The sequence below is a fragment of the Desulfovibrio sp. MES5 genome (assembly GCF_002237645.1).
In the GTDB taxonomy this organism is placed as follows: domain Bacteria; phylum Desulfobacterota; class Desulfovibrionia; order Desulfovibrionales; family Desulfovibrionaceae; genus Desulfovibrio.
The window spans coordinates 1-57,671 of sequence record NZ_MJUZ01000007.1 but is presented as its reverse complement, the minus strand read 5'-3'; the positions used below and the strand labels follow the sequence as shown (position 1 = coordinate 57,671).

47 protein-coding genes, 1 tRNA gene and 1 pseudogene (1 of these 49 running past the window's edge) are annotated in these 57,671 nt (G+C 54.9%); 23 read left to right on the top strand and 26 right to left on the bottom strand.

Annotated elements, in window-relative coordinates; genetic code table 11:
• From ybgF to BCS36_RS02410, 4 genes are all read left to right on the top strand, one after another.
• Positions 1-1,194 carry the 3' portion of a tol-pal system protein YbgF gene (gene ybgF, locus BCS36_RS02425; protein ID WP_291301331.1) on the top strand. Its footprint begins 288 nt before the window's first position, so the window shows 1,194 of its 1,482 coding nt (coding positions 289-1,482); its start codon lies off the left edge, out of view; it ends in the stop codon at positions 1,192-1,194.
• Positions 1,195-1,196: 2 nt separating this feature from the next.
• Positions 1,197-2,504, top strand: coding sequence for a DNA-processing protein DprA (gene dprA, locus BCS36_RS02420; RefSeq protein WP_291301330.1), 1,308 nt, complete (start codon positions 1,197-1,199; stop codon positions 2,502-2,504).
• On the top strand, positions 2,501-3,673 hold the full coding sequence (locus tag BCS36_RS02415; protein WP_291301329.1) for a tyrosine recombinase XerC: 1,173 nt from the start codon (positions 2,501-2,503) through the stop codon (positions 3,671-3,673). Before dprA ends, BCS36_RS02415 begins: the two co-directional genes overlap by 4 nt.
• A gap of 186 nt (positions 3,674-3,859) precedes the next feature.
• Positions 3,860-4,777, top strand: a complete 918-nt coding sequence (locus BCS36_RS02410) for a manganese-dependent inorganic pyrophosphatase (protein ID WP_291301328.1) — start codon at positions 3,860-3,862, stop codon at positions 4,775-4,777.
• 402 nt (positions 4,778-5,179) lie between these two features.
• Here BCS36_RS02410 and BCS36_RS02405 read toward each other — a convergent pair whose 3' ends face one another.
• The 7 genes from BCS36_RS02405 to BCS36_RS02375 form a co-directional block, all read right to left on the bottom strand.
• Positions 5,180-5,656, bottom strand: a complete 477-nt coding sequence (locus BCS36_RS02405) for a hypothetical protein (protein ID WP_291301327.1) — start codon at positions 5,654-5,656, stop codon at positions 5,180-5,182.
• Between the two features lie 201 nt (positions 5,657-5,857).
• On the bottom strand, positions 5,858-6,316 hold the full coding sequence (locus BCS36_RS02400) for a PTS sugar transporter subunit IIB (RefSeq protein WP_291301326.1): 459 nt from the start codon (positions 6,314-6,316) through the stop codon (positions 5,858-5,860).
• Positions 6,317-6,319: 3 nt separating this feature from the next.
• Positions 6,320-6,763, bottom strand: coding sequence for a PTS sugar transporter subunit IIA (locus BCS36_RS02395; RefSeq protein ID WP_291301325.1), 444 nt, complete (start codon positions 6,761-6,763; stop codon positions 6,320-6,322).
• Between the two features lie 34 nt (positions 6,764-6,797).
• Positions 6,798-7,727: an RNase adapter RapZ gene (rapZ, locus tag BCS36_RS02390; RefSeq protein WP_291301324.1), complete on the bottom strand. Its 930-nt coding sequence runs from the start codon at positions 7,725-7,727 to the stop codon at positions 6,798-6,800.
• 58 nt (positions 7,728-7,785) lie between these two features.
• Entirely contained in the window at positions 7,786-8,325 is a 540-nt protein-coding gene (raiA, locus tag BCS36_RS02385) for a ribosome-associated translation inhibitor RaiA (protein ID WP_291301323.1), read from the bottom strand.
• 145 nt (positions 8,326-8,470) lie between these two features.
• The gene (gene rpoN, locus BCS36_RS02380; protein WP_291301322.1) at positions 8,471-9,895 is read right to left on the bottom strand and encodes an RNA polymerase factor sigma-54; all 1,425 of its coding nucleotides are present in this window, start codon (positions 9,893-9,895) and stop codon (positions 8,471-8,473) included.
• A gap of 246 nt (positions 9,896-10,141) precedes the next feature.
• Positions 10,142-11,785, bottom strand: coding sequence for a CTP synthase (locus tag BCS36_RS02375; RefSeq protein ID WP_291301321.1), 1,644 nt, complete (start codon positions 11,783-11,785; stop codon positions 10,142-10,144).
• 262 nt (positions 11,786-12,047) lie between these two features.
• Between BCS36_RS02375 and BCS36_RS02370 the strand changes: the two genes are divergently transcribed.
• A complete protein-coding gene (locus BCS36_RS02370; protein ID WP_291301351.1) occupies positions 12,048-12,857 on the top strand; it encodes a phosphoribosylformylglycinamidine synthase subunit PurQ in 810 nt (269 codons plus the stop codon).
• A 104-nt stretch (positions 12,858-12,961) separates the two neighbouring features.
• On the opposite strand, the gene BCS36_RS02365 is transcribed toward BCS36_RS02370, so the two are convergent.
• The 5 genes from BCS36_RS02365 to BCS36_RS02345 all read right to left on the bottom strand — a co-directional run bounded on the left by BCS36_RS02365 (position 12,962) and on the right by BCS36_RS02345 (position 22,457).
• Positions 12,962-14,101, bottom strand: a complete 1,140-nt coding sequence (locus BCS36_RS02365) for a nitronate monooxygenase family protein (RefSeq protein ID WP_291301320.1) — start codon at positions 14,099-14,101, stop codon at positions 12,962-12,964.
• Positions 14,102-14,264: 163 nt separating this feature from the next.
• A complete protein-coding gene (locus tag BCS36_RS02360; protein ID WP_291301319.1) occupies positions 14,265-17,234 on the bottom strand; it encodes a PD-(D/E)XK nuclease family protein in 2,970 nt (989 codons plus the stop codon).
• Complete coding sequence (locus BCS36_RS02355) at positions 17,231-20,569, bottom strand: exodeoxyribonuclease V subunit beta (protein WP_291301318.1); 3,339 nt, start codon at positions 20,567-20,569, stop codon at positions 17,231-17,233. The genes BCS36_RS02360 and BCS36_RS02355 overlap by 4 nt, the downstream gene beginning before the upstream one ends.
• A gap of 5 nt (positions 20,570-20,574) precedes the next feature.
• Positions 20,575-21,882: an ATP-dependent 6-phosphofructokinase gene (locus tag BCS36_RS02350; RefSeq protein WP_291301317.1), complete on the bottom strand. Its 1,308-nt coding sequence runs from the start codon at positions 21,880-21,882 to the stop codon at positions 20,575-20,577.
• Positions 21,883-21,899: 17 nt separating this feature from the next.
• Positions 21,900-22,457, bottom strand: a complete 558-nt coding sequence (locus BCS36_RS02345) for an HD domain-containing protein (RefSeq protein WP_291301350.1) — start codon at positions 22,455-22,457, stop codon at positions 21,900-21,902.
• A gap of 343 nt (positions 22,458-22,800) precedes the next feature.
• Here BCS36_RS02345 and BCS36_RS02340 point away from each other — a divergent pair, with 343 nt between their 5' ends.
• Together BCS36_RS02340 and metG are read left to right on the top strand one after the other, a co-directional pair.
• Positions 22,801-23,892, top strand: a complete 1,092-nt coding sequence (locus tag BCS36_RS02340; RefSeq protein WP_291301316.1) for a regulatory iron-sulfur-containing complex subunit RicT — start codon at positions 22,801-22,803, stop codon at positions 23,890-23,892.
• A 190-nt stretch (positions 23,893-24,082) separates the two neighbouring features.
• Entirely contained in the window at positions 24,083-26,101 is a 2,019-nt protein-coding gene (gene metG, locus BCS36_RS02335) for a methionine--tRNA ligase (protein ID WP_291301315.1), read from the top strand.
• A gap of 193 nt (positions 26,102-26,294) precedes the next feature.
• Here the strand turns inward: metG and BCS36_RS02330 are convergent, their stop codons facing one another.
• A complete protein-coding gene (locus BCS36_RS02330) occupies positions 26,295-26,489 on the bottom strand; it encodes a hypothetical protein (protein WP_291301314.1) in 195 nt (64 codons plus the stop codon).
• Positions 26,490-26,634: 145 nt separating this feature from the next.
• Here BCS36_RS02330 and BCS36_RS02325 point away from each other — a divergent pair, with 145 nt between their 5' ends.
• From BCS36_RS02325 to BCS36_RS02300, 6 genes are all read left to right on the top strand, one after another.
• Positions 26,635-27,432 carry an undecaprenyl-diphosphate phosphatase gene (locus tag BCS36_RS02325; RefSeq protein WP_291301313.1) on the top strand — a complete coding sequence of 266 codons (798 nt, stop codon included), beginning with the start codon at positions 26,635-26,637 and terminating at the stop codon, positions 27,430-27,432.
• Positions 27,433-27,564: 132 nt separating this feature from the next.
• Positions 27,565-27,641: transfer RNA gene (locus BCS36_RS02320), tRNA-Met, on the top strand.
• Between the two features lie 91 nt (positions 27,642-27,732).
• Complete coding sequence (locus BCS36_RS02315) at positions 27,733-29,829, top strand: DUF6538 domain-containing protein (protein WP_367209101.1); 2,097 nt, start codon at positions 27,733-27,735, stop codon at positions 29,827-29,829.
• Positions 29,830-29,831: 2 nt separating this feature from the next.
• Positions 29,832-30,146: a hypothetical protein gene (locus BCS36_RS02310; RefSeq protein WP_291301311.1), complete on the top strand. Its 315-nt coding sequence runs from the start codon at positions 29,832-29,834 to the stop codon at positions 30,144-30,146.
• Positions 30,147-31,531: 1,385 nt separating this feature from the next.
• Positions 31,532-33,715 carry a hypothetical protein gene (locus tag BCS36_RS02305; RefSeq protein WP_291301310.1) on the top strand — a complete coding sequence of 728 codons (2,184 nt, stop codon included), beginning with the start codon at positions 31,532-31,534 and terminating at the stop codon, positions 33,713-33,715.
• 3 nt (positions 33,716-33,718) lie between these two features.
• Entirely contained in the window at positions 33,719-36,631 is a 2,913-nt protein-coding gene (locus tag BCS36_RS02300) for a hypothetical protein (RefSeq protein ID WP_291301309.1), read from the top strand.
• Here the strand turns inward: BCS36_RS02300 and BCS36_RS02295 are convergent.
• A protein-coding gene (locus BCS36_RS02295) for an IS3 family transposase (protein WP_209818423.1) occupies positions 36,628-37,757 on the bottom strand; the annotation gives its coding sequence in 2 pieces (ribosomal slippage) (positions 36,628-37,494 and positions 37,497-37,757; 1,128 coding nt in all). The two genes, BCS36_RS02300 and BCS36_RS02295, sit on opposite strands and share 4 nt — an antisense overlap.
• A 202-nt stretch (positions 37,758-37,959) precedes the next feature.
• On the opposite strand from BCS36_RS02295, the gene BCS36_RS02290 reads away from it, so the two are divergent.
• Both BCS36_RS02290 and BCS36_RS02285 read left to right on the top strand, forming a co-directional pair.
• Positions 37,960-38,250, top strand: a complete 291-nt coding sequence (locus BCS36_RS02290) for a type II toxin-antitoxin system Phd/YefM family antitoxin (RefSeq protein ID WP_291301308.1) — start codon at positions 37,960-37,962, stop codon at positions 38,248-38,250.
• Positions 38,237-38,605 carry a type II toxin-antitoxin system RelE/ParE family toxin gene (locus BCS36_RS02285; RefSeq protein ID WP_291301307.1) on the top strand — a complete coding sequence of 123 codons (369 nt, stop codon included), beginning with the start codon at positions 38,237-38,239 and terminating at the stop codon, positions 38,603-38,605. Before BCS36_RS02290 ends, BCS36_RS02285 begins: the two co-directional genes overlap by 14 nt.
• Before the next feature lie 447 nt (positions 38,606-39,052).
• On the opposite strand, the gene BCS36_RS14140 is transcribed toward BCS36_RS02285, so the two are convergent.
• The 8 genes and pseudogenes from BCS36_RS14140 to BCS36_RS02250 form a co-directional block, all read right to left on the bottom strand.
• The gene (locus BCS36_RS14140; protein WP_367209098.1) at positions 39,053-39,451 is read right to left on the bottom strand and encodes a transposase; all 399 of its coding nucleotides are present in this window, start codon (positions 39,449-39,451) and stop codon (positions 39,053-39,055) included.
• Positions 39,375-40,088, bottom strand: coding sequence for an IS110 family transposase (locus BCS36_RS02280; RefSeq protein ID WP_291301306.1), 714 nt, complete (start codon positions 40,086-40,088; stop codon positions 39,375-39,377). Before BCS36_RS02280 ends, BCS36_RS14140 begins: the two co-directional genes overlap by 77 nt.
• Positions 40,089-40,231: 143 nt before the next feature.
• Positions 40,232-40,393 carry a hypothetical protein gene (locus BCS36_RS02275; protein WP_291301305.1) on the bottom strand — a complete coding sequence of 54 codons (162 nt, stop codon included), beginning with the start codon at positions 40,391-40,393 and terminating at the stop codon, positions 40,232-40,234.
• Between the two features lie 252 nt (positions 40,394-40,645).
• Entirely contained in the window at positions 40,646-42,349 is a 1,704-nt protein-coding gene (locus tag BCS36_RS02270) for a VWA domain-containing protein (RefSeq protein WP_291301304.1), read from the bottom strand.
• A 63-nt stretch (positions 42,350-42,412) separates the two neighbouring features.
• Positions 42,413-42,787, bottom strand: a complete 375-nt coding sequence (locus tag BCS36_RS02265; RefSeq protein ID WP_291301303.1) for a type II toxin-antitoxin system death-on-curing family toxin — start codon at positions 42,785-42,787, stop codon at positions 42,413-42,415.
• Positions 42,784-43,020, bottom strand: coding sequence for a hypothetical protein (locus BCS36_RS02260; RefSeq protein WP_291301302.1), 237 nt, complete (start codon positions 43,018-43,020; stop codon positions 42,784-42,786). The genes BCS36_RS02265 and BCS36_RS02260 overlap by 4 nt, the downstream gene beginning before the upstream one ends.
• Before the next feature lie 62 nt (positions 43,021-43,082).
• Entirely contained in the window at positions 43,083-44,120 is a 1,038-nt protein-coding gene (locus BCS36_RS02255; protein ID WP_291301301.1) for a DUF3150 domain-containing protein, read from the bottom strand.
• A gap of 375 nt (positions 44,121-44,495) precedes the next feature.
• Positions 44,496-45,485, bottom strand: a pseudogene (locus BCS36_RS02250) (AAA family ATPase); the annotation flags it as partial.
• Between the two features lie 85 nt (positions 45,486-45,570).
• Here BCS36_RS02250 and BCS36_RS02245 point away from each other — a divergent pair.
• Both BCS36_RS02245 and BCS36_RS14135 read left to right on the top strand, forming a co-directional pair.
• Positions 45,571-45,858, top strand: coding sequence for a hypothetical protein (locus tag BCS36_RS02245; protein ID WP_291301299.1), 288 nt, complete (start codon positions 45,571-45,573; stop codon positions 45,856-45,858).
• A gap of 3 nt (positions 45,859-45,861) precedes the next feature.
• Complete coding sequence (locus BCS36_RS14135) at positions 45,862-46,131, top strand: type II toxin-antitoxin system RelE/ParE family toxin (RefSeq protein ID WP_367209111.1); 270 nt, start codon at positions 45,862-45,864, stop codon at positions 46,129-46,131.
• Here BCS36_RS14135 and BCS36_RS02240 read toward each other — a convergent pair whose 3' ends face one another.
• From BCS36_RS02240 to BCS36_RS02230, 3 genes are all read right to left on the bottom strand, one after another.
• Positions 46,132-46,500: a hypothetical protein gene (locus BCS36_RS02240; RefSeq protein ID WP_291301298.1), complete on the bottom strand. Its 369-nt coding sequence runs from the start codon at positions 46,498-46,500 to the stop codon at positions 46,132-46,134.
• Between the two features lie 18 nt (positions 46,501-46,518).
• The gene (locus BCS36_RS02235) at positions 46,519-47,682 is read right to left on the bottom strand and encodes a hypothetical protein (RefSeq protein WP_291301297.1); all 1,164 of its coding nucleotides are present in this window, start codon (positions 47,680-47,682) and stop codon (positions 46,519-46,521) included.
• Positions 47,683-47,750: 68 nt separating this feature from the next.
• On the bottom strand, positions 47,751-48,452 hold the full coding sequence (locus tag BCS36_RS02230; RefSeq protein WP_291301296.1) for an ERF family protein: 702 nt from the start codon (positions 48,450-48,452) through the stop codon (positions 47,751-47,753).
• A 273-nt stretch (positions 48,453-48,725) separates the two neighbouring features.
• Here BCS36_RS02230 and BCS36_RS02225 point away from each other — a divergent pair, with 273 nt between their 5' ends.
• From BCS36_RS02225 to BCS36_RS02200, 6 genes are all read left to right on the top strand, one after another.
• Positions 48,726-50,171, top strand: coding sequence for a phosphomannomutase (locus BCS36_RS02225; RefSeq protein WP_291301295.1), 1,446 nt, complete (start codon positions 48,726-48,728; stop codon positions 50,169-50,171).
• Positions 50,172-50,308: 137 nt separating this feature from the next.
• Complete coding sequence (locus tag BCS36_RS02220) at positions 50,309-51,739, top strand: mannose-1-phosphate guanylyltransferase/mannose-6-phosphate isomerase (RefSeq protein ID WP_291301294.1); 1,431 nt, start codon at positions 50,309-50,311, stop codon at positions 51,737-51,739.
• Between the two features lie 188 nt (positions 51,740-51,927).
• Positions 51,928-52,929 carry a hypothetical protein gene (locus BCS36_RS02215; RefSeq protein WP_291301293.1) on the top strand — a complete coding sequence of 334 codons (1,002 nt, stop codon included), beginning with the start codon at positions 51,928-51,930 and terminating at the stop codon, positions 52,927-52,929.
• 205 nt (positions 52,930-53,134) lie between these two features.
• Positions 53,135-54,799, top strand: coding sequence for an ATP-binding cassette domain-containing protein (locus tag BCS36_RS02210; RefSeq protein ID WP_291301292.1), 1,665 nt, complete (start codon positions 53,135-53,137; stop codon positions 54,797-54,799).
• The gene (locus BCS36_RS02205) at positions 54,792-56,402 is read left to right on the top strand and encodes a glycosyltransferase family 9 protein (protein ID WP_291301291.1); all 1,611 of its coding nucleotides are present in this window, start codon (positions 54,792-54,794) and stop codon (positions 56,400-56,402) included. Before BCS36_RS02210 ends, BCS36_RS02205 begins: the two co-directional genes overlap by 8 nt.
• 10 nt (positions 56,403-56,412) lie before the next feature.
• Complete coding sequence (locus BCS36_RS02200) at positions 56,413-57,516, top strand: class I SAM-dependent methyltransferase (RefSeq protein WP_291301290.1); 1,104 nt, start codon at positions 56,413-56,415, stop codon at positions 57,514-57,516.
• Positions 57,517-57,522: 6 nt separating this feature from the next.
• Here BCS36_RS02200 and BCS36_RS02195 read toward each other — a convergent pair.
• The coding region (locus BCS36_RS02195; protein WP_291301349.1) for a transposase at positions 57,523-57,671 on the bottom strand (149 nt) is incomplete at its 5' end.

Below are 57,671 nucleotides of genomic sequence, written 5' to 3'. Positions count from 1 at the left end.
GCAGCAGACGTTTCTTCGGACTCCCAGGGGGGAGCAGGCACGGCCCCGACGCCTGTTCCGGTTGCCCAACGCCCGCCCGATGTGGCGCTGGGGAAAAACGGTCCTGCGTCAGTGGCTGCCCCGCCTGTCCCAGCCGCAGCGGCCTCGCCTGCTGCAGCTCCGATGGCTGCAGAACCTGTGTCTTCTCCAGCCAGGGCAGGCGAAAAAACGCCTGCCTCCAAGGGCAAAGAAACGCAACCCACCGCCGTCGCGCCAGAAACTGCCAGCGCCCCCAAGGGGCGGGTCATTGATCCTGCGGCTCCGCCGCGATCTTTCCCGCAGCCCACATCGCCTGCCCCTGCCGCAACTGAAACCGTCGTCGCAACGCCTGCCGCCAATCCCTCGCAGGTGAAAGCTGCCACGGCTGGACCCCATGGGCAGGTCGGCGCATCAAACAAAACTTCCCAGCCCGCCAATGGGGCGGGAACGGTCAGTATAGGCCTGCCGCCCGTGGCAGCCCCGGAACCTGTGGTGCCGCCTGCCGTCAATCCGACAAATTTTGCAAATCAGAGCGCCAATCAGCCCGCCGTTTCCGCCAATGCCGCCAACCCCGACAGGGGCGACCCGGCAGGCGGCAATGCGGCCGTGCCCGTACCCTCCCTGCCGCCCTCTAACCTGGCGCTGCCGCCGGAACATCCTGGCTTGCCCCCTGTGGACGCGCCAGCTTCTGCCACGCCAACTCCTGCAGCCATGCCCGCTCCCGCAACGCAGACGACTGCCCCGACGGCCCCGGCAAAGCCTTTGCCTTCTGCCGCTGCCGCGCCGCAATCCACCAAGCCTGCGAAGAACGAAAAAGCTGCCTATGACGCGGCCCTTACGCTCATGACGTCAGGGCGCTCGACTGAGGGCATAGCCCGGTTTGAAAGTTTTCTGCAGGAATACCCGCAGGGCGTGTATGCGGCCAATGCCGAGTACTGGATTGGCGAGGGCTTGTATGCGCAGGGCAAATATCAGGAAGCTCTGAACCAGTTTCGTAAGGTTGACGCATCTTATCCGCAGCACCACAAAAATGCCGATGCCCTGCTCAAAACCGGCATGTGCCTGAGCCGTCTTGGCGACAAGGCCGGGGCTGCAGAGACTTACAAACAGCTGCTGGCGCGCTTCCCCAGTTCCGAGGCCGCCCGGATCGCCCGGTCACGTGGACTGGCCCGCTAGCCATGTCTCAAGGGCTGTCCTGGGCCGAGATGGGTGAAGAAGCCCGTACCGAATATTGGGCCAGTCTGGCTCTGCGGCACTGTACCGGGCTTGGGGCCCGCTCATGCGCGCGACTTTTGCGTACGTTCGGCTCAGCCTACGCTGCGGTGCAGTCCCGGCAGCGTTGGCGCGAGGCAGGGCTTAGCCAGAAGCAGGCGGCCGAAATGGCCACCGGCTCATGGCGCGTCACAGCCCGGCAGGAGTGGGACAGCGCGCGCGACATCAACGCCGTTATCCTTTTATGGACAGACCCCCTGTATCCTGCTCCGCTGCGGCAGCTGCCCGATCCTCCCGTATTGCTGTACTGCCGGGGAGACATGACGCTCTTGCAGGCTCCGGCTTTTGCCATTGTGGGATCGCGTCGGTCCACGGAACACGGCAGAACGGTGGCGGCCCATATGGCCCGGTGCCTGTCGTCCTGCGGGGTGACTATTGTCTCGGGCATGGCGCTGGGCATTGACCGGGTGGCCCATGAGGCTGCCCTGGCCCGCATAGGGCGCAGTATTGGCGTACTCGGCACTGGCATTGACGTCATATACCCACGGGGAAACTGTGCTGTTTTTGACGCCATGCGAGAGCATGGCCTGCTGATTTCGGAATTTATGCCAGGGGCGCTGCCACTGCCAGAACATTTTCCTGTGCGCAACCGGATTATCAGCGGTCTTGCCCTTGGCGTCCTGGTGGTGGAGGCCGCCAGTCGTTCCGGCAGCCTCATTACCGCCCGTCTGGCCCTGGAGCAAAACCGTGAGGTTTACGCCGTACCCGGCCCGGCGCTGGATTCACACTGCCTGGGCTGTCAGGATCTGGTGCGGCAGGGAGCGCGCCCAGTGTTCAGCGCTGAGGATGTGTTGCGTGATCTGGCGGACCAACTGCGACCGTACGGCATCAGCCAGACAAGCCTGAGCGAAGAGGAAAAATCCGCGCATGAAGAGGGTGACGGCATTGATCTGGCCGCGATCAAGGCTGAGGCCGCCACTGACAATCGCCGCGTGCGCACAGACGCATGTACACAAGGGGACGAATCCGCCAAGGGTGAAGACCAGCCTTTACAGCAGGATATGCCGCCACTGGACGCCGCTGAGCGGCTTGCTCCCTCAGAACGCAGGGCGCTCCTGCTGGACTGCCTGCGCCAGAAGGGTCCCATGCAGGCTGACGATCTGGCCTGCACCCTTGCCATGCCAGTTTCTGAGATGAATGCCATGCTTGTGGGGCTTGAGATGCTCGGGCAGGTGCGCAGACTGCCGGGAGCCCGATATGAGGCCGGAGTATGACGGGGAAGAACTCGCAAAACGCCAGGGGCGCGCGTCGTTCCAGCGCTGTGACCACTCAGGGTGAAATGGCAATCCCTGCTGATGACGGGGTTGCAGGGCAGTCTGAAGGATATTCGACGGCAGGACAGGGCAGGCCCGCCGGGCGTGCAGCGCGTGATGCGGCAGCCCCACAGAAAAAGACAAAAACGGCAGATGGAGATACAACAGAGGCAGGCGCAGCCGTTGTTGACCGCAGCCCACTCTTTATCGAGGCCTTTCTGACCTGGATGGCTGTACAGAAAGGGGCCTCCGAGGCGACGCAAAAAGCATATGCGGTGGACCTTGGTCAATTGGCGGAGTTTTTGCGCAGCCAGGGGGTGAGCCTCGGGCAACCGCAAACTGTGACGCGCCGCCATATCCAGTCCTTTTTGGCCTGGCTGTTTCGCAAGGGAGACGCCAAAAGCTCCATGTCGCGCAAACTGGCGGCAGCGCGTTCTTTCTTTCGGTTTCAGCAACGCGGCGGCAGAGTCGCGGAAAACGTGGCCGCCCAGGTGCGTAATCCTCGTCAGGAAAAACGCCACCCACGCGCGCTCAACGTGGATGAAACCTTTGCCCTGCTGGATACCACCAAGGGGCCAACTGGCGGTAGCGGGCCTGTTTCCGGCAGTGCGGAAGAAGAGCGGGTTCTTCGTCGCGACCTGGCCCTGGCTGAACTGCTGTACGGCTCTGGGTTGCGCATATCTGAAGCTTTGGGGCTGGATGTGGACGACGTGCAGCTGGCTTCGCGTGTGCTGCGCGTTATGGGCAAGGGCTCAAAGGAACGGCTTTCGCCTCTTTCGGACACGTCCCACGAAAGCCTGAAACGCTGGCTTGAAGAACGCCCGCTGTTGGCGCTGCCTGAAGAACCGGCACTGTTCGTGGGCACGCGGGGGGGCCGTCTTAACAGAAGGGAGGCCGCGCGCATTGTGGAGCGCCTGTGCCAGCGCGCGGGACTGACGTTTACCGTGTCGCCGCACAGCTTGCGTCACTCCTTTGCCACCCATCTGCTGGAGGCTGGGGCAGACATGCGCAGTGTTCAGGAATTGCTTGGACATCAACGCCTGACAACAACGCAGCGTTACACCCAGGTGAGCCTTGAAAGCCTGATGCAGACCTATGATCAGGCACATCCAAGGGCTTTAAAAAAATAAAAAAATCACGAGCTTGTTTTTTAACTGTAAATTTATAGTGTTATAAAAAGTTCTTTGCGTCTCATGGCCTGGCGCAGTCAGGAAAATTTCCATGAGGCGCTTGGCATGGGCGGCACTTTGTGCTAAAGAGTACAAATCGGTCAAATTGAACCGCATACCTGAACCATACCGGAAGGAGAGACAGTCATGTCCGCATTAGTTCTTGGTCACATGAATCCTGATACCGATAGCATTGTTTCCGCCATTGTCGCCGCTGACCTGTACAGCAAGCGCGGTATGGACGTCACCCCGGTTGCCCAGGGCGCGCCCACTCCCGAAACCGAATTCGTTCTGAACAAGTTCGGTCTTGCTGCTCCTCAGGTTGTCGCCGACGTGGCTGGCAAGGATGTTTATCTGGTTGACTACTCCGACCTGGCCCAGGCCCCCAAGGGCATGGATTCCGCCACTGTGCTCGGCATTGTCGACCACCACAAGCTTGGTGACGTGACCACTTCTTCGCCGCTGGAAGCCTGGATCTGGCCCGTGGGCTGCACCAACACCATTCTCAAGAACATGTATGACTTCTACGGCGTCGCGATTCCCAAGAACCTTGCTGGCGCGATGCTGTGCGCTATCCTGTCCGACACGGTTATCTTCAAGTCGCCCACCTGTACTCCTGCTGATAAAAAGGCCGTTGAAGAACTGGCCAAGATCGCGGGCGTGAGCGATGTGGTGGCTCTGGGCATGGAAATGTTCAAGGTCAAGAGCGCCGTTGACGGCACCCCCATGAAAGACCTTGTCTTCCGTGACTACAAAGATTTCGACATGAATGGCAACAAGGTTGGCATTGGCCAGCTTGAAGTGGTTGACCTCTCCATCCTTGAGCCCGTGAAGGCCGGCCTGCAGGCCGAAATTGAAAAGGTCAAGGCTGAAGGCCGCCACAGCGTGTTCCTGCTGCTGACCGACATCATGAAAGAAGGCTCGGAAATGCTCATCGTTTCCGATGATCCCTCAGTGGTGGAAAAAGCTTTTGGCGTCAAGGCCGAAGGCTCCACCGTGTGGCTGCCCGGCGTCATGAGCCGTAAAAAGCAGGTTGTGCCCAACTTTGAAAAGGCTTTCAAGTAAGCGCTGACTGTCTGTAGCAAATAAAAACCCCGGCGCCCGCGCGCCGGGGTTTTTGCATTATGGACGCAGATGGGCGCTTGTGGATAAACCTCCGGCGTGTCACAACAGACTGTAATGGTTAAAATTTTTTCTTGAGAAGGCATGCTTCAATGCAATTGGTTATTTGATTTTGTGGATGTTTTGGTTGTGCCAGGTGAGCGTGCGTGTGCCTTAAAAGGAGTAGCATGGCACATTTGTTCGAGCAGAGAGACTTTGCGATGGTGCAAGTTTTGAAAAGGCTGTCTTCAAAGGCCCTTCTTTAGATCAGGAAGTTCGTAAGAGTTTTAGTTGGTTGGGGCGTGGGGGAGGCGACTTTTTTGCAAAAGGGTCCTTACCCACAAGGCATTTCAAACATGCCCTGCTTTAGCCGTCAATCCAGATAAGCATGGCCAACACTCCCAGGCTGCCCGTGAGAACCGCATATGCCTGGCGTGTGCGCAACGAAAGCACCGCTCCCATCAGGGCGGCCACATAAAGGGCAGACCACGTGACCGCTCGCAGGGCGGGCAGAGCTTGTCTGTTGTGCAGCGTGTCCACGAGACTGAAGATCAGGATGAAGCAAAGGCAGTATAGGGTTATCTGCCACAGGCTCCTGTAGAGAGAGGACAGCAGTAGTGCCGTGCCGGGCGCGAGCCCTTTGGGGTTGCCCGCACACCAGGCTTCCACCTTGTCAACCATAGGATTTTGGCTGATGCGCTGCCGGTGTTCGCCATAGGCCGCTGCGTAAGCCGCAAGCATGCAAAGAGTGAGGGGGATGAGCAGGCGACCCGGTTCCACAAGGTCAAAGTGCCTGCATATGGGAAAAAGTAGTAAAAAGCTCAGGCTGCCGTAGGGTGGCACGACGCTGCCAAGTTCAAGGGCGTCCAGCCATAGAAGCTCAAAAATAATGCCCAGCGGCAGGGCCAGGCTCCAGTCAGAAGTGGCGGCTCCGGCTATGAGCGCAAGGCAGATGGGCCGGTCGACAATGCCAATAATGCAGGATGAGCGGGCCGCGCCAGCCAGGGCAAAAAAAAAGCGTAAGGCGCCCCGGTTGCCATCATTTCATATAAGTTGCTCATGGGGACCCCTTACGGTTTCTGTGGGGACACTGCGAAAATCAAGGAGCACTAGGTGCTGCTGGATAGAGCGCAGGTCTTCCCTGTCTTCGGCGGATAGCGCCACATGAGGAAGGATTTGCATTTTTTCAGGGCCGTAATGCAGGTTGCCGATATTGAGAGTTTCCATAATGATGCCCGCATTGCTCGCACGGCGTGCGTCCTGGCAATTCCCAAAAAGTACAAAACAATCTTCGCCGCAGGCGTCCAGCGTTATGGCCAGATCGTGTACAGGGATAAAGTGCGTGAGGATGCGCTGCGGCACGGCCAGTTCGATTATCTGCTGCCGCAAGGCGTCAGCCGCCAGTTCGTCATTGGCGACAATCAGATGCCTGGCGCCCGTGTAGGGCAACCACGCTTCAATGACCTGCCCATGCACCAGGCGATTGTCCACACGAAACCACATACATTAGCCGTCGTTTTTGGCCCGTGTTTTGTTGCGCAGCATATTTCCTGCGACAACAATGCCTTTGGAGCCTGCCTCGCCAGCAAGCTGCGCCAGCTCTTCCAGGCTTTTTTCACGGGAGGAAAAGACCTTGAGCAGCATGGGCAGATTCGCGCCCGTCACCACTTCCACCTTGTGGGTGGCGAGCAGGGCGAGGGCGAGGTTTGTTGGCGTGCCGCCAAACATGTCGGTGAGGATAATGACCCCCGCGCCCTTGTCCAGCCGCTGCGCGGCATCGGTAAGGCGGCGTACCGTTTCAGAAACTTCGTGGGCAACGTCCACACTGATGGAGCTACAGTCGCTTTGCGGGCCGAGGATGAATTCGGCTGTGCGCAGCATGGCCGAGCCATAGTCGGCATGCGAGACAACAATAATCCCTACCTGTGTCTTCTTGCTTTCTTCCGTCATGGCATTCCTCTCGGCTCAGAGCCTGCCAGCTTTTCTAGCCAAGTTCAAGATGTCGGTGTTCCAGAGTCGTGGGGTAGTCTGCCTGCTTCAGGGCCTGCGTGATTTCTTCGGCCATGGCCACAGAGCGGTGGCGGCCGCCAGTGCAGCCAACGGCAATGGTTACGCGGTAGCGGCCTTCAGTTTCCATAAGCGGCAGCATGAACAGCAACAGGTCCATAAGTTTTGTGCGAAATTCGCGCGCAGTGGGCTGCTCAAAAACATATTGCGCAACGGCCTTGTCCTTGCCGCTCAGGGGGCGCAGTTCTTCAACAAAGTATGGATTGGTAAGAAAGCGCAAGTCAAACACAAAATCGGCCTCACGCGGGACGCCATACTTGAAGCCAAAGGAAATAACATTGACCTTGATGGCCCGAAGCTTGCTTTTGCTGTCGCTCCAGCGCTTTTGAATGGCCCGGCGCAGATCATGAATGGAGAAGCGGGAGGTATCGACAACAAGGTCGGCCATTTCCCGCAAAGGGCGCAGGCTGTTGCGCTCGGAAAGCAGCGCTGTTTCAAGCCCCATGCCCTCGCGTTCAAGGGGGTGCGGGCGGCGCGTGGTGGCGTAACGGCGCAGCAGCTCCTGTACGTTGCATTCCAGAAACAAGAGCATGGGGCGGATGTTCTGGGCGGTGAGATCAGACAGCGCTTCATTGATCTCATCCAGAAAGTTGCTCTGGCGCAGGTCCATGCCAAGGGCGATTCCCTTGAAATGGCTCATGGAAGGGCGAGACATCATGCTTACCATTTCGGGGGCCAGGCTTGCCGGCAACCCGTCCACCACAAAGTGGCCCATATCTTCAAATACTTTCAGGGCCGTACTTTTGCCCGCGCCGGAAAGGCCGGTGACAATACACACGGCTACCGGCAGTTCGGCTGCAGTGTTCGCAGCCTGTGTTTTTTGTGGCTGCTTGGTGGTGGCAGTCATGATTCCCCCTGCTGTGCTTCCCGGCCGCCTGACATCAGACGGCCGGGAACAGGCGTAATTATAAGACGGGGTCAATCAGCGCGTAGCTGCTCGTGCGTGTGCGGTACACCACGTTGATGCGGCCATTTTCGGCGTTGAAAAACACTAAGAACTCACTGCCAATGGAATCAAGCTGCATAAGCGCTTCGTCAAGGTGCAGCGGTTTGGTTGCGAGGCGGTCAGTGCCTTCAACCGGTTGCGCCACTTCAGCGTCTGCATCAAGGTTATAGGTAAAGACGTCGACATCGGCGGAACGTGCCTTACGGCGTTGCGTCTTGACCCGCGAAACCTGGCGCTTGATCTGCGCCTCAACCTTGTCTGTCACAAGGTCAATGGCGGCGTACATATCTGAAGTCTGTTCCGTTGCGTTAATATGCAAACCTTCGCCAACAACCGTCACTTCGCAGCGATGGCGAAATTTGTCTACGGTAAGCACGACGCTTACCTCAAGACCGGCAGACTTGCCGAAGAAACGCCCCAGCTTTTCCATGCGGCGTCGGGCATACTTTTTAAGATGGTCGGAGGCTTCAAAGTTTTTGAAGGCAAAAGAGATGTTCATGTAATCCTCCTTATGATGTCAGTTCCCAGCATGGAGAACTGTGGAACCCGTCTATTAAGCGACGGTGGAAATTTGATGAACCATCTTTTTTTATAATTATTCGCCTCACGCGAGCTGCGGCGTCTGGGCCGAGCCGGGGGCAGGATCAGAAATGTTCCTTGCGTCTTGACGATGACGGAATATCAAGGGCGGTGCGGTACTTGGCCACTGTGCGCCGTGCAATGTTGACCTTGAGGTGCTCTTTAAGCATTTCGCCGATGCGCTCATCACTCAGGGGCGACCTGCTGTCTTCGTCAGCAATGAATTTCTTTATGAGGGCCTTAACGCTCTCAGAGCCTACCTGGCTGCCGTCATCGAGTTCCAGCCCGCTATTGAAGAAAAATTTAAGCTCAAAAATGCCGTGCGGCGTTGCCACATACTTGTTTGTGGTAATGCGGCTTACCGTGGATTCATGCATATTGATGTCATCAGCAATGTCCTTGAGAATAAGGGGAGCCAGACGGGTCACGCCATCCTCAAAAAAGGGCTGCTGGTGCCGTACGATGCTTTCCATCACCTTGTACAGGGTGCGCTGGCGCTGATAGAGGCTCTTGATGAGCCAGCTGGCCGAGCGCATTTTCTCTGTACAGTATTCTTTTTCTTTATCAGAGGACCCTTTCATGTCCATCTGGCTCAGGTTGGAAAGCTGCAACTGCGGCAAGCCGTCTTCGTTGAGCAGAATGATGAACTCATCACCCATTTTGTACACAAAAACATCAGGGCTCACATAGGTCGGTTCGCCACCGCCAAAGCTGGCTCCGGGCAGGGGGTCAAGACTCTGGATGATGTCCAGGTATTCTTTCAGTTCCTCCATATCCAGCTTGAATTTGCGCAGCAGGGGCTTGTAGCGCTTGGCTTCAAGGTCTTCCAGATGCGAGCGCACCAGCTCAAGCAATATGGGGTCGCGGTCATACTTCAGGTTTTTTATCTGTACAAGCAGGCATTCGCGGGCATCGCGGGCGGCTACGCCCACGGGGTCGAACATCTGTACCTTTTCAAGCACAACCTGAACTTCTGCCGGATCAGATTCCGTCATCTGCGCGATTTCTTCCAGGCTGGCATGCAGATACCCAGCTGAAGAAAGGTTGCCGATGATAACTTCGCCTATGTCTTTTTGCGGTTCGGTGAGGGAGGAAAGGCGCAACTGCCACAGCAGGTGCCCTTCAAGGGTGGGCTTGGCCGAGTAGCGCGCTTCGAGGGGCGAAATATCTTCGGCAACCTCAAACTCGCGCGGCTGCACAAGACGGGGAGTGCTGGCGAACTCTCCCAGGTAATCCTCCCAGTCGGCATCCTTGGCCAGGTCTTGATCGTACACCTCTTCGGCGGCTTTTTCCCGCCTGTCTTCCCCTTGATCCGGCGAAATGTCATCGCCCTGGGATTCTTCAAGAAAAGGATTGTCCAGCATTTCCTGCTGCACAGTCTCGAGAAGCTCCATGCGTGAGAGCTGGAGCAGCTTGATGGCCTGCTGCAATTGCGGGGTCATCACGAGCTGCTGAGTCAGTTTTAGTTGCTGTCGAAGTTCCAGTGCCATGAGCCTGTTCCGTCTTGAAAGGTCAGCAGAAAAAATCTTATTTACAAGTAATGTGCCATAGTGGCAAAAATTATGCAATAGCCAGAGGTTGCGCAACCAAAAACAAAGCAGCCCGTGAGATGGCGCGAGCTTTGCATCATTGTTTTCAAGGTGTTGGCATCAAGAGCAGCCTGAGGCCTGAAACGAAAGAAGGGAGGTCGCCCTCCCTTCTTTCTGTCATCAAAATATGATGCGATCGTGCAAGCCCTAAACCTTGGCGTGCTTTTTGGCTGCCGCAATAAATTCACGGAACAGCGGGTGCGCGTCCATGGGCCGGGATTTGAATTCGGGGTGGAACTGGCAGCCCAAAAACCAGGGGTGGTCGGGCAGTTCCACAATCTCCACAAGGTTTCCATCAGGCGAGGTGCCGCTGAAAATCATGCCTTTTTCCGCCAGGGCTTCCTTGAATTCATTATTGAATTCATAGCGGTGGCGGTGGCGCTCTTCAACCAGTTCTTTCTTATACGCTTCAAGCGCGCGCGAATTGGGCAGAACCTTGCACGGGTATGATCCAAGGCGCATGGTGCCGCCCTTGTCGCTGCCCGCGTCGCGTTTTTCAACGTTCTTGGTGCGGAAGTCGTACCATTCGGTCATGAGATAAATGACCTTGTGCTTGGAGCGGTGGTCGAACTCTTCGGAGTTCGCGTCGGTCATTTCCGCCACATGGCGGGCAAATTCGATGACAGCGCACTGCATGCCAAGACAGATGCCAAAGAAGGGCACCTTTTTTTCACGCGCATACCGGATGGCCACAATCTTGCCTTCAACGCCACGGTAGCCAAAGCCGCCGGGAACCAGAATGCCGTCGCAGCCTTTAAGATTTTCCGCCACATTGCTGGCGTCTATGTTTTCGGAATTCACGTAGCGCAGGTTCACCTGAACACGGTTAGCCACACCGCCGTGGATCAGGGCTTCATGCAGGCTCTTGTACGCCTCTTTGAGGTCCACGTACTTGCCCACAATGGCGATGGTAACCTTGCCCTTGGGATCGGCGCAGTCGCTAACGAGCTTTTTCCAGGCTTCAAGGTGGGCATTGCGCGCAGGCAGGCGCAGCATGATTGCCACTTTCTGGTCAAAGCCTTCCTCATAAAACTTCAGCGGCACTTCGTAAATATTGTTCACATCCACCGAGGAGAACACGGCGTCCTGATCGACATTACAGAAGAGGGCGATCTTGCGGCGCAGTTCTTCGGAGATGCTCTGCTCACAGCGGCAAAGGATGATGTCGGGCTGAATGCCGATGGAAAGGAGCTCTTTTACGCTGTGTTGGGTAGGCTTGGTCTTGTGTTCGCCCGCGGAGCGCAGGTAGGGCACAAGGGTAAGATGGATGTTGAGGCAGTTGTCACGGCCAAGATCGGAGCGCAGCTGGCGTATGGCTTCAAGAAAGGGCAGACCTTCAATGTCGCCGACGGTGCCGCCGATTTCAATGATGGCCACATCCGGGGCATCATCGCCTTCAGCCAGCGACAGTACCACGCTTTTGATCTCGTCGGTAATATGGGGAATAACCTGCACCGTGGCGCCCAGATAGTCGCCGCGTCGCTCCTTGGCGATGACCTGATTGTAGATGGCCCCTGAGGTGGTATTGTTTTTCCGCGACATGGGCACATTGAGGTAGCGTTCGTAATGCCCCAGGTCCAGGTCGGTTTCAGCGCCGTCGTCAGTGACGAAAACCTCGCCGTGCTGGAAGGGGTTCATGGTGCCAGGGTCAACGTTAATATAGGGATCCAGTTTCTGTATGGTTACCGTAAGGCCGCGGGTTTGCAGCAGCGCGCCCAGTGAGGACGCCGCAAGGCCCTTGCCCAGTGATGACAGAACTCCGCCCGTCACAAAGATAAATTTCGTTTTCATGCCTTCCACCTTGATGTCTTGGTCGCTTTTCCGCACAACCCTGTATCCTTAGCCTAAAATGATTTTTTTGGCTAGCATTGACTATCGAAAACAAGGTACGTAGTGTGTTATTCCCTCTTCAGCACGCATCGGTACAGCCCGGCTCTGCCTGCGGCTCGTGGAGTGCGGGCTGTTTTCGGCCCTCAGGCTGCGCACTGTGCGTCTGGTCAGCACAGGCGCGGCTCGTGAAGATTTGCTAGCAAGCCAAGGAGGCTTTACCCGCATGGGCATGGTCAATACACTGGTCATCACCGGCTACGGAACAAATTCTCATCTTGAAACGGCCCATGCAGCCCGCCTGGCCGGTGCAGACAGAGCCGATGTGGTTCACTTTTCAGACATCGTGGCAGCCAAGGTTCGGCTGTCAGACTACCATTTTCTGGTTTTCCCCGGAGGATTCCTTGATGGCGATGACCTGGGGGCAGCCCAGGCCGCTGTAATGCGCTGGCGTTACCTCAAGGACGCACAAGGCGTTCCCCTGCTGCAAAGTTTGCGCGACTTTCTGGAGCAGGGCAAGCTCATTCTGGGCATTTGCAACGGCTTTCAGTTGCTGGTCAAGCTTGGCGTGCTGCCGGCCCTTGGGGGCATGCGCTTTGAGCGCCAGGTTTCGCTTGGGCACAATGATTCTGCCCGCTACGAAGACCGCTGGGTGCACCTGTTGCCCAATGCGAAAAGTCCCTGTGTTTTCACCAAGGATATGCCCATGCTGTGCATGCCTGTGCGTCACGGAGAAGGCAAGCTTGTGCCGCGTGATGAAGAGTGTCTGCGCCGCCTTGAATCGGAAAATCTTATTGCTCTTCAGTATGCCGATCCCGAAACAAAGCAGCCCACACAGGAATATCCGCTCAATCCTAACGGCGCGGCACTGGCCATCGCCGGGCTTACCGACCCCACAGGCAGGGTGCTTGGGCTTATGCCGCACCCCGAAGCCTTCCATCATGTGACCAATCATCCCGCCTGGACGCGCGGCGAGCTGGACCCCCCGGGAACATTGCTGTTCGTCAATGCCGTGCGCTATCTGCGCGGTCAATAAATTTCGGCAACTGAAAATTTCACCAACTGAAAATTTCGGCGACTGATACTAAAAAAAGCCGGGCATGTGCCCGGCTTTTTTTAGTACTACGCATTCATGGCAATTCAGCTTTTGCCGTTGAACATGCTCTGCACGCTCTTGCTCAATGAGGCCATGGCGTCATCGAATTCGTGCTGCAGGCTGTCCATGAGTTCCCGAACCGAGATAATCTTGTTTACCCGCGACACGTTGGCGCCGCAGAAGGCGAATCCGCGTTCAAGGTTGCCCTTCATGGCGTTGATGAGCGCCTGGGCGATGCAGTACGGCGTCTTTTCCTGTTCGCAGGTGTGCACGCAGTGGAAGACGCATTTGAAAGGCTTTTTGTTGCCTTCGCGCGCGGCCTGGATGAAGTTGTTGATCAGGGCGCGCCCGGGCATGCCCACCGGGCTTTTGATGATGGTGACGTCTTCAGCCGTGGCCGCAAGGTACGACTGTTTGAAGCGCTCATCGGCATCGCACTCGTGAGTGGCGACAAAACGGGTGCCCATCTGCACGCCGGAAGCGCCAAGGTCGAGAAATTTTTTGATGTCTTCGCCGGAGTACACGCCACCGGCGGCAATGATGGGCACAGCCTTGCCGTACTTGTCTTCCAGGGGCTTCACGGTTTCGATAACCTGGGGCACAAGCACTTCCAGCGCGTGCGCGGGGTCTTGCAGTTCTTCAGCCTTGAAGCCGAGGTGCCCGCCAGCCTTGGGGCCTTCAACCACAAAGGCGTCAGGCACGTAGTTGAAGCGCGAAATCCATTTTTTGGCAATGACGGAAGCCGCACGCGCCGAAGAAACTATGGGCACAAGTTTGGTTTTGAACTCTTCTTTTTTCTCTTCGCAAGCCTGGAGGAGATGCTTGGGCATGTCCAGCGGCAGGCCCGCGCCGGAAAAGATGATATCGGCCTTGCTCTCGATGGTGGTACGCACCATCTGGCTGAACGTGGTCAATGCCACCATGAGGTTGACGCCCACAATGCCGTTGGTCATCTGGCGGGCTTTTTCAATCTCGGTGCGCAGGGCGCGCAGGTTGGCGGTAAGCGGATCCTTGGCGACGTCAGGCTCCTTCATGCCGATCATGGCTCCGGCAATAACGCCGATGCCGCCTTGATTGGCCACTGCGGAAGCGAGGCCCGAAAGCGATATGCCAACACCCATGCCACCCTGTACCACAGGAATTTTGGCGGTGAGATGTCCTATTTTCAACGCGGGAAAAGACATTGCAAGACCTCCGTCCTGACTTGTATGGAACATGCCCAACACCCTTCGCCGGCGCTGGTCAGAGTATCCCCCATATATAAATTAGGCGCAACAATAGCTGCAATTTTCACAAGATGCAATAACCCTGCACACACTTTTATTGGTAGCGCCAACATGCTGGTATTTATATGGAACAAAGACCGTAATACGGGCACCACTGACAATGTTTGTCTGGCCGGGCCGAGAAATTGGGGGAGTGTTCCATGTGCATCAGGGTCAGGGTCAGGGCAGAACGGCAGAATCCCAGAGCCGCATTCAGGTCTTCATCCACAAGGCCGCCGAACAGGGGATGCTCCCTTCCCTCGTCACGCAGTTCCACCAGCGCCGCGTCGCCCAGCTGGGCCATGCCGCAGGCTCCCGTCATGGACAGATAGCACGGCAACTGCAGGCTGGGCAGACGGGTGCGCAGTTCTTCAAAAAGGTTTTCAAGCTGTTCCAGTCGGGCGGGGTCACTCGTGGCGTCCGCCATCAGCGAATCACAGAGGCTTTCGGCACGGGCAAAGTAGGGCAGGTCGGTCCACAGGCTGCCGTCATGCTTTTTAATAGCGCCAGTTTTGTAATCAAGGATGTACAGCAGATCGTCACGTCGGTCGACGCGGTCCACAGTGCCGACAAAGTCGTAGTCGCGTCCGGCAAGGCGCAGGGTTGCTTTAAGTTCCTGTTCCAGAGCCATGATAAGCACATTGTCCGGTTGGCTTGCCAGAAAACGCATGAGCCGCATGGGGGCCGCTTCTTCAAGCATCAGGCAACTGTCGGCTGGCAGCAGACGACGTAAGTCCGCTGCTTCCAGCTGCTCAAAAAAACGGGCGCGCACTGTTGCGGGCGAGATGTCGCCAGAGCGAACAACCCTGTGGAGATAGGGTTCATAAAGGGCCTTGAGGGTATTGTGAATGCAGGTGCCCACGGCTGCCGGATCATCACCTTCATTAATTTCCTGCGGCGGGCGCAGGTTGCACAGATACTGCCAGGCAAAACGCAGGGGGCATTGAAGGTAAACGTCCAGCCGGGTGGCGGAGAGCGGCGTGCGAAGCAGACGTGCCAAAGCGGCGTTGATTTCAGCCCCGCGCGTAAGAATTTTTGTTTCTGTGGCTGCGGCCCGTACTGCACAGCTTGCAGTTTCAAGCGGCGCTTCACCGGGAGTGAGCAATGCCCCACGCCTTTGCTCTTCGTGCCAGAGCAGCTGTTCCACAAAACGGCTGCGGCTTTTTTTGCCGTCAAAAAGCGCTGAGCGGCTGATGCCCTCCTGCCAGAAAAAGGCCACCTCGTCCGCTCCGGCGCAAAGCCGGTACAGGGTGTGCGCGGCGGCCCTTTCACGACGGCGCGAGTCCGGCAGCCCAAGGGTTTGCCGTAAAGAGTCCGGCAAGAGCGGATCCTGTGCGGGATTGCCGGGCAGTTTGTCGTCGGTGGCGTCCATGATGAGCACGCGGTCAAAATGCAGCAGGCGTGTTTCAAGCATGCCAAGTACCTGTAAACCCGTGAGGGGTTCAGCCTCAAAAGGAATGCGCTCCTGACCGAGGACTTCCCGAACCATGCCCTGAAGCGTGATCAGCGGAAAGTCTGTTTGCGCCAGAAGGTTTTCACGCAGAACGGGCACAGCCTGCCGCATAAGGCGGTACATGGCTTCCGCGTCCAGGGGAAAATGCTTCCACAGTTCGCCGCCGCGACTGCGCAAAAAAGAACACAGGCTCTGAAGAACGTCGGCCATGTCCTTGGTTGTGCTGGCGGCGGATGGCGCATGCACCAGAACTTCCAGCGTTTCTTCCAGCAGCAGGGCCAAAGCTTCCGGCATCTGGCCCCGGCAGGTGCGTACGGCTTCATCCATGTCCACGAAGCGCGCCCCTTCGCGAATGTGCCTTTCAAGCAAACGCAGCGCGTCGCGCAGGAGCAGAGGATTACCGTCTTCATCCTGTGCGCGCAGCATGTTCACATACGGATGTCGCAGGCATTGCAGCACTTGCCGCCAATAATAGCGACCTTCGTCGCTTCTGGTCGCCTGAAGCCGCAAAATGCCGTCCAGCAGGCGGTTCAGCGGCGAGCGCTCCAGGGGATACCCCATGGAGATGTTGACGTCCTTGTCCGGTAAATGGTGCAGCACCGGCATGAGCAGCGAACTGTCCGTGAGCACCACGGCGGTGGAGGCGGCCTCCGTGGATTCCAGGCCAGTCCGCGAGATGTCGGGCACGGATTCCAGGTCGCGGCGCAAGGCTTCAAGCTGGGAGTGGCAGTCATACCCGGCAAAAAAGCGGTAGCGGGGCTGGTGGGCTTTTTCCTGCTCGGTAAGGGGCATGGCCGCAATTGCCCGCGCATTCCAGCGACGCAGCCACGCCGCCTGTTCTTCGCAGGCCCAATGGACGCTCCCCGTGCTTTCAGCAAGGGCCGGGTCACTGTGCAGGCAGATTTCGGCTCCATCCTGCCAAAGCCGCTTCAAAAGTTGTTCTTCTCCGCCTGTGAGCAGTGAAAAACCCGCTATGACCACAGGACGATCCGGGCGTGGAGCGAACAGGGGCGGAACCGGCGGGTTGCTGCGGGCCAGAGTGAAAATGTCCAGCCCTGGCGTTGTCCAGCTGTTGTTCAGCAGGGCGGCCTCATAGGCCTTGCTGATACGGCCCAGCGCGCCCAGCAGGGCCGCTGCCGGAGCGGCCACTTCATTTTCCAGATGGCTGATATCCGTTATTTCCACCAGTTGGCCGTACATTTCTTCCAGAAGGGCGGCCAGGCGCAGCCCCCAGGGCAGAAAGAGCGCCATGTCCATACGGGCAAAGCGGGCGGCGAGGCTGCTGTCTTCACGGGCAAGGGCATTGATGCATTGGTGCAGCACTGCCACACGGTCCAGCGTATTGGCCGTGTGCAGGGGGGCGGAACTGTCGAAAGCGCGCCATGAAGCCACGGCATCGGACAAGGTCATGACCTTGGGCAAAAGCCCGGTGTACCCGTCAGCCGCATAGAGCTGCACAAGATAGCGCCAGGGCCGGTTGTGCGGAACCAGCGCCAGAGCCGAGCCGGGGCGGCCCTGAGTGCTCTGGTTCAGGTGATCCTTGAGGGCAGGCAAAAAAGGCCGCTGCCAGGGAAAAATCAGAAAGGGAGAGGCGCTCATGACTGACCTTCTTGCGTGGGCAATAATTCATGGCAGTCTGAAACCAGTTCCGAAGCGCCGTCCAGCGTCACAAGGCGAAAAAGCTGCTGGTCAAGGTACACCAGAAGCCCTCTTGCAGAGGTTTCTTCCTTGTCCTCATCCCGGTTCAGGCAGGCGAGATATTTGCGCACCTGCTCCACGTGCTCGGCATCGGGCTGCCCGCTTTTGTAGTCAAGAACGAGTGTTCCCCAGCTTTCACGCACCAGCAGGTCCATGCGTAAAAGGTGGCCGTCGTCGGTCATGATGGAATGCTCCGGCCAACCGTTTGCCAGCCAGCGGGCTGACGGCGGCTGGCTGGCAAACCAGCGCAGGGCTTCGGTCACGCCCTGATGGATGTCCGCCTCATCCGGCACGGGCAGGGGATAGTGACGCAGGCCGAAGTGCAGGGCGGCCTGGGCGTCTTTTAGCGGATTGCCGGTGATACGCAGATGTTCCAGGCAGAAATGCAGCAGGTTGCCCCTGTCTTTGGGCCTGAAGTCAAAAGCCTCCAGCGGATTGCGAAAAATTTTCAGGCGCGGCAGCCACTGCATGGGCCGCCAGTCTCCAGGAGCGGCCGGAACCGGAGCAGGAACCGGAACCGAAGCGGGGACAGGCGCCGCAATGGCTTGCCCGTTCTGCTCTGCCCGCACGGCGCATTCGTCCTTTTGGGATCGCGCACAGATGGCTTTTTCAGGTATGGGCGCAATGGATGGCTGTTCCGCGCTGCTGCCCCCGGCAACTTTTGAGGCAGGGGGCAGGCTGCCCAGCGTATAGGGAGGCTGCCAGCCCGTGCGTTCCCATAGTATGTCCAGTCCCGCCAGAACGGGCGATTGCCGTTTTGCCGTTGTGCGAAAGACGTACAGGGCGTCTCTGGCCCGGGTAAAGGCCACGTAGAGCAGATTGAGGCTTTCCCGCCCCTGGCGGGCCAGCTCTTCGTAATATGGGCGGCCAAGAGCCTTCTGGTTACGCACCATCATGCTCAGGCCCTGGCGCTCTTCACGCATGGGCTTGTCCGAAACCGAGAGGTTCAGGCCGGTAAAGGGAACGAAAACCACCGGAGCTTCCAGCCCTTTGGATTTGTGCACCGTCATAATGCGCACGGCGTCCATATTTTCCGGCATGGGAACTTTTTCTTCGTGATTTTTGGCGTCCCAGTGCTCAAGAAAAGTAGACAGCGTGGCAAGCCCCTTTTCTTCGGCGCTGTGCAACACTTCCATAAAACGTCGCAAAAAGGTTGAAGATTCAGGAAAGCGCTGCTCCACCTGAAGGCGCGCGTACCACTCAAGCACCGTATCATAGGGCGTCATCAGGCCGGACTGGCTGAAGAACGGGGCCAGCAGGGTCTGCCAGATGCGGGGCCAGCGCTGGCGAAAATTCTGATACAGGAGGCCCCTTTTTTGTTGGGCGCACCAGCCGACCAGATCGGTGCGGGCAAGCTCGGCGGCCTCTGCATGGTCGTGAAACATGCTGCCCGTCACAAGCGTCATAAACGCAATATTGTCGTCAGGGCTGTCAAGAAAGGCAAGCAGGGCCACAGTCTGTATGATCAGGGGATGGGCGGCAAGAAGAAGGCTGTTTTCGGTAATGACGGGGATGCCCTGCCGCACCAGATGGTCGGCCAGGCGCGCGGCCCCATCATTGCTGCGCACCAGAACCAGCACATCGGCCCAGGGGCGGTGCGGGGCTATGTCTTCATGCAGGATATTGCTCAGTCGTGTGAAGACTTCGTCGCGCAGAAGTTCGGAGGAGTCGGCCGCCACATCCTCCACCTGCACAAGGCCGCCTTGGGGCGCGTGTTCCGGGCATTGCTGGGTGGTGCCCTCAAAGGCGCTGACCAGCGCCGCCACAGAAGAATTCATGATCTCATCGCGCAGGTCTGGCGGCATATCGCCCGGCAAAAGAGCGTTCATGACCGCCCGTGCCGTCTCCGGCTGTTCCAGCGGGGAGAAGAGGGCGTTGTTGTGTTTCACTACCTGTCGGCTGCTGCGCCAGTTGAAGGGCAGGCTGTCGCGGCTGGATGTCGCGGCAATGGCGGTAAGGCCTTTGTCGTCAAGAATTCCGTCAAAAAGTTCCGGGTCGCCATCACGCCAGCCGTAGATGGACTGCTTCACATCGCCCACCCAGGTCAGTGAACCGCCATGGGCAAGGGCTTCTTCCACCAGGGGGCGAAGAGCGCGCCACTGCTCCTGACTGGTGTCCTGAAATTCATCCAGAAGAAAATGACTGAGGCGGGTGCCCAGACGGCAGAGCGTGTCCGGCACGCCGTAGTCGCTTTCAAGCACCTGCCGCGCCAGATGGGGAATGAGCAGACCAGGAAGCGCGCCTTCCTGTTCCTGATTATGCGCAAAGGCCGAGGTCAGGATGCGGGCCATGCGGATGGAAGGCTCAAGACGCAGGGCCTGGCGCAGGATATGCCCGTCCGCGAGGCACGACTCCGCAGCCCGGGAAAAGACGACATAGGCCCTTTCCACCTCGGCATCAATGCTCGCGCCCTTTTTAAAAACCTGGGCGGCTTCGTCCTTGGTCAGATAGGCAGAAGCTTTATAATCGCCATTGGCCCATGCCTGGATGGCCTTCAGCGCGTTTGCCAGCCAGGGCAGGTTCTGACGTGCGGCCAGTTCCAGCAGACATGCGGCGGCCTGCTTTGCGGTGTCGTTGAGAAAGGCAAGCCGCGCATCAAGCTCGTCATACGAAGAAAGCTCGCCAAAATCGCCCAAAAGGGCGCTGTCCAGCAGGGGGCGCAACTGGTGCAGCAGCTTTTCGCCCGCAAGAAAGCCCTTGCTCTGCCCGTGCCAGACCATGGCCCGGCAGACCTGGCGCAGGAGGTCGCGCATGCCTTCATCACCCTGCCAGGCTTTTTCCAGCAAAAGGTCGAGATAGGGCGTCAGCGCCTCTTCGGTGGCAAAAACCGGCTGAAAGTCCGGATGCAGCTTGAGTTCAAGGGCGGCGGCGCGCACGATGAGGTGCAGCAGGCTGTCAATGGTGCGGATGTTCAGCGCGCTCATGTCGCGCATAATGGCGTCAACCCAACGTCTGGCCGTGGCGGGGTCAAGGTCGAGCCCCTGCATGGGGCTGCCCAGCGCCGCGCTTTTCAGCTGCCGGATAACGCGCTCGCGCATCTCGGTGGCTGCGGCATTGGTAAAGGTGACAGCCAGGATGTCGCCCCAGCCGCAGGGGCCGCCGTAAACAAGGGCGCAAGCGGGAGAAGCCGCTCTGCCCGGTGCGCCACTGCTGATGAGGCGTTGCAGAAAGCAGCGCGTCAGCTCATAGGTTTTTCCCGATCCGGCGGATGCTTTGACTTGTCGTAAATGCTGCATGGAAGCTATATAGGAGGCAGCATACCCTTGAGCATGCCCTGTCCCGTTGACTCAAGCACGGCCCGCCACAGATCCGAGTAGATGTTCAGCTTGCGCCGCTTGCGCGTGACCAGTTCCAGAGGAAGATGCACGTAGCGGTCCTGAATCTTTCCCACCACCATGTCCGTACGGCCAGCCATGGCGGCGTGCACGGCGTATTGGCCCAAAAAGCCGCAATACACCTTGTCATTGGCGTTGGCAGGCACGGAGCGTATGATGTAGCTCGGGTCAATGTATTTTATGGAATGGGCCATGCCGCGTGCATCAAGGTAGGTGTTGATGAACGTGCGCAGCAGCTCGGAAATGTCGCCAAGCACGGGGTTGCCCGAAGCATCCGTGCCGCTCTGTTCTGCCAGCAGGTGCTGGCCCGCGCCCTCTGCCGCGACAATGACGGCATGGCCGCGCGATTTCAGGCGTTCTTCAAGCGCGGGCAGCAGACCGCCCTCACCTTCAAGGGAAAAAGGCGCTTCAGGAATAAGCACAAAGTTCACTTCTTTCAGGGCCAGCGCGGCCCTGGCGGCGATGAACCCCGATTCGCGCCCCATAAGTTTTACAAGGCCAATGCCGTTGGGCACGCCGCAGGCTTCTGTATGGGCGCATTCGATGGCTTCTGTGGCCTTGAAGACAGCGGTTTCAAACCCAAAGGACTGGGGAATGAAATTGATGTCATTATCAATGGTTTTGGGAATGCCAATGACGGAAATCTTCAGACGGCGGGCATGCACCTCATTGCTGATGGCCCGTGCGGCCTTCATTGTGCCGTCGCCGCCAATGACAAAGAGGGCGTTGACGTTACTGCGTTCCAGCGTGTCCACAATTTCCTCGGCGGACTGCGGCCCGCGCGAAGAACCAAGCATGGTGCCGCCAAAGCGGTGAATGTCTGCCACGCCCTTGGGCGTCAGTTCCTGAAGGGCATGCCCGTACTTGGGAATAAAGCCTTCCAAACCGTAGGGAATGCCCAGGATTGACGGCACGTTGTAGGCATGAAAGGCCTCCATAACAATGGCGCGTATGACGTCATTGATGCCGGGGCAGAGCCCGCCGCAGGTGACTATGGCGCACTTGGCCCGCGTGGTGTCAAAATAGAGTTTGCGGCGCGGCCCGGCGGCCTCAAGGCATACGCTGAAAGGCTGGCCCGCATCTTCAGTCAGCTCTTCATCCACGAATATCTGTATGGATTTGTCATCGGCCCAGGTGCGGTAGGGCAGGTGAGAATCCAGCTTGCAGGGGCCGAGGGTGTGGATGCCTGTCTCTAGGGCGCATTCTTTATTCATGTGGGCCTCGCGGTAAGTTATTTGCTCAGTCCAAGCTCGTCGGCATGGGCGCGCATGGCTTCAATGGCCAGAGCCAGAAAGGCGTCCAGTTCAAGCCCGGCTTCGGCGCACTGGCGGATATTCTCGCGGCTGACGCTGGCGGCAAAAGCTTTATCCTTCATCTTTTTCTTGATGCTCTTTACTTCCATGCCTTCAATGCCCGTTGGGCGCATGAGGGCCGCAGCGCTGATAAGGCCGGTGACGCTTTCGCCACAGCGTAGCGCATAATCAAAACGGCTCTCGGCCCGGCCCCCGTTCATCTCGGCGGCATGGGCGCGTATGGCGGCAAGGGCCGGTTCCGGCAGTTTGTCTGCCAGCAGGTCGGCGCTGTCCAGACCGTGACGCTGCGGATTTTCCGCCGTGGTCGGGTAGTCCAGATCGTGCAACAGGCCAGTAATGCCCCACACCTCTTCATCTTCGTTCAAATGGCTCGCCAGCGCCCGCATGATGGCCTCCGTGGCCAGGGCATGCTGCATGAGGGACGGAGGGGTGGCGTGAGCAGCAAGAAGTTGCAGGGCTTCATTTCTTTCTATCATCATAATGGCTCCTGTATCTTCTTAATGTAAAGCAGGGCAGGGGTGAAGGCAAGTCAGGCCGGGGAGTTGCCCCATTTTGCCTTGCAATGGTAACAGCCCCGCGACCATTGCCCGTAAACGCGTCAGCTTTGCCTATGCGCTTGCACAAGTAGGCATTGCAGGGCTAAACTCCGCCAAGCCCTGTTTGGCGACCCGCCGCCCAACTGTCCTCGAAGTGCGGAAGTTTTGCCCGTAATGGCTTGCTGCATGCCCTTGTTCGGGGCGTACGGTTGACAGCGGGCTTTTTATGACCGAAAAGAATTTTTTTGGAAATCGTTTCACAAGGTTTTGCACCGTGACCTCAATGCCCATATATGGCCTGCGTTTTCGCGCGCTTGGCCAGACAAGCTATTACAGCGGTCCTGCCGGTCTCAAGCCGGGGGAGCATGTGCTTATTGAAGCCGAACAGGGGCATGCGCTGGCCGTCATTGTCTCTGGCCCGGCCCATCCGCTGTCTGATCAGGAAGAACCGCTGCCGCAGATTTTACGGCTGGCCAGTCCCGAAGACGTGCGGCGCGGCGAAGCCAACGAGCAGTTGAGCAGGGAGGCGCAGGCCTTTTGCCGTCAGTGCATCCGCCAGCGTGATCTGGATATGAAGCTCGTGGATGTGGAGGTCTTTTTTGACCGCAGCAAACTCATTTTTTACTTCACAGCGCCTTCGCGCATTGATTTTCGCGACCTTGTGAAGGACCTTGTGCGCGAGTACCGCGCGCGCATTGAGCTGCGGCAGATCGGCGTTCGCCACGAAACCCAGATGGTCGGCGCTGTGGGCAACTGTGGAATGGTCTGCTGCTGCCGCCGTTACCTGCGAAAATTTGCGCCTGTGACCATCCGCATGGCCAAGGAGCAAAACCTTTTTCTCAATCCCGCCAAGATATCCGGCATTTGTGGCCGTTTGCTCTGCTGCCTTTCTTATGAGCAGGAAAACTACGATCACTTCCATAAGAACTGCCCCCGGCTCGGCAAGAAATACCAGACAGACAAAGGCGCCATGAAGGTGCTGCGGGCCAATATGTTCCGCAACTCGCTGGCCGTGCTCACCGAGGCCAATGAAGAACTTGAGCTCACGCTTGAGGAGTGGCAGGCTCTTTCGCCGCACAGGCCCGAATCCGTGCAGAATCCGCAAAATCCGCCGCGTCAGGCCCCCAAGCCTCAGATTGGTGACGGCCTGCTGGTAGTTTCCGCCGCGCCGGACAATCTTGAGCAGCTTGATATGATGGATGAGCTTTTTCCGCAGGAAGAACCTGATTCGCAGCGCGGCCAGGAAAATGGCGGCGAAGGCGCGGGATTCGGCCACGGCCATGACGCCGCTAATGGCGATGCTGGCGGCGGGCAGGGCGATCCTGGCAAGCCGCGCCGCAAGAGGCGTCGCAAGCCGCACAGCAGGCCAGAGTAATTTAGGGCAGAGTAATTTTTGAATGCACGTGCGCAACGTCTACGGTCAGGTCCGCTGCGGCCTTGACCACGCCACTGAATTGTGTTCGCGCCTTCTCGCGGGTTTCTGCCCGCGCGTCCGCCCGAACGCTTCAGGCGATACTGCTCTGATATTGAGAACAAAATAGCCAATCAAGCCTACGGAGCCTTGAGTGAACACCTTTTTTATCACGACGCCCATTTACTATGTCAATGCCAAGCCCCATTTGGGGCATGCCTATACCACTGTCGTGGCTGATGCCATGGCCCGGTTTCACAGGCTGATGGGGCAGGACACGCTCTTTCTCACGGGCACGGACGAACACGGCGACAAGATCGTGCAGGCTGCTGAAAAAGAAGGTAAATCGCCCAAGGAATTTGTGGACGGCATCAGCGTCCTTTTTCAGTCTCTCTGGCCCAAGCTGGATGTTGCCAATGACCGCTTCGTGCGCACCACCGATGAAGCGCACAAGGCCTCTGTGCAGGCGTTTTTACAGAAAGTTTACGATGCCGGGGACATTTATTTCGGCGAGTTCGGCGGCCATTACTGCTATGGCTGTGAACGCTTCTACACCGAAAAGGAACTGGAAAACGGCCTTTGCCCGCAGCATCTGGTCAAGCCGGAATTCATCAGTGAAAAGAACTATTTTTTCCGCATGTCCAAGTATCTGCCCTGGCTCAAGGAGCACATTGAGCAGAATCCTTCCTTTATCCGGCCTGAGCGCTACCGCTCGGAAGTTCTGGCCATGCTGGAATCCGGCGCTCTGGAAGACCTGTGTATATCCCGGCCCAAATCGCGGCTGACCTGGGGCATAGAACTGCCCTTTGACAAGGATTATGTGTGCTATGTCTGGTTTGACGCCCTTCTCAACTATATAAGCGCGCTGAACTGGCCTGACGGCAAGGACTTTGAGCATTTCTGGCCGGGCGAGCATCTTGTTGCCAAGGATATTCTCAAGCCCCACGCCGTGTTCTGGCCCACTATGCTCAAGGCGGCTGGTTTGCCCCAGTACAAGCACCTTAACGTGCATGGCTACTGGCTTGTGCGTGATACCAAGATGTCAAAATCACTTGGTAATGTGGTTGAGCCCGAAGCCATGAGCCAGCGCTTTGGCGCGGACGCCTTCCGCTATTTTCTGCTGCGTGAAATGCACTTCGGGTCGGACGCCAGCTTCAGTGATGAAGCCCTGACCGGCCGTATCAACGCTGACCTTGCCAATGACTTGGGCAATCTTTTTAGTCGGGTGCTTTCAATGACCGCCAAATATTTCGGCAGCCGGGTTCCCGCCCCCAAGGCATTTGACGAGTCGGACGAGGCCATCATTGAACTGACCGCCACGGCCATGCGCAATTTCAGCCAGCTTTTCGGCAACGTGCAGTTTTCTCAGGGGCTTGAATCTCTGTGGGAACTGGTGCGCGCCCTGAACAAGTATGTGGACAGTCAGGCGCCCTGGGCCTTGCACAAGCAGGGCAATATGGAGCGCCTTGCCACTGTCATGTATGTGCTTCTGGCGGCCATGCGCAAAACGGCAGTGTGTCTGTGGCCGGTTATGCCGGTAGCCTGCGCAAAAATGCTGGAACAGCTCGGCCAGCCTGTGGAGCCCGGCATGCCTCCCGTGCGTGCCCTTGAAGCCGAGATGGACAATTTTGAAGGGCTTGTGCCGGGCACGGTGGTGGCCGAGGCCTCAAACCTCTTCCCACGCATCGAGGTAAAAAAGGACTCCGGCGAGGCCGAAAAAGCCAAGGCCGCCAAGGCAGAAAAGAAAGCCGCCAAACAGCAGAACGCGGCCAGCAGTCAGCCCCAGGCCGTATCCGCTGGTGCTGGGCAGGCCGGCGCGGATCAGGACGTCGCTGCAGCAGGCAAGCCGAACATAGATTTTGACCATTTCAAGGCTCTGGACATGCGTATAGGAACGGTGCTGGTTGCTGAAAAGCATCCCAATGCCGACCGCATTCTGCGTCTTGAAATTGACTTTGGCGAAGGGCAGCCCCGCCAGATCCTTTCTGGTCTGGCCGAGCACTATACGCCTGAGGCAATGGTGGGAAAACGCGTGTGCGCAGTGCTTAACCTTGAGCCGCGCAAGATTCGCGGTCTCATGTCGCACGGCATGGTGCTTACAGCCGGGAACGATTCGACCCTGACCCTGCTGGGTCTGGACTCCGATGTCCCCAACGGCAGTGAAATAGCATAGGCTTGGTTTGGAGCATGCAGCCTTTGAAAAAAGGCTGCATGCTCCAATGCTGCACGAGAGAACAGCGCGCCATGGCGTGGCGTGGATTCTGCCGAAAAACGTATTTTTCGGCAGAACGCCACATTGAAATGTGAAGCATTACAAAGTTGCTCTGATCTGGTGGCTGACGTAGCTCTCGGTAAAGGCGGGCTGATCAGTCCCCCTTGCTAGAGGGCTTTTGTTGAAACAGACGCTCCAGGGCCATGGCATCCAGCGGGGTGAGGTTGAAGCGCATGCCTGCTTCATCCAGCAGCGTGGCCAGGCTTTTGTCAGGATGGCGCGCACGTTCTTCCGACAGATAGGCAGCGGCTTTACGTACCAGCTCGCCCTGCGGCATAATGGTATTCATGGCATACGTCCTTTTTTTCACCAATAACCGGTTGACCGTTTTTTGGCAATAACGGAACATCAATACGCGAGTATGCGGTGCCCGCCACGCGCCTACACGCCCAAGCCAGCGATTCGCCGCACGGCGCGCATTACAGAGGCCATTTATGGACAACTTGCTCACTGCCTTGATTCTGAGCATTGTTGAAGGGCTGACAGAATTTTTGCCGGTATCTTCCTCCGGCCATCTCATTCTTGTTGGCGATTTGCTCGGTTTTGTCGGTGAAAAAGCGGCCACCTTTGACGTTGTTATTCAACTGGGGGCCATTCTTGCGGTTGTGGTGCTTTACTGGAAGCGGTTTTGGGGCCTGGTTCGCCCGCAGCCCTATGTCCGTTTTGCGGGCATGCGCGGCATCACGCTGCTCATTCTCACATCGCTGCCTGCCTGCGTTCTTGGCCTTTTGCTGCATTCCTACATCAAGGAACACCTGTTCCGCCCGGCCACCGTGCTTATTGCTCTGGTGGTGGGCGCGCTGTGCATGATCTTTGTTGAAAAGCGCAAGTTCAAGACAACCTGCATCAGCCTTGACGATATGACGCCAAAGCTGGCCCTGGGCATCGGCTGTTTTCAGTGCCTTGCCCTCTGGCCCGGATTTTCACGCTCTGCGGCAACCATAATGGGCGGCATGCTTTTAGGGGCCAAAAGGCCTTTGGCGGCGGAGTATTCCTTTATTGCGGCTGTGCCCATTATGGTTGCGGCCACAGGCTACGATCTGCTGAAAAATCTGAGCATGTTCACTTCTGCCGATATTCCTTTCTTTCTGGTGGGCATGATCGGCTCTTTTGTGTCGGCCTTGCTGGCGGTGAAGGTTTTTGTCGCCCTGGTGGGGCGCATGACCCTGGTGCCCTTTGCCGTTTACCGGCTCCTTATCGCGCCTTTTGTGTATTATTTTATGGTGAACTGAGCGGTACGACAGCCCGCCTGCCGGACGCCAGAATACGAAAATTGATAGGGTGCAGGGTGTTGGAAAAATTTTACTTGCCAAGGTTGGGCAAATCTTATATTTAGATCGTCGCGCTGCCTGAGGGCAGTACACGGCAAGGTAGCTCAGTTGGTTAGAGCATGCGGTTCATACCCGCAGTGTCGGGGGTTCAAATCCCTCCCTTGCTACCATTGAAATACAAGCACTTGAAATCATTTAAGTGCTAGAGATATAAGGCCCTTATGCTTGAATGTTGTACACAAAGGTTGTACACACGGAGGCATGAGGGCCTTGTCTTTTACCCCGCCAAAACCCTGCCGGATACCCAAAAGCCGCTCCTTTTACTTCAGGATGCGAGTCCCTACAGACTTGCTAGAAGTCTACGCGCCAAAGACTGAATTGAAGTTCAGCCTTCAGACTGAGAACTATAAAGAAGCTCAGTCAAAAATTCTTCTCAAAGCCCAGCAGCTTGAGCAGGAATTTAGCGAACACAGGCGAAAGCTTAAGGCCAAGCCTCAACCGCTTCAGACCTCCCCAGGCATTCCAGATCTAGCGCAGGTACAAGCCCCAGCCCTGACCCCATTTGAGCAGGTTTCAGCCCTTGAACTTGACCGCCTTGCCCTTTTGTACCCGCATGAAGCTTTACGCAAAGATGAAGCCAAACGAAGGGCACCCTTGCGCAAAGACGTTAAGGAAGCCAAGGCCGCTTGGGACGAGCAACAGGCGCTTTTGGTTGAACTCAACGCAGCCAAGGGGCTTTCGTACACACCCAAGCCCTTTAGACGGCTTTCAGGCATCACTGAGGAAGAAGCGCAACAGCTAGAGCGAAACGCAGAACTTTTTGTAGCCGCTTCAGAATCTCTCATTACTGAGGGCGACACCCACATAATTGAACCAGTGGCAGATAGCTATCTTGCAGAGCATGGCATAGCTGCCCCCAAAACCGAAGAAGACCGGCTGACTTCTGAAGTCTATCGCAAATTCTGCCTTGATATGCTGCTTCAGGAAGCTACGGTTCAGAAAGTTATCTTGCAGCGTTCAAGGGGGGCATGGATTGAGACCCCAGAGAAGCCAAACGCGAGCCAGATGGCTTCTGATATGGCCCGGCCTAAAAAAGCGGCTCATTTACAGCAAAACGCCTCAGGAGCGGGCACAGACCCGAACTTGATTCCTTCCATCGATAACCCGCCATTGTCGGAGGTCTGGAAGCGGTATCTTGAGGAGCGCAAGCCTTCCCCCGGCACCCTTAGAAGTTTTCAGCCCGCCATGCGGCGCTTCATTGAGCTTGTGGGGGATTTGCCCATCAAGTCAATCACGAAGACCCATATTCGGCAATACAAAGATGCCCTTGTTAATCTTCCCACCAACCTGCCGCGCAGCATGGACAAGAAAACCTTTCCAGAAGTGCTTAGATGGGTAGAAGAACAAAGGGCAAAGGGCATAAAGTTTAATGTTCTTGCGCCTAAAACAATTAATGAAGGTCGCCTTGCTGTACTTAGCACTGTGTTTACAACAGCTATCAGAAATGGCTATATAGATTTTAACCCTGCATCTGGGATTACAGTATTTGAGCAGAAAGCAAAGACAAGGGTTCCAGTAAAGAATCCCTATTCCCAGCAGGATATTGAAACCATCTTCAAAAAGTCTAGCTTGTTTAGCCAAGGCTCAACGCTGGGAACTTTGCCAAAGGCACAGCAAGCGACAAACCGCAGGGGCAAGAGATACCCCGCATGGACAGCCGAAGCTGTACGGACTGATTACCGTTGGCTTTTGCTCCTTGGCATGTACACCGGGGCAAGAATTGAAGAGCTTTCCCACCTTCAGGTTGGGGACGTTTTACAACGTCAGGGCATTTCCTGCTTATCTATTTATGCCAATGAGGACGGAACACGGACGATCAAGACGGCTACAGCCCAGAGACTAATCCCCGTTCACCCTCGGCTTCTTGAGCTTGGCTTTTTGTCTCACGTTCAGAAACTCAAAAGCCAACATGGGGAACAAGGGCAGCTATTCCCGACATTCATTCCCAACGCTCAAAACAAAATGAGCGACAAGTTTACAGACTGGTGGAAGAAATATTCGGAAGAAATAGGCATTCGCCAGAGCAGTGGAGAAGAGGGGAGAGCGGGAGCAGCCAAGCCAAAATCCTTCCACAGCTTCAGGCATCTCTTTAAGAACATGGGTATGAACTCTGGTGTAAGCCAAGAACACTTAGACGAAATTCAAGGTCACGCAGACAACAGCGTTTCCAGTGGTTACGCCTTGGATGAAGACGGCATGAGATTTAACCAGAAGGTACTTTTTGAAGCCATAGGCAAAATGCAGTTTTGGAATGTGACTGATGGGATTGAAGCAAGCATGAAGCAGAGGGGGCAGTAACAATGAAAACCCTATGCCTTGTTTTAGCCCTGCTTCTTGTTTATACTTCAGTAGCCTATTGCGTTAGCTGGGATGAAGATAAAAGACCATATATTGAAAGATTCAGGGAAATTGAAGCGGCTTATAAGCAACGATTCTTAGACAGTCAAAAGAAGAAAAAGGAAGCTGAAATGCCCTCCAGCAAGCGGGCTGCCGAAGCAAAGAGGAAACAAGAGGAAGCCCAGCGGATTCAAGATGCTGTTGATGAACAGTTAAACAACAACATGAAAGAACGACTGAGCTACACAGAGCAGATAGTTAATAGCCTCATTTACTAGAGCATGACCATAAGAGGTAGGGAAATGGATGTTTATATTTTAGTGACAGTTTTAATTATTGTTGTGTTCTGTTTTGGTCTATATCACGCTAAAAAAGAACGACAGGATGATGAGCACCACTAAACACGAACTTCACACTCTGAAGGGATACGACACTACCGTACCACTAGCCCCAAACTCTCCAAGGGTCGGCACACTATGCAGACCCTTTCCGCAAGCAACGCCCACGCGCCCTAAGGATTACTTAGGGCAATCCTCCCCAGCTCTCGCCAGTTATCGGGATACACACCAGCCGTGTACCCCTTTCAGTCTTCCCCAGCCCATACCCCGATTTACCCCAAATCCCGCACGAAATCCCCAGCCCCGACCCATTGCCAGCCTTAGTCTATTTTGGCCAGCCAAATTCAGGCCGGGGTGGCAAAGGTCGGGCTACACGACCTTTCAACAATTTCAGCCTCTTAGCAACTACCTGCCATCAATCGGAAGAAGCCGCTCCGAATTACCTTCCACCTATCGGAAGAGCACCCAAAGCCGCCGCAAGTTCTCCAAGCGGTTTTCTCCTGCAAATTCAGTCTATTGGAATTAGGTTCCACCATAGAGAGAGCACCCAAAGCCGCCACTAGCTTTCCAAGCGGTTTTCTTCTGCAAATTAAGTCTATTGGAATTAGGTTGCACCTATCGGAGAAAGAGGTGGTCTTTCCCTGCCCATCCCACAGGCTTACCCATAGCCAACCAATCACCATTCTTTAGACCATCAAGCGCAAACCTTCGGCTTTTCCCCTACGGGGTAAGACCCTCCTATCTGGGTAACTCACAGTAGATTCTTGTCTAATGGAAGATAAATAAATTCAGATAGTTATGAAGATTGAAAAGAAAATTCAAATATCGTGAAAAAATAATCAAATCAATATGTTGGAATTAGGTTGCACCATTGAAGAAAGACATGTTTTGTAAAAGCAAATGCAACCGGGAGGAGGCAAGGGGGCTTTTTAGGGTTTCCCTTGGGGGGTAGGGGGGCATCTTAAGATTACTCTAAAAACTCCCCTAAGATAAAACTTAAAGACTCCCCTAAAGTTTTCTTCCTTAATCTAAACATATAAAGTTTATTCTAAGGTTTTCTTGATTAAACATAATCCTTAGTTTTCTTTCTTTATGTTTTATCATGATGAATTATTAACTTTAGGTTATCTAAAGAAATCATTATCCATAATCCATAATCAATAAAAACTTATAGTTCACCAATCCTATACTTTCCAAACCTCCCTCCCTCATGCTGCCCCGTTTGTGCTGGTTATGAAGACCACACAAGCGGGGCTTTCTTCATCATGGGGCGAGGGCATGCAATATCAACCTTTAACCACCGCATGAGAGAGGCCTTAAACAACATGGACAACAGGAACAAAGAGCCAAGGACAATCAGAGAAAAGCTTGAAGCCATTACCAACTTCCGACCAGCCATGCAGGGTGGCAGCAGCCTAAGTACCTATGTGCCAGCACAACCAAACACCATCGGGAGAGACCCGCTTGTTGGCTCTGACATAGGGCGTCTTGTAGATGCTTTGCGCCCTTGGGACAAAGCTTTAGATAGGGCATATGAGGCCCACATAGACAGGCGTATTCTTGAAGACAAGGCTTCAGCAGAGCTTTTCAAGGCCGAACACCCAGGAATGACAAAGAACATTGAGGCATTCCGGCAGGCCGCGCTTGCTGACCCCAATGTTCTAAACCTTTCGCCTCATGTGAAGAAAGCCATTGAAGGCGAAATTCTTAAGGGAAATGCCATTCAGTTTGCGGCCTCACTTGAGGACGCCTATAGCACAAGTGACATACGAAACGAGCGAGACCCAGCAAAGGTCATGGCTTGGAGCGAGGAACAGAGAAAGCTGTACATGCAGCAGCAGGGGTTAGACAAGTATGATGACAAATTCATGCTTGCTGAACACTTTGCCCACCCTACGGCCCGCATGCTTGATGGCATCCTAGCCCGCCACAGCAAGGACGTGGAAAGCCAGAATGCAAACCTTCTGGAACAACAGAAGGCACAGAATATTCAGAACATCCTAGCCATGAAGCAAGACCTCACTTCACCGCTTGGCGGCAGGGATACCAAGATTCCCTCTGATCGCGTTGCCTACGCTCAGGAAGCGGCAAGCGCCATCATGGGCGAGGTCGAAGAAATGAAGCGCCTGGGCTACTCACAAGACCGCGTTGTTGGCTTCCTTGGTAAAGTGGTGCTTCATGGCAACCACTCATCCAGAACCGCTCGCCAGCTTGCTCAGGCAATCACAGTTGACGTGAACGGCCAGAAGGTCAGCCTCATGTCACAGCCGGGAATTGCCAAAGGCATTGAACAGCTTGAGGAACAGGAAACCGAAAGGGCATGGAAGGCCGAAACCCGCTCCCACACCCGTTTGCAATGGCAACGGGAGGAGTCGGCCCGGTCAGCCATAACCAAGGGCTACGAATACGGGGCCAAAGGCTCGGCTGATTTGTCTAGAGCCGAGGTAGTAGACAGGCTCAAGCTTTGCAGCCCAGAGGATTACCCCCACTTCAAGAAGGCAGCCGAAGACGGGCAGAAAGGGCAATTCAAGTCCATGTATGCCAACCCACAGCTTACTACGGCAGCCCTTACCCTTGAATCTGACCTTAAGCAAGGCAAAGCGGGTAAGGCTCAGGTAATGTACCTTGCACAAGAAGGCTATGACCCTACCCAGGTTCAACGCCTGTTAGCCATAGCCGACAGCAACAGCACCGCCGAAGGCCAAGCGATCTTGACCGCTCAGGCCAACCTCTCAAAGACGTACATTTCAATGGTTGGCGATGTTTCAGCAGAAGAAGCCGCCGACATTTACCACTCATACAACACAGGTAGCAGCAAGAAGCCCACAGCCGGAATACTTGCCCAAGTCATGATGGACTTGCCGGATGTGAACACGGCCTTTGCTGACTTTGTGGCAGAGAAGAAAAAGGAAAGGGCCGCAGCCAAGACAGACCCACGGGAGAAGGACGCCCCTTTGACCGCTCTGGATATGCAGCGGTTTACCCAAGAGTTCCAAGGGCAATTCCTTGATAAACGAATCAAGGCCACTAAGGAACGCTTTGCCACAGAAAAGGCCGAGGCAACAGACAACAAGCAAACACGCAGCTACCTTACCAACCTCAAGAACATGGAAGTAACGGGAGGGTCTGATAATTCTTTCTTTCCCTCACGTTCCAGACCTGCACAGGTTGAAGTGGTCAATGGAACAATCAACCACATCAATACCCTGTTTGGCGACAGCATAGCCAAAGACCCCACAGCAGCCCAACAACTGAACAGCGCGAAGACTTTGCAAGATGTCTTGCGCTTTGCAGACAGCAGGGTTGAAGGCGGGCTTACTTGGCAGGAAATGTACTTCATTGTGCGGGGTGAAAACCCTGAAGCCCGTGGCATCAAAGACGCTAGGGCGGCACAGATGGATATCTACAACTGGTTCAAAGAAAAGGGCATCAAGGCATCACCACCCCCGGCAGCTACAGCAAAGCCGGGAGCAGCCGCCAAGTTTACCCGTCAGATAGAGGTGAGATAAAACATGAGAATCGACAATATACCCCAAAGCATGGATGTGGAAGTTTCAGGGGATAACGGCATGCTTCAAGGCATGGCCGAAGCATTGCCCACTAATATTGATCTTGAAATAAATCATCATAATGAAGAAACCCCAGAGGGTCAGCTTTCAGCCATTGAGCCGCAGCAGACACCGCAGGGGGAACCCTCCCCAGCAGCCGCAGACGCCCCAGAGAACGCCGCCAAGCAGCCAGAGGAGAACAAGGGCTTCCTTGATTACCTTCTGGACGTGGGCAAAGGGATTGCCAACGGCCCGATAAATTCGGTCAACGAGACCATAGACCTTGCCGGAACCCTTGCCCAAGGCGGCGAAGAGTTCAATGTGGTGGAAGCCGCAGCAGAACACGGCATAGATATGGAAAACTTTGGCCCAACAGAGACCGGGGCCGGGAAGGCAGCAGAGCAGCTTTCCACGTTCCTCTCTGGCTTCCTCACAGGTGGCGCATTGCTCAAAGGGGTAAAGCTGCTTCAGGGCAGCACCAAGGCGGCAACGCTGGCCCGTGGGGCGGCAAAGTCTTTCTACAGCACCGTGACCAGCTTTGACGGGCATGAAGAGATGCTTTCCAATGCCATTCAGGAAAGCCCGGCCCTTCAAAACGTCATTACTGAAGCCCTTGCTGTGGATAAGGACGACAACGAACTTGTAGGCCGTCTAAAGCACGGCTTTGAAGACCTTGGCATAGGCATGGCCTTGGAATCAGCCCTTGCCGTTGTGGGCGTCTACCGCGCCAGCAAGGCAACCACCAAAGCCGCCAAAGACCAGATATACAGCAAAACCGTGGAACACATCCGGCAGGTCAGAGAAGAGACCGGGGAGGCCGCCACCGATGCAGCCAGCGGGGTAAAAGGCGTCTCAGAGGACGCTAAATCCCTGCTCCATACTGAAGCCGCTCAGGAGGCCAAAGAGGCCGCAAAGGACAGCTTCAGGCCCGACAGCTTGATAAACCCCGGCACCCTGAAAGACCTCATAGGAGACGGCAAAGCCGCCAACCTTGATGATGCCTTGAATATCCTTGCCCGTGGCAGCACCACAGGCCGGGTGACGGGCCGGGACATCCTGCACAGTGAACACGGCTTCGACTTCCTGAAGCATGTTCAAGAAACAGTTGAATCAGGAACCACCAAGCAAGCCCCTGTTGAAGTTCTGGATTCGCTTTCCTCAACCACTGACGACCTTGTGCAACGCTACGGCATGGACACCAAGACCATACAGAGCTTTGCAGAAAAGGCCATCACCAGCGGAGAAGCTGAAGCCGTTAAAGCTTCGGCCCAAACCCTTGGGGAACTGAAGACAGCTATGGACTTCTTTACAGGGGAGTTCCTGAAGATAGCCCGCAAGCTTCATGTGAACCCTGCTTCCGTTTCCATGCAGGAGAAGCTTGACCTTGCCACGCTGAAAAAGAACATCGACAGCGTTTACAAGGCCAGTGACGAGCTTGCAGCCAACGAAGCCAAGGCCGAAGGGCAGAAGGCTTTTCAATGGCATGCTTCGCCCTCAAACCTCAGTGAAGAACAAATCCGCAGTTTCCTTACCCGTGAAGGCTGGAACCATGACAACATGGCCCGCATAGCAAGGGACGCGGTAATCAATGCTGATAACAAAGGAGCCATTGCCCAGGCAGTAAACACCATGTCCACAGGAACAAAGCTTGGCATCTTCCAAGAGTTCAGAATCAGTAATATGCTTTCCGGACCCATGACAATGGTTGCCAATGCTGGTTCAAACTTTATGAAGGCCCTGCTCATGCCTACAGAGCGTTATCTGTCAGGCGTCATAACCAAGGACAAGGCATTACGGCAAGAGGCAATAGACACCCTGAGCGGCCTCTATACTTACTTCACAGACAGCATGAAACTTGCAAAGAAAGCCTTCAGAACAGAAGATGGCCTTCTTGAAGGTGCTGGCAGTGTTGGCAAGATGGAAAGCAACGGTGCTCAGATCACTTACGACAATATCAGAGCCATGATGCTGGACGGAAAGCCCAGAGGAACCCAGCTTAACACCATGCAAGAGCTTATCGCCTCTTCGGCTGGTGTGCTGGGGCCTTACCTTCGCCTTCCCTCCCGCATTCTGGTGGGCACTGACGAGTTTTTCAAACAGCTCAACTTCCGGGCCTCCTTGGGTGCATCCCTGCGCCGTGAGGCTATGGAGGGCGGTTTGAAAGACGCCCAGGCTATTGAGTCCTACGTTAATGAGCAGATGCGCCTTGCCATCACTGGCAGAGGGGCAGCCCGCAATGACGAAGCCTTGAAGCCCTACCTTGAATACGCAAGGCAAGCCACATGGACGCAGGATTTAGGAGAACAGACCCTTGCCGGGGGCTTCCAGCGCTATGCCAATGACCACCCAATGATTCGGGTTGTGGTTCCGTTCATCAAGACCCCTGCGAACATCCTTCGGGACTTCGTAGCCCACACCCCAGCTATCGGGCAGTTGAGCCGGGATTACCGGGCAGCCATAGCAGCCGGGGGAGAACAAGCTGCTCTGGCCCGCGCAAAGATGGCTACTGGTTCCCTCATATGGGCCGGGGCGGTCGGCTTGGCAATGTCTGGGGCCATCACGGGCAGCCCGCCAAAAGACCCCAAGCAGCGTAAGGCGCTGGAGGCTACCGGCTGGCAGCCCTACAGCATCAAGATTGGTGATGGTTATTACTCATACAAACGGTATGACCCTGCGGGAATGGTTCTTAGCCTTGCCGCAGACCTCACGATAGCGGGCCAGAACATGACCGAAGCAAATTATGAAAACCTTGCTTCATCATTGGTGGTCGCTATTGCCAATGGCGTTACTTCCAAAACCTTCATGAAGGATGTTAGAGGTGGCCCCCTTGTTCGGACAGGAAACAGCGGTTCCTTAGCTTGTCTTTTTCCTCATTAGGCTGCCTTTACTAGTCCCTGATGGTAGCAGCGCTCTGGAGTTGTCCCGTCCAGGCTGCTGTGCGGACGAGTCTGATTGTAAAAGCTGATCCATCTGCCGATACCCTCGCGGGCTTCCGAGCCAGTTTCGTAAGCGTTCAGATACACATTTTCGTATTTGAGCGAGCGCCAGAGACGTTCAATAAACACGTTGTCCAGCCAACGGCCTCGGCCGTCCATGGAGATGCGGATTCCATTGTTCCGCAGGACGTTTGTAAAGGCAACGCTGGTAAACTGACTACCCTGATCCGTGTTGAAGATATCTGGTGTGCCGTATTTTTCCAAGGCTTCTTCCAGGGCCACAATGCAAAAATCCGCTTCCATAGTGTTTGAGAGCCGCCAGGACAATACTTTGCGGCTGTGCCAGTCCATGATGGCGACCAGGTATAGAAACCCCTTACGCATTGGAATGTACGTTATATCCGAGCACCAGACCTGGTTGCTCCGGGCTATGGTCAGGTCGCGCAACAGGTAGGGGTACCGTTTATGCTCCGGGTTCGGCACGCTGGTTTTCGGTTTCTGGTATATTGCCATGAACCCCATCAGCCGCATCAGGCGGCGGACGCGCTTTCTGCCGACGCAGTACCCCAGTGACACAAGATAGCGGCACATTTGCCGCACTCCAAAAAACGGCCATTCGGTGAAAGCCCGGTCGATTTCCTGCATCAATGTGCGGTTTATGGCCGATTCTCCGGCTTTTTCGTAATACAAGCTGGAACGAACGACTTTGAGCAGGCGACACTGCCGGACGACGCTGAGCTGCGCATGGCCCGGATTGACCATGCTTTGCCTGCGGGAGACGCTCACCGCTTCCCCCAGGCCTCGGCTAAAAAATCTCGTTCCACAGTAAGCTGACCGATTTTGGCATGAAGTACCTGGAGTTGTTTTTCCTTTCTGGCCTCTTCGGTCTTGATTTCACCGGCAAAGATGCCCGCGGCCGACTCCTTGAGCTGCTTCACCCATTTGTGGATGAGTGTCTGATGAACGCCGAATTCTGAACTGAGTTCAGCGATGGTCTTATCGCCGGAAAGAGCAGTCAGGGCCACTCGGGCCTTGAAAGCCGGGGCATGATTCTTTCGCTTGGACATGTGTGTTCTCCTCGTCTGGTTGAGTAGCTATCACACCTGTCCGATTTTTGGGGAGCACCTCTGACAGTCTCGTAAAGAGGCCGTCTGGCGACGCGAAATTGGGGAGCGTGTCCCGCAGAAAGAATTTACAAAGAATCCTTGATTTCTTTTCCTACAATGATTAGTCTAAATTCAGACATAATTTTTCCCATATGGAGGGTCTATGCAATTTCATTCCGACATAAAGCCTATTTCATGGCTTAAAAATAACGCCAAGCAACTTATTGAATCCGTTGATGAATCTGGCAATCCTATGATCATTACACAAAATGGTGAAGCCAAGGCGGTAGTAATGAATGTACGAGAATATGACCAAATGCAGGAAAGCCTTGCCCTGTTACGCCTACTGGCAGAAAGCTCCGCTGATGTAGAGGCTGGCAACTTGCATGACTCTGACGAAGTTTTTGCCGACCTACGGAATATGATTGCGGAGAAACGCAATGAGCATAGGTAGGAAAACTTGGATTTCCTCTTTTACGAGCCGTGCTAAAAGAGACATTTCTGATATTGTTTCTTTCATTGCTGACAGAGAAGGCCCGGACATGGCAGATACGATTTTGAACAAATTCCTTCAAGCGCGAGACAGCTTGTCCGAATTGCCCGATAGAGGGCGGATCCCACCCGAATTGAGGCGAGTAAACATATTGTCTTTCAGGGAGATTCAAGTTCCGCCGTATCGAATTTTTTATCAAATTCACAAAGCGAGTCATGAAGTTCATATCCATCTTATCGCTGATGGGCGGCGCAATTTTTCTTCGCTTTTGAAAGAACGCTTGCTTACTTCTTATAGTAGAGACAGAGATAAGTAATAATCGCATTTCCTAGCTCCCTGCTCTATACGGCTGTTCAAACACCATATCTTTAGTGACTATGACATTGAATTGGTAGCCGGGCCTAATTTCTAATGTCGGCTTGATATTCAAGTTCATTACTGTCCGTATATGGCCTCGCCCAGGAGTCAAGGTCTTTCTTCATGAAGTAAAAACAAATCGGATGCACACGTATATTCGGCATCAGGCGATATCGCCGCGCCAGTATGGGTAATCCGCGCTTTCGGTCCTAATCGGCTAATCGGTCTTCATGACCACGGACTGCACCAGGTTTTCCGAAAGCAGGTCCGACCGTTTATTCCATGCGTCTTGACTCTCACATCCTCGGGAGGGAAATAGTTTTCGTCATCAGTGTTTGTTTAGGTTTGGCGAGAGATTTGCATGCGACACCATCAAAATGTCACGCTGTAAGGCTCGTGAAAAATGCTATGCGGCACACGCTGCTTTTTGGAAAGATACGCCTTTCGCCAATATGGCCCACGCCATTCGCGCCAGCTTTCCCGCCAGAGCCACAATGGTTTTGTTTTTACCTCGCCGGTTCAGCAACTCTGTTGCCCACGCCTCAATCGGGCCTCCACCAAATGGGGAGCGGCCAAAGAGAATAGAGCGTAGCGTTGTCCTGGCCCCGTGGACCAGCAAGGTACGCAAATAGCGGTTCCCATGCTTGCTGATGCCCAAAAGTACATTTTTCCCGCCGCTTGAGTGTTGTCTGGGAGTCAATCCCAAGTAAGCAGCAAAAGCGCGACCGTTACGGAAGGCGGAACCGTTGCCCAGTTCCGAGCCGAGTAATGTTGCCGTTATCACGCCAAGACCTGGAAGCTGCATGATACGCTTCTTCTTGGGTTACAAGTGCTTGCAGCATTTTCCCTAACTCGGACAACTGTTCACGCAGAGCAAGCAGAAGGGCATATTGCATCCGCAAAAGCTGTCGCATCATGCCAGACAGATTATTTTCATAATCGTCGATGATGACAGGCAAAGCGGAGAATACATTTGTCGATCCTTGTTTTATGACGATGCCGTTTTCGGCAAGCAGAGCGCGAACCCTGTTTATTGTCGCGGTTCTTTCGGCGACAAGTCCTTCACGGACCCTGTGCAAGCCCTGGATGTCCGACTGGCGTTGCGAGCGCAACCGGACGAAACGCATATCCGGACGTTGCGCGGCTGCACAGATGGCCGCGGCATCCTTGGCATCATTCTTGTCGCCGAGGCGGTATGGCGTAACGTAACGCGGATGAATGAGCTTGACCGTATGCCCGAGAGATTTCATGGTGCGTCCCCAGTAATGGGAACTTGCGCAGGCTTCCATGGCCACTGTACATTCGGATAGCGACGCAAAAAATTGAACAACGCTTTCCCGGTGCAGATTTTTGTTCATGACGCGCTTGCCGTTTTCATCCAAGCAGTTGATGCGAAAAATGTTCTTTGCCAGGTCGATGCCGATCAGAGTAATCTCGCTCATGGGATGGTCTCCTTTGCAGGGTTGTTTGCTTTACCTATGCATGCCTGATTTGTTCGGGCGAGGCCATCCCATCAGCTAATCTCTGTCCATGCAAACAGGGCGGGATATAAAAAACTCCCGCCCTGCAATCAGACTGTAGCCCTCTACATGCCTTCGCTTTCAGGCAAGGCCAGCGTTTCAGGTTCATCCACTGTGTCACGGGTGCCGCTTTGCCGACCCTCCAGTTCCATAGAAATCGCCGCCGCAGTGAATACCCCTGCGACACCAGCGAGTATGCCACCTATAAATACCCATTTATTGCTCATTGTTATTCTCCTTTTCAGTTGCGTAAATGCAGGAGGCGGGAATTATCCCGCCTCCTGCACCAACTATTCTGCCGGTTAATCGTCCCAGTTTTCCTTGATGACCTGCAACACAGCAATAGCAACAGGTATCCATGCCAGTGGATTCATACAGCCTCCTTGAGTGTCAGCAACGCGGGATGCGCCGCCGGTTGTGGGTGAAAAATGTTGGATTGGGCCGTGCCGGACTCCAGCGGCAATAGTCCAAGGGTACCATCATGCCGCACCGCCTTTGAGTAGGGCGGTCTGAAGCATGTCAAACATGACGGGCGCCAGATTGGGAATATCGTTAATAACCCGGCTGGTCTGTGGCAGCAGGTGGGCGATGTGTTCATTGCAGATGCCAAGGCCATACACCTCAAAACCAAGCTTTTGCGCTACGGTTACAGCATGGGTTGCTGCGTGTGTGCTATCGGGTATTCCGTCTGTAATGACGAGGATGATTTTTCTTTGCTCCTTGAGGAACAGCATTGTCTGCATAACCCACCACAAGGCCGCATCAAGTGGCGTACCGCCAGAGGCATTTATGTCGAAGTTATCCGGTATCTTTTGACCATGCCTCATGATGGGGAATACAGAACTTGTGGAAGCCATAGCCGGAAAAGCCGTGACCGCTGGGTTGACGCCCCGGATATTTTCCAGTGCTTTTGCCACAGCAAAGCACGCCTGCTTTGCCAGAACGATGGGAGTGCCGCTCATACTGCCGCTGACGTCCAGCAGGATATGCACAGCAGTGTTGAGGCCACCTTGTTCCGCCTCCCTGCGGAAAATGCGCGGATTGCCTGTTTGCAGCCGATGGAGCGAGCCGGGATGCAATGCCCCGCGCCGCCCGATGCTGCACCGCTTTTGTGTCTGAGCCTGCAAAAGACCCTGAAGGCGTGTGCGCAGGGCAATACTGGCCTTAAGAGCTTGCTGCTTTTGGGCCTCCGGCAAGGCCTCCGATGGACGAAAACCCTCCACGGCAACCGTAACAGTTTCATAGGCTGATTCTGCCTGACAACGTGTAAGGGCCCCTGAAAGAATATCCCCCAGGGCTTGCGGCAGGTCTTGCGCCTCGGCGTGGAACAGGGCTGCGAGTTGATCCTTGGCCCTGCTGTGGGCCGTGGGCTGTTGCGTTTGAGAAGCACAACCGGGCGTGGGATTTTGCTCTGATTGAGGGGCAGAACCGCTGTGGGCGACACCATATCCGTGTCCTTCTTGCGCCCCTGAAGCGTGGCCTTTGCGCCGCCCCTTGTTGGTATTGGGCTTGCTTCCTCCTTTTTGCACGTTGTTTTCGTCGCTTTCTGTCTGCGGTTGCGGTTCCCATTGCCGGATGCTCTGGGCCAATTGACGAGCATAAGCGATGGTGGAAGCAGTGTCAGGACAATGTATGCGGACTTTGACTAAGGTGGCATCCAGCATTTCCTTCAGGCCGGGGAAATACTGGCATAGCGCATCTGCTGCTGCCATGCGTGGCATGTTCACCTCTTCCACGTCCCAGGCCCGAACGGTCAACAGCACATAGTCCAAAACAGCAAGGGCCGGGGAATCACCCCCGGCCCTTGGCTGTGCCTGTTCCACAAAGAATCGTCGGATCAGCCAGTTCAAATTTTGTCGGCATCCAGGAAAGATCGCCGACAACTTCTTTTCTACACGCCAATCTTCCAGGCAATTGAAGAGGTTGAAGGTTACAGGATCAAGCTTGGCAGCTTTGAGTGCAGCAAAGTCCGTGTGCCTTATATGGGCCGCCTCGTGGTCACAAAAACCTTTGGCCCGGGCCAACAATTCCGGTTCACAATCCATAGGCAATGCAGGCAAATAGATGACCTTGCCATTGGTGCAGGCTTCATTGCCACCAATACGTACCTGCACCCCGTACTGGTCGCCCAACACGGACGCCAGCAGGGGCAGGCAGTTGAGGATGTCTTTAGAGCGAATCATGGTACCTCACAATAAGAAAGCCCGACATAGAGCCGGGCCGTTGGTTCATCATTTTTCATGAGTTCATTCTGTAATGGTTCGCAAGTCAGTCAGCATCGTGGAGAAACGCTCCGAAGGGGGCAGTTGCAGCCAGCGAATGATGGCCGCATACAGCCAATCCGAATCCGCCCGCATGCCGTGCCCATTGATCTGTAGAAAAACCGAGCAAGCAGCGAAGGCCGTCCGCTTGTTTCCGTCTATGAAGGGATGGTTGATGAGCAGGCTTTCCAGCAAGGCGCAGGCCTCCTCCACAGCATCCGTATAGTAGCCGCTTTGGGGCCGGTATACAGCCGATTCCAGCCCGCCCATATCCCGAACACCGGGCATGCCGCCATACCTTTCAACAAGAATGACGTGCATACCCAGAATGTCGGCAACCGTCAGGTAATCCCGGCTCACTTTGCAAGCTCTTGATACAGGGCATCGTGCTCAATCATGCTGACTTCAAGGGCGTCAAGCACATGGCGTCGTGCCATGGGACGTTTACGATTTTCAATATAGATGCGCACAGCATCTTCCAACACGGCCTGAATCTGCCGTCCGTCCTCTTGCGCCACAGATTTAAGGTCTTCATAAAGATCTGGCTCCATCTGGCTGGCGAATTTGACCCGTTTTACGGATGCCTGTGTCATGGCTACCCCCTTTTTCTTACGACTACGAAGCCTATAGCTTGACGTCAAGAAATTTCTTGATATCACCACAAGCCCAGGCTGGGAATGGCAGGATGAGGCAGCGTATTGTCTGCCACGGGGATGTCCGGCAGTACTGGCTCGTCGTCCATCTCCCCATCTGCAATGCCTTCAATTTCTCCAGCGGGGTCGTCTGATTCGTGGATACTGCCCGGATCGGCCAGCAAGGCATCCAGCACAAAGGCCGGGCCGTAACCTTCGATAACTTTCTGGGCGTGGGCCACCAGCGCGTCACTGTCCTTGAGCAGGCAGACCAGACCTTGCAGAAGCAGCAGGTCTGTGCCGGTGATATTGCCCTTCTTGGGGATGCGTTGCAGTGCGGCCTGCACGATGTCAGCCACCGGGGCCACATGAGGTTCTACAAAGGACAGGCCTGTGAGCTTGGTATGCAGAGTCCGCAAGGGCGAAAGGGCCTTGTGGGTTACTTCTGTTTTTCCGTGGTACACCCTGCGCCAGATGTCCTCGGCAGACTTAGCAACTTCGCCAAAGAGCGTACCGCCGAGCCCCTGTACCTCTTCAGCCAGACCGGCTTCCAGCACGGCTGTGTTATCCGCATGCTGCGCCAGCGGGGACACCTTGTACAATTGCCAGCGAAAATCCATGCGGGCGCGGACATAATTCGGCCCTACGATGGAATTGCGGATAATTTCGCCCCATTGATGATGTTTTTCTATCCAGCTCTGCACATTCTGATCATAACCAGCCAGAAAGGCTTCTTTTTCTTTCTGGAAGTCGTTGCGGATGCTGCAAAGCTCCTGCACGATTTCCCCGGCCTTTTCTTCAGGAATGGCCCAGCCGGACATGAAACGCACGCCATGCCTGTCCAGATAGTTGAAGGCACGGGCCTTGAGTGTGCCGAACACTTTGAGATTTTCCGGGTCGGCGATGCGCTTGGAGCCAATGGACGCCAGATCTTCAGGGGGAAGTTCCGCTCCGCCCAGGTCTTCCTGGCTCATCTTGCGGCGGGCTGACCACAGGCTGACGTTGAGATTGAGGGCCAGCAAATTGTCGAGAATTCGGATGTCTGAAAGAACGTGTGTCATAACCTTCTCCTATAATGAACTTTTTGTGGTGTTGAGGACGTAGCCGTCCCTGAGTTTTTTGGCTGCACGGGCTTCAAGCTCCAGCACGGCATTATTGCTTTCGCATTTGTCAGCGGGGATGAATCGTTGCTGACCGGAGGTTCCCTGCTTGCCCCAATGGAGCATGAGGCCTTCAGGACGAGCCTCGCCAATCCAGAATTTACCAGACGTGCTCTGGTCTGGCAGGTCATAGGTCACCTGCAGGTGGACGCGGGGTTGCGTTACCGTGGGGGAATGGCACAGACGGTTTTTCATGAAACGAAGGGCGGTATCGCCTTGCAGGGATTCCTCCTCTGAACCGGAATTCATTGCCTTGATGTCCGCTTCCGTATGCTGGGGGAACATGCGCTGGGCCAGTTCGTGCAGCATGGCGCGGGTTTCGCGGCTGGCGCGGTAGGCCAGGGCACGGTCGAGGGCATAGGTCACGGGCTGAATGCCCTGATGGGCCAGGGGTTGAAAGCGCACGGTCAGATCCCCCCAGCGCAGCAGACTGCGCGTGGAGAACGTCACTTCTATGGTGTTGGTGAGGTTGCCGGTGGAAGCCTCGCCCATGAACAGCTTGCGGACTTCATTGGCATAGTCCACCATGGTGGCGCACAACGATTCGGGAAGCGAAGGGAAACGCTGGGACAGCAGTTTTTTCTCCACAGTTGCATCAGGGTAGCCCACTTCGCAGATGGTGAAGCGGTCCAACCATGCGAGGTTCTGGCGTTGCGTGCCCTGGTACAGGCCCGTGTCATCGCCAGCGCCATTGGTATTGGCCGTGGCCACGAAACGGAACATGGGGTGCGGCTGGATGATTTCGCCCCCATTTTCCGCAATGCACAGGGGGGAACCGTCCAGCACACTGTTCAGGCCAGCGGCGATTTCCGGCGAAGTCAGGTCGATCTCATTCAGGAGAAAAATCGCTCCGTGGCGCATGGCAAGGGCAAGCGGGCCGTATTCAAAGGCCATATTGCCGTCCTTGACCGTCAGATGCCCCACCAGATCGGCGAACTCCAGGCGGCCGTGCCCTGTCACCTCAAAGACCGGATAATTGAGCCTGGCCGCCAGTTGTTTGATGCAGCTTGTTTTGCCGCAGCCTGTGGGGCCGAAGACGTACAGCGGTTCATGTGCCCCCTGTGGCCCTTGAAGATTTACGAACCAGACCACCATGTCGCGGCTGGACTCGTGGAAGATGTAGCCTGGGTCAAGGGCCGGAGTGTGCGCTGTGGGCGCGGCATAGCCTCTTACCGTGGTGCCGGAGGGCTTGCCGCTGAAAACCTGCCCGGCGTCGAGATCGGTGGGCTGGAGGTTGGATATTTCAATAATTATAGGATTTTTCATTATTTTCACCTTTTCATGTTGTGTGTGCTATTCGCTTGACCGAAGGCGAACAAGGCCCTATCTTTTTGATAGACAGGGGGTATTTATGTCAGAGCAAACAGTTAGTTTTTCTGTTGACGCCAGTCTGTTGAGTGCCTTTGTGCATGTTGCTGAAAAGAACGCCTGCGACAATACTGAGCTTCTGAGAGCATTTATGGCTGAGTATGTACAGCAGGACGTCCGTAGAAATCAGTACGACATGTGGTTTAAAGGCAAAGTGGAGCGCGGATTGCAAGAATTGCAGGCGGGACGTGGCCTGACACAGGAGCAGGCTCTTGCACAGATGGGAGCCTTTAAATCTTCTCTGGCGGCTAGTCGAGAGGGATCACTATAGAATCTGATCTGGTCTCCTCAATCCTTAGAAGACCGAAAACAGATTTATGCTTTCGTCTTTGAACATGATAATCAGGCTGCGGATGCATTGGATGACTTGTTCGACAATCAGGCCAATCGACTGCTGACGTTTTCTGAAATGGGTAAACCAGGACGTATAAAGGGGACTCGCGAACTTGTTGTCCATAAACACTATTTGCTTGTGTATACATGTTCACCGGATGCGATACGCATTGTAGCTGTCTTGCATACATCGCGGCAGTACCCAGCCTGATCAGCAACACGTAATTTCCCGCATGACCTGTATACCCAGCGGATTGTCCCAAAAGCCGCCGATCACTTCGATGTCATCATAGTCTTCGCCTATGCGGATGAAGTAGTAGTCTTCGTCGTCCAGGTCGGCCATAAAGTTTTCCACAAAGGCCACGCCTTCAAAATCGGAATACCATTTCACCCCGCTCCAGCAAAAAGCCACAGTGCCAGTGTCCTCATCCTTGCGGACAGGCTCGCCGCCGATCAAAGCCTTTATGGCGTTGCTGGCGAAATCATCAGAGGTATTGACGATACGCGCCTCAATGGCCGCTGCCAGTTTTTCCGCCCCGGCCTTGCTCAGACATAAAGCCACGTCAGAATAATATCCCATGGCAATTCTCCTTTATACTCAGTTGATTGTTGAAATGGACAGTCGTTCGAAAGGCGCACCGGTGCGCTCGCAACGGGCCAGCAAGGCATCCACGTCAATGTCACCCAAGCCTTCAAAGCGGAAGATGTCAGTCAGTTCTTCATGCAGGACTTCGCGGTTCAGTGTATTTCGACCAGTCGCGACGGAGGCGCGAAAGCGATACTTCCCCGTATCTACCCAATCCCGTGTGCCAGATTGCCGATGAACCAGCTTGAGCACCGTCTCCATTTCTTTGATTTCGTTATCCAAAGCCGTGCGTTGTTCCTTGAGGACAGTCAGTTTTTCAAGCGCTGGCTCCCATTGCGGCATCTGCACTCCCTGTGGGAATTTGGGGCAGTCGCCGTTGTATTCACAGTACGAACAGATTGGGTAAAAACCTTGGGCGCAGGTTACCTGTGAAAGGGACAAGTTCCCGGCACGGTGGGCCGTGAGGTCGCCCCAGAGTTGGACCGCATGGTCAAGAGCCGTATCCAGCATGGCCTGATTGAAAGTGTAAGGACCAAAGGTAGTCACATCCTGCATGGAAAGGCAGAGCAGCCAAGCCTCCATGCTTGTCTTGTCAGCAGTTGCAGGCAACTGAAGGCCAAGATGGGCAAGGCAAAGTTGTGGAAAGGTCATTTTCTTATGCAGAAGCGTGCCATCCTCAGCGCGTATGTTGAAAACGGGCTTGTCCCAGGCTTGTGTCAGCAGACCAAGCTGACCGTGCAGTTGCAGCAGGTGAGAATCGTGCGGCGAAGCAGGCAGCTTGTCCGTACTTTTCACTTCCAGAATCCGTATGGCGTTGACGGGAGCACCCCAGACCAGCACAAAATCCAAATGAGCCTTGATGGGTACGCCCTGATGCTGCCAGCTTATTTCTAGCTGGGGCAGTACATGCAGGCCCAACGAAGCCAGAGCTTGCCCAACGCCAGATTCAAACCAGTGCCCGCGCTGCAGGGTCAGCAGACGCTCCAGGCTATTCGGCGTGGGCATCACCTTACGGGCGAGAGCGGCACGAGGGCATTCCCAATGCTGGCCGATGTCGCTCATGCCCACATAGGTGGATCTGTCGCCCAGATGAGCGGCGGTACTTTGCTGAGAGACGGCTTGCAACCCCTGACGAATTAGCGAACGCAAGCCTTCCGTGCGGTCCGGCTGTTTCATGATTTCACCCCCACAAAAGTAAGAGGGCCGCCATCAGGCAGCCCTCTTACTCGGTATTTTGATTTTTACTATGCGGCATCAACATACTTCCACCACAATTTTCTCTGCGGGTTCCAGCGGAAGCCCGCGCCTGTGAGCAATTCCTTTTTGGCTTGCGTGTTGCCGCTGGCAATGATGCAGGGCCGCCCGTCCTGGGCCGTGACCTGCTGGTAAGTTATGCCTTCCAGCGGAGGAAGATTTTCAAGTACTGCTGGCGGCCGATTTGAGAGGGTTGGAGAACTATTCGCGACGTTAGTGCCGCCCGAAGCCGCTTTTCGCGCCTCAGGGGCGTTTACGGGCAATTTCGGACGTGAGGGCGTTTTTCGGCCAGTTCTTGCCCCTTCTCCGTCGTCATCTTCCGTGACCATGCCCAACATGGCGGTTAGAGCGTAGCGACGGCAATAGGTCATGGCCGATCCCATGCCCTGCGGATCGGCCTTGGGCAGAGGAACCACAGCAAGAGAGCTTTGCCATTGCCCTGACTCTGCATGCGTCAGCTTGGTGACCAGGCCCAGAGAGTTGGGCTGCTCCACAGGCACAGGGTACTGACACAGCCAGATGCCGTTTTCGATGAGCGCATCACGACAGGCATCCATCACGCTGTTGAGACTGGCGTACCAGCTTTTGGTAAAAGGATTTTCAGCGTCTTTGGTGATAGGCTGTACGGTTCGCTGCACGTTGAGCAAGGCCTTGGCCAGTTCGGTGATATTTTCAGATTGGTATGGGGTCATGATATACCTCCGTGATAGGGGAATGCCCTACCTGTGCCAGACAGAGCATTTACGATACGTTGACACACTGTCCTGCTGTTTCAAATTTGTAATATAGCTTTCAATCGCCTTGATTCACAGCCTGCGCGTGAATAGAATTCCATCGATTTTCCTACTGCTTTACTGTGCTGTGGCAAAAACAGGCTTGGCAAAATCCTCCCAAGCTTGGTACAACGACATCCACGATACTTGTCCTATGATAGTTGCGACAGACGCGCCAAGCCAAGGAACCGCATGAGCTCTCTTCTCTCCTGCTTCAAAGCCTACGATATCCGTGGTCGCGTGCCTGATGTTCTGAACGCCCCTCTGGCGCATGCCCTTGGACGGGCTGTGGTGGACGTGCTGGGCGCAAAACGTGTTGTGCTGGGGCATGATGCCCGCCTTTCCGGACCGCTTTTGCGTGACGCCCTGGCAAACGGCCTACGCGAGGCCGGGGCCAGCGTGACGGACATCGGCCTTTGCGGCACGGAAGAAATTTATTATGCCGCCGCCAACCATGGGCGCAGCCAGGCTAACAATCCGGCTGCTGACGGCCCTTTTGACGCAGGCATCATGATCACCGGCAGCCATAATCCGGCAGATGAAAACGGCTTCAAACTGGTGCGCGGCGGAGCCATTCCCGTAAGCGGGGATTCCGGGCTGTTCGCCCTGCGCGACAGGGTGGCGGAACTGCTGGCGGGCGGCGATCAGCCCCACGCTGCGGATACAGCACCTTCTGCGCTGCGCGAGGCGTCTTTTCGGGCCGACTATGTGCGCTGGCTGCTCGACTACAGCGGCGCGGGGCAACTTGGCGCGGCTCCGGGGCGCAAGCCGCTCAAGCTCGTGGCCGATGCGGGCAACGGTTGCGCGGGCCTTGTGTTGCGCGATTTGGTGACCGCCCTGCCCTTTGACTTCACCTGCCTGCATATGGAACCTGACGGGACGTTTCCCAACGGTGTTCCCAATCCGCTTTTGCCAGAGCGCCGCGAGGCCACTGCCGCTGCCGTGCGCGAGGCCGGAGCAGATATGGGCATTGCCTGGGATGGCGATTTTGACCGCTGCTTTTTTTATGACAGCGACGGCAATTTTATTGAAGGCTATTACTGCATCGGCCTGCTGGCGCAGGAACTGCTGCGCCGCGCTCCCGGCGGCAAGGTGGTGCACGACACGCGAGTTTACTGGAACACCCGCGAAGTGGTGCTGGCCGCAGGCGGCCAGCCTGTCATGGGCAAGACAGGCCATGCTTTCATGAAAGAACGCATGCGGGCCGAAGACGCCGTATACGGCGGCGAAATGAGCGCCCACCACTATTTTCGGGACTTTGCCTACTGTGATTCGGGCATGCTGCCCTGGCTGCTGGTGGCGACACTGCTGCACCGCATGGGCCGCCCCCTGGCCGAACTTGTGGCCGAACGCATGGCCGCCTATCCGTGCAGCGGCGAAATCAACCGCCGCGTGCAGGGCGCGCCCGCCCTTATGCAGCTTGTGCGGGAACAGTACGCCCCCCATGCCCTCCACGAGGACAGCATGGACGGCGTAAATCTGGAATTTGCGGACTGGCGCTTCAACCTGCGCATGTCCAATACCGAGCCGTTGCTGCGCCTCAATGTGGAAAGTCGCGCCAACCGCGCCCTGCTGGAAGACAAGACCGCCCAACTCCTGCACCTGCTGGAATCACGGGGCGGAGCTGTTACGGCGTAAGCTGCGAAGCGGGCCGCACGCCCGCAACGGCCTTGTCCTGCGCCCGCGAATAATGTAATTTTCTGGCCGGGTACCGCAGCGGGCATGCATGCCGCAGGCGGCGTAAGCCACTTATTTGAATATATGTGAGTAAATCCATGCCAAACATTGCTCCCGTGATACTTTGCGGCGGCAGCGGTACACGCCTGTGGCCGCTCTCACGCGAGACCTATCCCAAGCAGTTTGTGGATCTGGGCGAGGGGCGTACCCTGTTTAAAGACACGCTCTTGCGGGCGCAGCGCATTCAAGAATGCCTGGAACCGGTCATTGTCTGCAATGAGGCCCACCGCTTTTATGTAACAGCCGCATTGTACGAATGCCAGGTGCGCGCCACCATTCTGCTGGAACCCGCGCCGCGCAACACAGCACCAGCCATTGCCCTTGCGGCCCTTGTCCTTGCCCGCGACGGGGCGGATCCGCTCATGCTGGTGCTGCCGTCCGACCATGCCATCGGCGACGAGAACGCCTTTTTAAAAGGGGTGAAATCTGCCGCGGCCCTGGCAGAACAAGGGCATATCGTCACCTTCGGCATCACGCCCGCCAGCCCCGAAACGGGCTTTGGCTATATTGAACAGGGCGAAATTTTGGGCGAAGCTCTGGGCCAGGGCGGCTTTCGCGTGGCCCGTTTTGTGGAAAAACCCGATACAGCGGCGGCCCAATCCATGCTGGACCAGGGCGGCTTTTTGTGGAACAGCGGCATGTTTCTGCTGCGTGCCTCCATATACCTGCAAGAGCTTGAGCGCTTTGCCCCCGAAATACACGCCGCCTGCTGCGCCGCCTGGCAAGGACGCGTGGCGGACGGCGCGTTCTGCCGCCCGGACACGCCCGCTTTTCTGGCTTCGCCGTCCGACTCCATCGACTATGCGGTCATGGAACAGACGGACCATGCGGCGGTGGTTCCCCTGTCCACGGGCTGGAGCGACCTCGGCTCGTGGGAGGCATTCTATCAGGCAGAGCCGGGTGACGACGACGGCAACGTCTGCCACGGCGATATCATGACCCAAGACGCGGAAAACTGTTATTTTAACGCCCAGCACCGTCTGGTGACGGCCATTGGCGTACGCGACCTTGTGGTTGTGGAAACGCGCGATGCCGTACTGGTGGCCCCGCGCGAGCGGGTGCAGGAAGTCAAAACCATTGTCGGCCGCTTGCAGTCAGCGCAACGGACCGAATGCAGACAGCATCCGCTGGTGTACCGCCCCTGGGGCAGCTACGAAACGCTCGTTATGGACGGCCGCTTTCAGGTAAAACGCATCACGGTCAACCCCGGCGCGGAGCTTTCCCTCCAGATGCACCATCACCGCGCCGAGCATTGGGTGGTTGTCAGCGGCACGGCAGAAGTGACCAACGGCAATGAAGCCCGCTTGTATACAGAAAACCAGTCCACCTACATTCCCGTGGGGACACGGCACAGGCTGAAAAACCCCGGCGTCATCCCCTTGGTGCTCATTGAAATCCAGTCCGGCGCGTACCTGGGCGAGGACGACATTGTACGCTTTGCCGATGTGTACGGGCGCAAGCAGAGTTGAATTCGCGTAGCAACTTTTTTGAGTAAATACCCAGGGGCTGGTTGATACTGATGTTGCAAAGAACCTCACTTCTTTTTTTCTTAAAAAAAATTTGGAAACGGTTTCCTCCCGGTTTACGCCTCTGGCTATTGAGGGTGCGATCTGCTACATGCTTGGATCCACGTCCAACGCCAACCAGCACAAATTCTATGGCAATACTTGGTGCCTTCAGAAGCAGTAGCGGGTTGGCCCAAGGAGCAAGGCTTTATGCCAACCGTGTTGAACGGGAGGGGCGAGCTGTTATACGGGTGGATATAACCCAAGCTATGGTGCAACAGCCCACCTTTTCTCTGGAAGAAAGCGGCGCTATTTCCCTTAAGGAATTTATGAGCATGAAGCTGCCGTGTATTTTGGTCATTCATGCCAACCCTCCTCAATTTCATTTGATTCTTTTCAGGCTGGGCAAGCGTTTTTTGCACAACAAGAAAATTATAGGCTATTGGGCTTGGGAACTGGCGGTCGTGCCGGGCGTATGGCGCCATGCGCTCCAGTATCTTGACGCAGTTGAAGTTCCAAGCGCCTTTGTACGCGAGGCCTTGTTGCCGTGCACGGACAAGGAAGTTGTCGTTGTGCCGCACGTGCTGGAAGCACCACAGAAACAGAAAACTGCCTTTGCTTGTGACGGTATTGTTCGCTGTCTCTTTATATTTGATATGGGATCTGCCTTCGCCAGAAAAAACCCGATGGCGGCACTTGAAGCTTTTCGCTTGGCGTTCAAGCCAGGTGAAGCAGAAATGACGTTCAAAGTCAGTTCACCTCAAGCCGACTACGAAAACTTTAAAAAATTTGAACAAGCGTGTGCACAGGTACCGGGCGTCAGTATTATGACAAAAATGCTAGATGCCGGTGCGTTGGAAGAGCTTTACCTGAAACAGGACATATATCTTTCCCTACACCGCTCAGAGGGGTACGGATTGACTATCCATGAGGCTTTGCTTTACGGTCTGCACGCTGTGGCCACAGGCTGGTCTGGGAATATGGATTTTATGGATATGCCCAAAGCCCATGCCGTGCCTTATACGCTTGTTGCGATGCAAGCGACAAGCGGCGCGTTCAAAGGATTGAAAGCGAAATGGGCTGAAGCCGACATTGATGCCGCCGGGCAAATTTTACGGCGTTTGCGTCAAGAATTGTTGATCGACCATCGTTAGCGTAATCGCCCTATTCCCTGGGCTTGTACCTTGCCGTGCAAGTGTTGGAGGCCGTTTGAATACTCTTCGGTTGCTTTTTTTTAGTTTTTCAAGAATTTGGCGTGTGCTCCCGCACAGACTGCGCAAATCGGGGACAGGACTCTTTATCAGCATGGTCATTCTTGGCCTGTTGGAATTGGGCGGTATTTTGAGCCTGTCTCTTTTTGTGGGCGTGCTTAATGATCCGGAGAGAGTTCAACAGTCCAAGTATGCCGCTTTGATACTGGAATATGCGCCCTTTCTAGGCCCGGTCTTTGCTGATTCGCGAACACTGATGTTATGCACTGTGCTGGTGCCCATCAGTATGATCGTTACAAAAAATATGGTTTCAGCTTTTGTTACCTGGAAAACCGGATTGCTGGGCGGCGAAGTAGCCGGATTTGTCGGGTGTGAAATCATGCGCCGCTTTGTTTACATGCCTTATGACTGGCATATTTCTTCACTCAGTGCCGAAGCCTTCACCAAGATGTCATGGCGTCACTCTCTCGGGCAATTACTCATACAGAGCATGGTGGCCTACAGCAATTTTATTACAGCAGGCTTACTATTTCTGGGCTTGTTTATCTACGCGCCGGGATTGACCATGCTTGTCCTTGGGGTCATGGCCGTGACTGCCGTTACACTTTACGGCGCCGTCAGAAAAAATATTGACAAATCATCTCATAATAACGCCCAGGCCCAAGCCAGAGAATCTCACGCCACAATGGCAGCGGTGCGTGGCATTCGCGAAATACTCATCTATCAGCAGCAGCCCACCTTTTTACATGCCATTTCTCAAGCCATACGCGACAGCGTGCGTCCTCGTGCTTTTTTGGAAACAGCGCCACCCATTCCCGCTTGGGTTCTGGAAAGTATGGGCTTTGTGCTTATTGGTTGTACGCTCGCTTGGATGACCCTGATACAGGACGCGAGCAGGGCTGCCATAACCGCAAATATTGCCATGCTCACACTTACAGCCTGGCGCGTGTTGCCTTCTTTGAACCGGGCAGTTGGCGCTATTATTAATATTCGGGCTAACCAGCCCACGGGCCTGCCCTGCCTTGAATATATGGAACAGCTCAAAGCCGTGCCGCAACTTGATGTGGAATCCCAAGATTCGGATTTTGCTATCAAGGATGGGATCCGACTTGACAATATTTATTACCGTTATCCCGGCGCTGAGCAAGACTCCCTTAAAGGCGTCACTCTTGATATCCCCAAAGGAGCCAGTGTCGGCATTATCGGCAAATCCGGCGCCGGAAAAAGCACCTTGATCAATGTATTGTCTGGCTTGTTGCAACCCGCTTCAGGCAGAATTCTTGTGGACGGGCGCGAAATGACGCCGGGGCAAATGCTGACCTATCGCCAGAGCATAGGCTATGTGCCGCAAAACCCGTATCTTATGGCAGGTACAGTGGCTGAAAACATTGCATTCAGCCAGTGGGGCAGGCCGCCGGATGCTGAACGGCTGCACGAGGCCTGCCAGCAGGCACAGATTGATTTTTTGGGAGAAAATTTTGAAAATCTTTCGAGGGGCATCGGCGAAAACGGGGCGGGCCTTTCAGGCGGGCAGGCGCAACGGGTGACCATTGCGCGCGCATTGTACGCAAGGCCCGCAGTCCTCATTTTTGATGAAGCCACGAGTTCACTGGACCACCGCACAGAAGAAAGCATTCGGCGAACAATTGCCGAACTGCCACAAGGGATTACACGTATTCTTATCGCTCACAAACTTACAGCGCTGAAAAATTGTGATCTGGTCTACTGGCTTGAGGATGGTCGAATCTACCGCAAAGGCGAGGCAGCCGAACTGTTGGCTGACTATCAGACCTTGGAGGAAAATAATGCCTGACAAGCAGGTATGGGATATTATGGAAGCCTTGGCTCTCGCTGATACATGGCAGAGCAGATTCGGCGGCAAAAATATGCCTGAGGGATTTTTTCCACAGCTTCACGCCCTGGCTGAGTATCTGCATGACAATGGACAGGTGCAGCGTGCGGTAGATTTGCTGCGAAGCGAAAGCACCATGGGAGTATCTCGTTTTTTGGGGCACAGACTGGAACACGCGAGGCTATTGTCCCGTGCGCTTTTTGACGCGGGCGAGCCCGATGAAGCGCTGAAGCTGGTCGAATATTATGGTTCGCGGCCATACCTCTTCGACGATCTGAACAAACTGGGCTATTTCCTCTTTTGCCGTAGTGCACATTGCCTTGCAACACATGACTCACTCAAACTCGCCCATTGCGTTACGCTGCTGGTAGAAACCCAGGCCGGTATGAAGGATGCGAACCTTATTCGTATAATCCAGCAGGCCGGCGGTATCAACGCATTGATCAGAGCGGCCGGCTCTCTTGATTTTTCAACGCGCATGCTCTTAAGAGTTTTTGGCTTGGCTCAGAGATTGGCGGGAAAGGGCGTGGCGGCAGGCGTTATAGGCCGAGGCCTGCACTTTGCTGTGAATATCTTGCGCTCAGTCAGCCGTCTCAAAGGGGGTAATCTTGCTAGATTACTCCCCCGCAAAACATCCGGCGTGGTTAAAGCCAGGGTGATGGCAAAGAGCAGTAGCCCGGTTGTGGTAACCCGTGCCATGGGGGGGGTCGGCGACTTACTGATGATGACGCCGGGTCTTAAGGCATTGGCTCGAAAATATCCTGAGCGAGAGATATGGTTTGCTATCCCCAAAGGATTTCATCAGTTGTTTTATGGCTTCGAAGGCATCAAAACGATAGACATTGATCATCTCGAACTATATCAGGAAGATTGCTTTGCTCTACATAATCTGACTGAGTGTCCTGCTTCAAAAGTTGAATCAGCTGAAATCCCATTTGTTAAACAGAATAGAATTGAAATTTTTTCTAGGGCACTAGGCATTAAATATCTCACGCAGGCTGAAAAAAAACCCGTATACTCTGTCACAGAGCAAGAGCGCCAATGGGCAGAACAGTTTCTATCGAACCTTGGTGTCATGCCTAAAAATTTTCTTGCTGTACAGCCTTATGCGGCAGATAACTACAGAAACTACCCCGCAATAAAGGATGTTATTTATACATTAGCAAAAAGCTATTCGATTCTCATTTTCCATAATTCATCGCTACCAGAGTTTGGCCATCCGAATATACACGCAGTGGACAGCTTAAAATTACGCCAATCCATATCCATATTATCATTATGCAAAATGCTTATAACCGTGGATAGTTCATTCTTGCATTTTGGCGCAGCACTAGACTTGAATACAGTAGCCTTGTTTGGGCCTATTGATGGGTATATTAGGGCAGGGGATTATCCCAAATGTTCTGTCATTGACGCCTGTACAGAAGCCAATTGTAGCCCATGCTGGAGATGTCAAAGTATAATGTGTGCCAAAAAAAATACTACCAATAGCTTGTGTATGGAACTAATATCGCAACAACGAGTCTACGACACCATCAATAACACTGTAACCCATTGCCGATAATGGAGCAAGAATGTTTAGTTACATTAATAAAAAAATAGTACACTACTTTTTAAACCACAATAAAGACATTCTTAAGGAATGGATTTTCGAAAACAGAAGAGGTGATGAGATTCTTAATCACAACAATCAGCCAAACGGCAATACAGCAATAGTCGACAGCTTATATCTGAGTCAAAACATAAAAAATATTATGAATCATGTGGCAGAAAAACGCATGGCCAGCTTAGAAAAGGGAACAGAGTATAGCGAAGAAATTGTAAACTTACAGTCCAAGTTATCAACACAGCAAGACCTTGAATCTTCTTGGGCTCAACATTGGCTCAACGAGCTTAAAGTCCCATTTACTTTTCATCGAAAAAACTGGGAAAACGCCTTCATACTTCAAGTGCTTCATGACCATGATATGTTTGGCAAGCATGGTTTGGGTCTCGCGTGTGGACAAGAAAAAATTCCAAGTTATCTTATCCAAAGAAACTGCACAATTGTTGCCGGTGACCGGCCCTTTTGCAATGACGACGCCATCCAAAATGGATGGGAGTCCACCAATCAGTATACATTATCAAAGGAAAGCCTATATCATGAAGATTTAACGGACAGAAGTCATTTCAATAATAATTTCACGCTCAAATACGTTGACATGAATTCGCTTCCAACAGAGTTGCATGGGGATTTCGATTTCTGCTGGTCAGTTTGTGCCATGGAACATCTCGGTTCTATCGCTGCGGGACTGAATTTCCTTAAAAATTCGTTAAAACTTCTCAAACCAGGTGGTATTTCCGTTCATACAACGGAATTTAACTTACTTTCTTCTCATCGAACTATTGACAATTGGGGATCCGTGCTCTTCACACGGGAGCATTTAAGCATACTCGAAAAAGAAATCAAGGAAATCGGAGGAGAGGTCTACCCCTTCAATTTTGATATGGGGAATGGTCTTTTTGATTGTTATTTTGATATGCCGCCATTTCCGCACCAGTCTGTCACTGGTATAGATTCCCCTCTTCCCTTGCTAAAATTCACCCCACATATAAAGCTGCTCATTGATGGAATTCCTGCGACCTGTGTAGGAATTATTATTAAAAAAAATTGGTTCTTCCGGGTTTTCCGTGGGTAACCCCTGTCAGGAACTGGCCGGGTAGAGGTTTAGACCGCCACAGAAGAAGTAGATGGCTGTCTTGAAATGCTCCCGGTTCCTATAACCGCAAGCCTTCCTCTTGATGGCCATGATCTTGCTGTTGAGGCCCTCAGCCACGCCGTTGGTGATCCTGT

Bases quoted from the DNA above. Each gene is read 5' to 3' on its own strand.
- dprA (WP_291301330.1), top strand. From the start codon at position 1,197: ATGTCTCAAGGGCTGTCCTGGGCCGAGATGGGTGAAGAAGCCCGTACC.
- BCS36_RS02415 (WP_291301329.1), top strand. From the start codon at position 2,501: ATGACGGGGAAGAACTCGCAAAACGCCAGGGGCGCGCGTCGTTCCAGC.
- BCS36_RS02410 (WP_291301328.1), top strand. From the start codon at position 3,860: ATGTCCGCATTAGTTCTTGGTCACATGAATCCTGATACCGATAGCATT.
- BCS36_RS02400 (WP_291301326.1), bottom strand. From the start codon at position 6,316: ATGTGGTTTCGTGTGGACAATCGCCTGGTGCATGGGCAGGTCATTGAA.
- BCS36_RS02395 (WP_291301325.1), bottom strand. From the start codon at position 6,763: ATGACGGAAGAAAGCAAGAAGACACAGGTAGGGATTATTGTTGTCTCG.
- rapZ (WP_291301324.1), bottom strand. From the start codon at position 7,727: ATGACTGCCACCACCAAGCAGCCACAAAAAACACAGGCTGCGAACACT.
- raiA (WP_291301323.1), bottom strand. From the start codon at position 8,325: ATGAACATCTCTTTTGCCTTCAAAAACTTTGAAGCCTCCGACCATCTT.
- rpoN (WP_291301322.1), bottom strand. From the start codon at position 9,895: ATGGCACTGGAACTTCGACAGCAACTAAAACTGACTCAGCAGCTCGTG.
- BCS36_RS02375 (WP_291301321.1), bottom strand. From the start codon at position 11,785: ATGAAAACGAAATTTATCTTTGTGACGGGCGGAGTTCTGTCATCACTG.
- BCS36_RS02370 (WP_291301351.1), top strand. From the start codon at position 12,048: ATGGGCATGGTCAATACACTGGTCATCACCGGCTACGGAACAAATTCT.
- BCS36_RS02365 (WP_291301320.1), bottom strand. From the start codon at position 14,101: ATGTCTTTTCCCGCGTTGAAAATAGGACATCTCACCGCCAAAATTCCT.
- BCS36_RS02360 (WP_291301319.1), bottom strand. From the start codon at position 17,234: ATGAGCGCCTCTCCCTTTCTGATTTTTCCCTGGCAGCGGCCTTTTTTG.
- BCS36_RS02355 (WP_291301318.1), bottom strand. From the start codon at position 20,569: ATGCAGCATTTACGACAAGTCAAAGCATCCGCCGGATCGGGAAAAACC.
- BCS36_RS02350 (WP_291301317.1), bottom strand. From the start codon at position 21,882: ATGAATAAAGAATGCGCCCTAGAGACAGGCATCCACACCCTCGGCCCC.
- BCS36_RS02345 (WP_291301350.1), bottom strand. From the start codon at position 22,457: ATGATAGAAAGAAATGAAGCCCTGCAACTTCTTGCTGCTCACGCCACC.
- BCS36_RS02340 (WP_291301316.1), top strand. From the start codon at position 22,801: ATGCCCATATATGGCCTGCGTTTTCGCGCGCTTGGCCAGACAAGCTAT.
- BCS36_RS02330 (WP_291301314.1), bottom strand. From the start codon at position 26,489: ATGAATACCATTATGCCGCAGGGCGAGCTGGTACGTAAAGCCGCTGCC.
- BCS36_RS02325 (WP_291301313.1), top strand. From the start codon at position 26,635: ATGGACAACTTGCTCACTGCCTTGATTCTGAGCATTGTTGAAGGGCTG.
- BCS36_RS02315 (WP_367209101.1), top strand. From the start codon at position 27,733: ATGAGGGCCTTGTCTTTTACCCCGCCAAAACCCTGCCGGATACCCAAA.
- BCS36_RS02310 (WP_291301311.1), top strand. From the start codon at position 29,832: ATGAAAACCCTATGCCTTGTTTTAGCCCTGCTTCTTGTTTATACTTCA.
- BCS36_RS02305 (WP_291301310.1), top strand. From the start codon at position 31,532: ATGGACAACAGGAACAAAGAGCCAAGGACAATCAGAGAAAAGCTTGAA.
- BCS36_RS02300 (WP_291301309.1), top strand. From the start codon at position 33,719: ATGAGAATCGACAATATACCCCAAAGCATGGATGTGGAAGTTTCAGGG.
- BCS36_RS02290 (WP_291301308.1), top strand. From the start codon at position 37,960: ATGCAATTTCATTCCGACATAAAGCCTATTTCATGGCTTAAAAATAAC.
- BCS36_RS02285 (WP_291301307.1), top strand. From the start codon at position 38,237: ATGAGCATAGGTAGGAAAACTTGGATTTCCTCTTTTACGAGCCGTGCT.
- BCS36_RS14140 (WP_367209098.1), bottom strand. From the start codon at position 39,451: ATGCAGCTTCCAGGTCTTGGCGTGATAACGGCAACATTACTCGGCTCG.
- BCS36_RS02280 (WP_291301306.1), bottom strand. From the start codon at position 40,088: ATGAGCGAGATTACTCTGATCGGCATCGACCTGGCAAAGAACATTTTT.
- BCS36_RS02275 (WP_291301305.1), bottom strand. From the start codon at position 40,393: ATGAGCAATAAATGGGTATTTATAGGTGGCATACTCGCTGGTGTCGCA.
- BCS36_RS02270 (WP_291301304.1), bottom strand. From the start codon at position 42,349: ATGATTCGCTCTAAAGACATCCTCAACTGCCTGCCCCTGCTGGCGTCC.
- BCS36_RS02260 (WP_291301302.1), bottom strand. From the start codon at position 43,020: ATGACACAGGCATCCGTAAAACGGGTCAAATTCGCCAGCCAGATGGAG.
- BCS36_RS02255 (WP_291301301.1), bottom strand. From the start codon at position 44,120: ATGACACACGTTCTTTCAGACATCCGAATTCTCGACAATTTGCTGGCC.
- BCS36_RS02245 (WP_291301299.1), top strand. From the start codon at position 45,571: ATGTCAGAGCAAACAGTTAGTTTTTCTGTTGACGCCAGTCTGTTGAGT.
- BCS36_RS02240 (WP_291301298.1), bottom strand. From the start codon at position 46,500: ATGGGATATTATTCTGACGTGGCTTTATGTCTGAGCAAGGCCGGGGCG.
- BCS36_RS02235 (WP_291301297.1), bottom strand. From the start codon at position 47,682: ATGAAACAGCCGGACCGCACGGAAGGCTTGCGTTCGCTAATTCGTCAG.
- BCS36_RS02230 (WP_291301296.1), bottom strand. From the start codon at position 48,452: ATGACCCCATACCAATCTGAAAATATCACCGAACTGGCCAAGGCCTTG.
- BCS36_RS02225 (WP_291301295.1), top strand. From the start codon at position 48,726: ATGAGCTCTCTTCTCTCCTGCTTCAAAGCCTACGATATCCGTGGTCGC.
- BCS36_RS02220 (WP_291301294.1), top strand. From the start codon at position 50,309: ATGCCAAACATTGCTCCCGTGATACTTTGCGGCGGCAGCGGTACACGC.
- BCS36_RS02215 (WP_291301293.1), top strand. From the start codon at position 51,928: ATGGCAATACTTGGTGCCTTCAGAAGCAGTAGCGGGTTGGCCCAAGGA.
- BCS36_RS02205 (WP_291301291.1), top strand. From the start codon at position 54,792: ATGCCTGACAAGCAGGTATGGGATATTATGGAAGCCTTGGCTCTCGCT.
- BCS36_RS02200 (WP_291301290.1), top strand. From the start codon at position 56,413: ATGTTTAGTTACATTAATAAAAAAATAGTACACTACTTTTTAAACCAC.